General features: G+C 69.1%; 53 protein-coding genes and 2 tRNA genes (2 of these 55 running past the window's edge). 32 read left to right on the forward strand and 23 right to left on the reverse strand.

Going from position 1 to position 57,248, the window contains the following annotated elements:
• The 6 genes from murJ to trxA form a co-directional block, all read left to right on the forward strand.
• A protein-coding gene (gene murJ, locus ACZ7DY_RS23245) for a murein biosynthesis integral membrane protein MurJ (RefSeq protein WP_471138022.1) crosses the window boundary here: on the forward strand, positions 1–885 show its end. 1,578 nt of this gene lie to the left of the window's left edge; 885 of the gene's 2,463 nt are visible here — the last part of the coding sequence; the start codon falls outside the window, past its left edge; it ends in the stop codon at positions 883–885.
• A 118-nt stretch (positions 886–1,003) separates the two neighbouring features.
• Positions 1,004–2,722, forward strand: a complete 1,719-nt coding sequence (locus ACZ7DY_RS23250; protein ID WP_471138023.1) for a protein kinase family protein — start codon at positions 1,004–1,006, stop codon at positions 2,720–2,722.
• Between the two features lie 40 nt (positions 2,723–2,762).
• Entirely contained in the window at positions 2,763–3,497 is a 735-nt protein-coding gene (gene sigM, locus ACZ7DY_RS23255; RefSeq protein WP_471138025.1) for an RNA polymerase sigma factor SigM, read from the forward strand.
• On the forward strand, positions 3,494–4,450 hold the full coding sequence (locus ACZ7DY_RS23260) for an anti-sigma factor family protein (protein ID WP_471138027.1): 957 nt from the start codon (positions 3,494–3,496) through the stop codon (positions 4,448–4,450). Before sigM ends, ACZ7DY_RS23260 begins: the two co-directional genes overlap by 4 nt.
• A 211-nt stretch (positions 4,451–4,661) precedes the next feature.
• Positions 4,662–5,639 (forward strand): thioredoxin-disulfide reductase, encoded by a 978-nt coding sequence (gene trxB, locus ACZ7DY_RS23265; RefSeq protein ID WP_471138029.1) that lies wholly within the window; start codon positions 4,662–4,664, stop codon positions 5,637–5,639.
• A 45-nt stretch (positions 5,640–5,684) separates the two neighbouring features.
• Complete coding sequence (trxA, locus tag ACZ7DY_RS23270; protein ID WP_471138031.1) at positions 5,685–6,017, forward strand: thioredoxin; 333 nt, start codon at positions 5,685–5,687, stop codon at positions 6,015–6,017.
• 122 nt (positions 6,018–6,139) lie between these two features.
• Here trxA and ACZ7DY_RS23275 read toward each other — a convergent pair whose 3' ends face one another.
• The 3 genes from ACZ7DY_RS23275 to ACZ7DY_RS23285 all read right to left on the reverse strand — a co-directional run bounded on the left by ACZ7DY_RS23275 (position 6,140) and on the right by ACZ7DY_RS23285 (position 9,268).
• Positions 6,140–6,757, reverse strand: a complete 618-nt coding sequence (locus tag ACZ7DY_RS23275; RefSeq protein ID WP_471138033.1) for a GNAT family N-acetyltransferase — start codon at positions 6,755–6,757, stop codon at positions 6,140–6,142.
• Positions 6,758–7,064: 307 nt separating this feature from the next.
• On the reverse strand, positions 7,065–8,195 hold the full coding sequence (locus ACZ7DY_RS23280) for a ParB/RepB/Spo0J family partition protein (protein ID WP_471138035.1): 1,131 nt from the start codon (positions 8,193–8,195) through the stop codon (positions 7,065–7,067).
• Entirely contained in the window at positions 8,192–9,268 is a 1,077-nt protein-coding gene (locus ACZ7DY_RS23285) for a ParA family protein (protein ID WP_471138036.1), read from the reverse strand. Before ACZ7DY_RS23285 ends, ACZ7DY_RS23280 begins: the two co-directional genes overlap by 4 nt.
• A gap of 432 nt (positions 9,269–9,700) precedes the next feature.
• Here ACZ7DY_RS23285 and ACZ7DY_RS23290 point away from each other — a divergent pair, with 432 nt between their 5' ends.
• A complete protein-coding gene (locus ACZ7DY_RS23290) occupies positions 9,701–10,051 on the forward strand; it encodes a hypothetical protein (protein ID WP_471138038.1) in 351 nt (116 codons plus the stop codon).
• A gap of 88 nt (positions 10,052–10,139) precedes the next feature.
• Here ACZ7DY_RS23290 and rsmG read toward each other — a convergent pair whose 3' ends face one another.
• The 6 genes from rsmG to rpmH all read right to left on the reverse strand — a co-directional run bounded on the left by rsmG (position 10,140) and on the right by rpmH (position 13,695).
• Positions 10,140–10,856 carry a 16S rRNA (guanine(527)-N(7))-methyltransferase RsmG gene (rsmG, locus tag ACZ7DY_RS23295; protein WP_471138040.1) on the reverse strand — a complete coding sequence of 239 codons (717 nt, stop codon included), beginning with the start codon at positions 10,854–10,856 and terminating at the stop codon, positions 10,140–10,142.
• Between the two features lie 99 nt (positions 10,857–10,955).
• On the reverse strand, positions 10,956–11,471 hold the full coding sequence (locus ACZ7DY_RS23300) for a Jag family protein (RefSeq protein WP_471138042.1): 516 nt from the start codon (positions 11,469–11,471) through the stop codon (positions 10,956–10,958).
• Between the two features lie 14 nt (positions 11,472–11,485).
• Positions 11,486–12,808, reverse strand: coding sequence for a membrane protein insertase YidC (gene yidC, locus ACZ7DY_RS23305; RefSeq protein WP_471138044.1), 1,323 nt, complete (start codon positions 12,806–12,808; stop codon positions 11,486–11,488).
• A gap of 3 nt (positions 12,809–12,811) precedes the next feature.
• Positions 12,812–13,168 (reverse strand): membrane protein insertion efficiency factor YidD, encoded by a 357-nt coding sequence (yidD, locus tag ACZ7DY_RS23310; RefSeq protein ID WP_362375417.1) that lies wholly within the window; start codon positions 13,166–13,168, stop codon positions 12,812–12,814.
• Entirely contained in the window at positions 13,165–13,536 is a 372-nt protein-coding gene (gene rnpA, locus ACZ7DY_RS23315; RefSeq protein ID WP_471138046.1) for a ribonuclease P protein component, read from the reverse strand. The genes yidD and rnpA overlap by 4 nt, the downstream gene beginning before the upstream one ends.
• Positions 13,537–13,557: 21 nt before the next feature.
• The gene (gene rpmH, locus ACZ7DY_RS23320) at positions 13,558–13,695 is read right to left on the reverse strand and encodes a 50S ribosomal protein L34 (RefSeq protein WP_006381191.1); all 138 of its coding nucleotides are present in this window, start codon (positions 13,693–13,695) and stop codon (positions 13,558–13,560) included.
• 367 nt (positions 13,696–14,062) lie between these two features.
• Between rpmH and dnaA the strand changes: the two genes are divergently transcribed.
• The 10 genes from dnaA (at position 14,063) to ACZ7DY_RS23370 (ending at position 27,159) form a co-directional block, all read left to right on the forward strand.
• Positions 14,063–15,955: a chromosomal replication initiator protein DnaA gene (gene dnaA, locus ACZ7DY_RS23325; protein ID WP_471138048.1), complete on the forward strand. Its 1,893-nt coding sequence runs from the start codon at positions 14,063–14,065 to the stop codon at positions 15,953–15,955.
• Between the two features lie 943 nt (positions 15,956–16,898).
• Positions 16,899–18,029 (forward strand): DNA polymerase III subunit beta, encoded by a 1,131-nt coding sequence (gene dnaN, locus ACZ7DY_RS23330; protein ID WP_125513955.1) that lies wholly within the window; start codon positions 16,899–16,901, stop codon positions 18,027–18,029.
• Between the two features lie 89 nt (positions 18,030–18,118).
• Positions 18,119–19,003, forward strand: coding sequence for a phosphogluconate dehydrogenase (NAD(+)-dependent, decarboxylating) (gnd, locus tag ACZ7DY_RS23335; RefSeq protein ID WP_471138051.1), 885 nt, complete (start codon positions 18,119–18,121; stop codon positions 19,001–19,003).
• Between the two features lie 82 nt (positions 19,004–19,085).
• The gene (gene recF, locus ACZ7DY_RS23340) at positions 19,086–20,207 is read left to right on the forward strand and encodes a DNA replication/repair protein RecF (protein ID WP_471138053.1); all 1,122 of its coding nucleotides are present in this window, start codon (positions 19,086–19,088) and stop codon (positions 20,205–20,207) included.
• On the forward strand, positions 20,204–20,767 hold the full coding sequence (locus ACZ7DY_RS23345) for a DciA family protein (RefSeq protein WP_471138054.1): 564 nt from the start codon (positions 20,204–20,206) through the stop codon (positions 20,765–20,767). The genes recF and ACZ7DY_RS23345 overlap by 4 nt, the downstream gene beginning before the upstream one ends.
• A 275-nt stretch (positions 20,768–21,042) precedes the next feature.
• Positions 21,043–23,112 carry a DNA topoisomerase (ATP-hydrolyzing) subunit B gene (gyrB, locus tag ACZ7DY_RS23350; protein WP_471138055.1) on the forward strand — a complete coding sequence of 690 codons (2,070 nt, stop codon included), beginning with the start codon at positions 21,043–21,045 and terminating at the stop codon, positions 23,110–23,112.
• A gap of 42 nt (positions 23,113–23,154) precedes the next feature.
• Positions 23,155–25,758: a DNA gyrase subunit A gene (gene gyrA / locus ACZ7DY_RS23355; protein ID WP_471138056.1), complete on the forward strand. Its 2,604-nt coding sequence runs from the start codon at positions 23,155–23,157 to the stop codon at positions 25,756–25,758.
• Between the two features lie 18 nt (positions 25,759–25,776).
• Entirely contained in the window at positions 25,777–26,505 is a 729-nt protein-coding gene (locus ACZ7DY_RS23360; protein ID WP_471138058.1) for a DUF3566 domain-containing protein, read from the forward strand.
• Between the two features lie 95 nt (positions 26,506–26,600).
• A tRNA-Ile gene (locus ACZ7DY_RS23365) sits at positions 26,601–26,674 on the forward strand.
• 236 nt (positions 26,675–26,910) lie between these two features.
• Complete coding sequence (locus ACZ7DY_RS23370; RefSeq protein WP_471138059.1) at positions 26,911–27,159, forward strand: SCO4226 family nickel-binding protein; 249 nt, start codon at positions 26,911–26,913, stop codon at positions 27,157–27,159.
• A 141-nt stretch (positions 27,160–27,300) separates the two neighbouring features.
• Here the strand turns inward: ACZ7DY_RS23370 and ACZ7DY_RS23375 are convergent, their stop codons facing one another.
• Positions 27,301–27,630 (reverse strand): DUF6344 domain-containing protein, encoded by a 330-nt coding sequence (locus ACZ7DY_RS23375; RefSeq protein WP_471138061.1) that lies wholly within the window; start codon positions 27,628–27,630, stop codon positions 27,301–27,303.
• Positions 27,631–27,962: 332 nt separating this feature from the next.
• Here ACZ7DY_RS23375 and ACZ7DY_RS23380 point away from each other — a divergent pair, with 332 nt between their 5' ends.
• Positions 27,963–28,091: a DLW-39 family protein gene (locus ACZ7DY_RS23380; protein ID WP_003999697.1), complete on the forward strand. Its 129-nt coding sequence runs from the start codon at positions 27,963–27,965 to the stop codon at positions 28,089–28,091.
• A 462-nt stretch (positions 28,092–28,553) separates the two neighbouring features.
• Positions 28,554–29,864, forward strand: a complete 1,311-nt coding sequence (locus ACZ7DY_RS23385; RefSeq protein ID WP_471138062.1) for a hypothetical protein — start codon at positions 28,554–28,556, stop codon at positions 29,862–29,864.
• A gap of 12 nt (positions 29,865–29,876) precedes the next feature.
• On the opposite strand, the gene ACZ7DY_RS23390 is transcribed toward ACZ7DY_RS23385, so the two are convergent.
• Both ACZ7DY_RS23390 and ACZ7DY_RS23395 read right to left on the reverse strand, forming a co-directional pair.
• On the reverse strand, positions 29,877–31,415 hold the full coding sequence (locus ACZ7DY_RS23390; RefSeq protein ID WP_471138064.1) for a serine/threonine-protein kinase: 1,539 nt from the start codon (positions 31,413–31,415) through the stop codon (positions 29,877–29,879).
• A 49-nt stretch (positions 31,416–31,464) separates the two neighbouring features.
• The gene (locus ACZ7DY_RS23395) at positions 31,465–32,013 is read right to left on the reverse strand and encodes a helix-turn-helix domain-containing protein (protein ID WP_055563954.1); all 549 of its coding nucleotides are present in this window, start codon (positions 32,011–32,013) and stop codon (positions 31,465–31,467) included.
• Between the two features lie 181 nt (positions 32,014–32,194).
• Here ACZ7DY_RS23395 and ACZ7DY_RS23400 point away from each other — a divergent pair.
• Positions 32,195–32,267: transfer RNA gene (locus ACZ7DY_RS23400), tRNA-Ala, on the forward strand.
• Positions 32,268–32,621: 354 nt separating this feature from the next.
• Here ACZ7DY_RS23400 and ACZ7DY_RS23405 read toward each other — a convergent pair.
• The gene (locus ACZ7DY_RS23405; protein ID WP_471138066.1) at positions 32,622–33,434 is read right to left on the reverse strand and encodes a S1 family peptidase; all 813 of its coding nucleotides are present in this window, start codon (positions 33,432–33,434) and stop codon (positions 32,622–32,624) included.
• A gap of 195 nt (positions 33,435–33,629) precedes the next feature.
• On the opposite strand from ACZ7DY_RS23405, the gene ACZ7DY_RS23410 reads away from it, so the two are divergent.
• The gene (locus tag ACZ7DY_RS23410) at positions 33,630–34,574 is read left to right on the forward strand and encodes a LysR family transcriptional regulator (RefSeq protein ID WP_471138068.1); all 945 of its coding nucleotides are present in this window, start codon (positions 33,630–33,632) and stop codon (positions 34,572–34,574) included.
• Positions 34,575–34,622: 48 nt separating this feature from the next.
• Here the strand turns inward: ACZ7DY_RS23410 and ACZ7DY_RS23415 are convergent, their stop codons facing one another.
• The 3 genes from ACZ7DY_RS23415 to ACZ7DY_RS23425 all read right to left on the reverse strand — a co-directional run bounded on the left by ACZ7DY_RS23415 (position 34,623) and on the right by ACZ7DY_RS23425 (position 38,493).
• Positions 34,623–35,894, reverse strand: coding sequence for an MFS transporter (locus ACZ7DY_RS23415; protein ID WP_471138070.1), 1,272 nt, complete (start codon positions 35,892–35,894; stop codon positions 34,623–34,625).
• A 149-nt stretch (positions 35,895–36,043) separates the two neighbouring features.
• Positions 36,044–36,835, reverse strand: a complete 792-nt coding sequence (locus ACZ7DY_RS23420) for a 2OG-Fe(II) oxygenase (protein ID WP_471138071.1) — start codon at positions 36,833–36,835, stop codon at positions 36,044–36,046.
• A gap of 38 nt (positions 36,836–36,873) precedes the next feature.
• A complete protein-coding gene (locus tag ACZ7DY_RS23425; protein ID WP_471138072.1) occupies positions 36,874–38,493 on the reverse strand; it encodes an ABC-F family ATP-binding cassette domain-containing protein in 1,620 nt (539 codons plus the stop codon).
• 572 nt (positions 38,494–39,065) lie between these two features.
• On the opposite strand from ACZ7DY_RS23425, the gene ACZ7DY_RS23430 reads away from it, so the two are divergent.
• From ACZ7DY_RS23430 to ACZ7DY_RS23440, 3 genes are all read left to right on the forward strand, one after another.
• A complete protein-coding gene (locus ACZ7DY_RS23430) occupies positions 39,066–40,070 on the forward strand; it encodes a HesA/MoeB/ThiF family protein (protein ID WP_471138074.1) in 1,005 nt (334 codons plus the stop codon).
• Positions 40,071–40,172: 102 nt separating this feature from the next.
• Positions 40,173–41,549, forward strand: coding sequence for an ABC transporter substrate-binding protein (locus tag ACZ7DY_RS23435; RefSeq protein ID WP_471138076.1), 1,377 nt, complete (start codon positions 40,173–40,175; stop codon positions 41,547–41,549).
• Between the two features lie 22 nt (positions 41,550–41,571).
• The gene (locus tag ACZ7DY_RS23440; RefSeq protein WP_471138077.1) at positions 41,572–42,318 is read left to right on the forward strand and encodes a class I SAM-dependent methyltransferase; all 747 of its coding nucleotides are present in this window, start codon (positions 41,572–41,574) and stop codon (positions 42,316–42,318) included.
• Positions 42,319–42,386: 68 nt separating this feature from the next.
• On the opposite strand, the gene ACZ7DY_RS23445 is transcribed toward ACZ7DY_RS23440, so the two are convergent.
• The 3 genes from ACZ7DY_RS23445 to ACZ7DY_RS23455 all read right to left on the reverse strand — a co-directional run bounded on the left by ACZ7DY_RS23445 (position 42,387) and on the right by ACZ7DY_RS23455 (position 45,382).
• Positions 42,387–42,998 carry a flavin reductase family protein gene (locus tag ACZ7DY_RS23445; RefSeq protein WP_471138079.1) on the reverse strand — a complete coding sequence of 204 codons (612 nt, stop codon included), beginning with the start codon at positions 42,996–42,998 and terminating at the stop codon, positions 42,387–42,389.
• A 32-nt stretch (positions 42,999–43,030) separates the two neighbouring features.
• Entirely contained in the window at positions 43,031–44,509 is a 1,479-nt protein-coding gene (locus tag ACZ7DY_RS23450; protein WP_471138081.1) for an aminotransferase class I/II-fold pyridoxal phosphate-dependent enzyme, read from the reverse strand.
• 165 nt (positions 44,510–44,674) lie between these two features.
• A complete protein-coding gene (locus ACZ7DY_RS23455; RefSeq protein WP_471138696.1) occupies positions 44,675–45,382 on the reverse strand; it encodes a DUF5324 family protein in 708 nt (235 codons plus the stop codon).
• 347 nt (positions 45,383–45,729) lie between these two features.
• On the opposite strand from ACZ7DY_RS23455, the gene ACZ7DY_RS23460 reads away from it, so the two are divergent.
• Positions 45,730–46,263, forward strand: coding sequence for a peptidylprolyl isomerase (locus ACZ7DY_RS23460; protein ID WP_471138083.1), 534 nt, complete (start codon positions 45,730–45,732; stop codon positions 46,261–46,263).
• Between the two features lie 127 nt (positions 46,264–46,390).
• A complete protein-coding gene (locus ACZ7DY_RS23465; RefSeq protein ID WP_471138085.1) occupies positions 46,391–47,287 on the forward strand; it encodes a rhomboid family intramembrane serine protease in 897 nt (298 codons plus the stop codon).
• A 272-nt stretch (positions 47,288–47,559) separates the two neighbouring features.
• Here ACZ7DY_RS23465 and crgA read toward each other — a convergent pair whose 3' ends face one another.
• A complete protein-coding gene (gene crgA / locus ACZ7DY_RS23470; protein WP_150169972.1) occupies positions 47,560–47,817 on the reverse strand; it encodes a cell division protein CrgA in 258 nt (85 codons plus the stop codon).
• Between the two features lie 144 nt (positions 47,818–47,961).
• On the opposite strand from crgA, the gene ACZ7DY_RS23475 reads away from it, so the two are divergent.
• From ACZ7DY_RS23475 to ACZ7DY_RS23500, 6 genes are read left to right on the forward strand one after another with little or no spacing between them, the layout of a single operon-like run.
• Complete coding sequence (locus ACZ7DY_RS23475; RefSeq protein ID WP_471138087.1) at positions 47,962–48,732, forward strand: DUF881 domain-containing protein; 771 nt, start codon at positions 47,962–47,964, stop codon at positions 48,730–48,732.
• Between the two features lie 24 nt (positions 48,733–48,756).
• The gene (locus tag ACZ7DY_RS23480; RefSeq protein WP_471138697.1) at positions 48,757–49,467 is read left to right on the forward strand and encodes a class E sortase; all 711 of its coding nucleotides are present in this window, start codon (positions 48,757–48,759) and stop codon (positions 49,465–49,467) included.
• Between the two features lie 52 nt (positions 49,468–49,519).
• Positions 49,520–49,681: a hypothetical protein gene (locus ACZ7DY_RS23485; RefSeq protein WP_107102043.1), complete on the forward strand. Its 162-nt coding sequence runs from the start codon at positions 49,520–49,522 to the stop codon at positions 49,679–49,681.
• Positions 49,678–50,340 (forward strand): aminodeoxychorismate/anthranilate synthase component II, encoded by a 663-nt coding sequence (locus ACZ7DY_RS23490; protein ID WP_471138089.1) that lies wholly within the window; start codon positions 49,678–49,680, stop codon positions 50,338–50,340. Before ACZ7DY_RS23485 ends, ACZ7DY_RS23490 begins: the two co-directional genes overlap by 4 nt.
• Positions 50,337–51,602 (forward strand): class E sortase, encoded by a 1,266-nt coding sequence (locus ACZ7DY_RS23495; protein WP_471138091.1) that lies wholly within the window; start codon positions 50,337–50,339, stop codon positions 51,600–51,602. Before ACZ7DY_RS23490 ends, ACZ7DY_RS23495 begins: the two co-directional genes overlap by 4 nt.
• Positions 51,603–51,626: 24 nt before the next feature.
• The gene (locus ACZ7DY_RS23500) at positions 51,627–52,361 is read left to right on the forward strand and encodes a class E sortase (protein ID WP_471138093.1); all 735 of its coding nucleotides are present in this window, start codon (positions 51,627–51,629) and stop codon (positions 52,359–52,361) included.
• 29 nt (positions 52,362–52,390) lie between these two features.
• On the opposite strand, the gene ACZ7DY_RS23505 is transcribed toward ACZ7DY_RS23500, so the two are convergent.
• The 3 genes from ACZ7DY_RS23505 to ACZ7DY_RS23515 all read right to left on the reverse strand — a co-directional run.
• Complete coding sequence (locus tag ACZ7DY_RS23505) at positions 52,391–54,331, reverse strand: YncE family protein (RefSeq protein WP_471138094.1); 1,941 nt, start codon at positions 54,329–54,331, stop codon at positions 52,391–52,393.
• Between the two features lie 271 nt (positions 54,332–54,602).
• Complete coding sequence (gene pknB, locus ACZ7DY_RS23510) at positions 54,603–56,654, reverse strand: Stk1 family PASTA domain-containing Ser/Thr kinase (RefSeq protein ID WP_471138095.1); 2,052 nt, start codon at positions 56,652–56,654, stop codon at positions 54,603–54,605.
• Between the two features lie 168 nt (positions 56,655–56,822).
• Positions 56,823–57,248, reverse strand: partial view of a peptidoglycan D,D-transpeptidase FtsI family protein gene (locus ACZ7DY_RS23515; RefSeq protein WP_471138097.1) — the end only. 1,038 nt of this gene lie beyond the right edge of the window; only the last 426 of its 1,464 coding nucleotides appear in the window; its start codon lies off the right edge, out of view; the stop codon is at positions 56,823–56,825.

Raw genomic sequence — 57,248 nt, forward strand, 5'->3', positions numbered from 1 at the left:
TGGACGTTCTTCTTCGTCCTCGCCAATCAGCTCGGCATGGTCGTCGTGACCCAGCTGGCCACCAACGCGGGCGCGACGGCCGAACAGCACGGCTTCTCCGGCACCGGCATCACCGCGTACAACTACGCGCTGCTCCTGTGGCAGATGCCGCAGGCCATCATCACGGTCTCCGTGATGACCGCGGTCCTGCCCCGCATCTCCCGCTCCGCGAACGACGGCGACCCCGCCGCCGTCCGCGACGACATCTCCTACGGGCTGCGCACCTCGGCCGTGGCGATCGTGCCGTGCGCCTTCGCCTTCCTCGCGCTGGGCGTGCCGATGGCCACGCTGCTGTACGCGGGTTCCGGCGCCGGCGCGCAGAACATCGGCTACACGTTGATGGCGTTCGGGCTCGGCCTGATTCCGTACTCGGTCCAGTACGTCGTCCTGCGCGGCTTCTACGCCTACGAGGACACCCGGACGCCCTTCTACAACACCGTGATCGTCGCGGCCGTCAACGCGGCGGCCTCCGCCCTCTGCTTCTTCGTCCTGCCCGCCCGGTGGGCCGTCGTCGGCATGGCGGCCTCCTACGGGCTCGCCTACACGGTCGGCGTGGGCGTCGCCTGGCGCCGGCTGCGGGCACGGCTGGGCGGCGATCTGGACGGCGCACAGGTGGCCCGCACGTACACCCGGCTCTTCGGCGCCTCCATCCCGGCGGCACTCGTCGGTGGTGCCGTCGGCTTCGCCATCCTCAAGGCCATGGGCACCGGAGCACTCAGCTCACTGGTGGCCCTGGTCGCCGGTGGCATCGCACTTCTCGGCGTCTTTTTCGTGGCCGCCCGAAAGATGCGGATTGCGGAGCTCAATTCGATGGTCGGCATGGTCCGTGGGCGTCTCGGTCGCTGAGATAGGTGGACCCGCACAACCATCGTCGGCCACCGTGTGTCGTGCATAGCGCCAGACTGTGGGCACAATTGGCTTTGGCGTCTGACGAAGCGCAATGGATGGGGAGGCAGGAACGACGGTGGCAGAACGGAGCACGGCTGCCGTCGACGTGGCAGACACCAGCGGTGATGAACCGCTGACCGCCAAGGCGGAGCAGGCCACGGCCGACGGGGTGGCCCAGACCCGGGAGCGGGACACGGCAGCAGACGAAGACGGGGCCAAGAACGACAAGCCCACGACCCCCGGGGCCTCCTCACCCCCAGAACTGCACAGCGGCCACAAGCTCGCCAGACGCTATCGGCTCGAGGAGTGCGTCACCCGTCTGGACGGTTTCAGCAGCTGGCGCGCGGTCGACGAGAAGCTGCGCCGCGCCGTCGGCGTCCACCTGCTGCCCGCCGCCCATCCGCGGGCCCGGTCGGTCCTCGCGGCGGCCCGTTCCTCGGCACTGCTCGGCGACCCGCGCTTCGTGCAGGTCCTGGACGCGGTCGAGGAGAACGACCTCGTCTACGTGGTCCACGAGTGGCTGCCGGACGCCACGGAGCTCACCACGCTGCTCGCGGCGAACCCCCTGGAGGCGCACGACGCCTACCAGCTCGTCAGCCAGGTCTCCCAGGCCATGGCCGCCGCGCACCGCGAAGGCCTGGCGCACCTGCGGCTGACGCCGAGCGCCGTGCTGCGCACCTCCACCGGCCAGTACCGCATCCGCGGCCTCGCCGTGAACGCCGCGCTGCGCGGGATCAGCTCCGAGACCCCCCAGCGCGCCGACACCGAGGCGATCGGCGCCCTCCTGTACGCGTCGCTGACCCAGCGCTGGCCGTACGAGGAGGACGCGTACGGCCTCTCCGGGCTCCCCAAGGACGTGGGCCTCATCGCCCCGGACCAGGTGCGCGCGGGCGTCCACCGCGGCCTGTCCGAGCTCGCCATGCGCGCCCTCGTCAACGACGGCGCGACCGCCTCCCGCCAGGACCCTCCGTGCACGACGCCGGAGGAACTGGTCAAGGCCATCGGTGAGATGCCCCGCATCCGCCCCCCGGAGCCCGCCTTCACGGCGCCGCCGGAGTACCAGCGCACCACCTACCAGCAGGGCACGTACGGGCGCCCCGCGGCCCACCCCGGGGTCACGCAGCCCGTGATGGCCACCCCGCCGCCCCCGCTGCAGAGCCGTACCGGCAAGGCCCTCAAGTGGGCCGTGTCCGCGCTGCTCATCGCCGCGCTCGGTCTTGGCAGCTGGCAGCTGGCCGACGCCCTCATGGACCGGGAGAACTCCAGCGACCCCGGCACGACGCACACCAACGGCGGTGACGGCGACAAGGGCCGACCCAAGCCCGCGAAGCCGATCTCGATCAAGAAGGGTCAGGAGTTCACCCTGGATGGCCGTGCCCAGGCCCCCGGAGACGTCCCCAACACCTTCGACGACGCCCCCGCCACGCTCTGGCGCACCAAGACGTTCAAGGAGGGCCCGCCTCTTGCCCCGTACAAGCCCGGCGTAGGTATCGTCTACGACCTCGGTTCGGAACAAGACGTCTCCGAAGCGTCGATAGCCCTTCGCTACGGGGGCGACCGCACCACGGTCGCGCTGTATGCCACGGACTCGCTGGCGCCCACGGCGGACATCAGCTCCATGAAGAAGATCGGCTCCGTCACCACCTCGGACAAGACGGCGAAGATCAAGGCCAAGAAGCCCGTGAAGTCGCAGTACGTGCTCCTCTGGATGACCGAGGTCCCGAACTCCGGGCGCGACGGGTACTACCGGGCCGGATACAAGCAGGCCATCACGGACGTGCGGCTCAAGGGCTGAGGCATCGGCCCGCCACGGCTCTGGGGGAGGGGGTTCGGCGATGGACGGCACCGCGCACGGTGACCTGAGCGATCAGGACCTCCTCGCCCGCCATGTGGCCGGCGACAAGGACGCCTTCGGCGAGCTCGTGCGGCGCCACCGCGACCGGCTGTGGGCCGTGGCGCTGCGCACCCTCGGCGACCGCGAAGAGGCGGCCGACGCGGTGCAGGACGCCTTGGTCTCCGCCTACCGCGCGGCACACACCTTCCGCGGGCAGTCCGCCGTGACGACATGGTTGCACCGGATCACCGTGAACGCCTGCCTCGACAGAGCGCGTAAGGCCGCCACCCGCAAGACCTCCCCGATCGACGACAACGAACGCCTGGAACAGCTCCTGGAGCCAGAGGAATCGGCGGCCGCCCCGGTCGAGCGCGACGACCTCCACCGAGAGCTGGTGGAGGCGCTGGGCACCCTCCCGCACGACCAGCGCGCCGCACTCGTCCTGGTCGACATGCAGGGCTACCCGGTGGCCGAGGCCGCCCGCGTCCTCGACGTCCCCACGGGCACGGTCAAGAGCCGCTGCTCCCGGGGCAGAGCCAGACTGCTGCCGCTCCTCACCCATCTGCGCACGGAGCCACCTCCGGACCGGGAAACGGGCGGCAAGGAAGGCGCCGAGGAGAAGCCCGGCCCGGGAAGGAACCGGACCCAGAGGTCATCCGTCCCACCGGCAGCGAAACCACGGGACACGGGATCGACTGATTCAGCTGCTGTGAAGGGCGGAGGTGGACGAGCGTGACAACCGCGACCGACTCGGCGGAGCACCCGGACGTCGCCGAGATCTCCGACCTGACCGAGGGGCTGCTGCCCCCGGCGCGCACCAGTGACGTACGGCAGCACCTGGACGGCTGTGAACTCTGCGCCGATGTCTACGCCTCCCTGGAGGAGATCCGCGGCATGCTCGGCACCCTGCCGGGGCCGCCGCGGATGCCGGACGACATCGCGGGACGCATCGATGCCGCACTGGCGGCCGAAGCGCTGCTGGACTCGACCCTCCCGGACGACCTTCCGTCCGGGGAGAACGACCCTGCCCCTTCGGTCTCCGCCTCCCCTGCCCCCATTCCGTCGGCGACCGCACGTGTTTCACGTGAAACAACGCCCGCCCCGGTCGCTCCCGGTGGCCCCGACCGACCCGCGGGCCATTCGCGTGCGGCCACCGGTCCGGGGCGCGGCGGACGTCTGCGGAGCATTCGCCGTCGCACGGCGGTGCTCGGCGCCGTCTTCACCGCGGCCGCCCTCGGCCTCGGGACACTGTTGATCCAGACGATGGGCGACGACCCGGAGATCCGCGCGGTTCCGAAGCAGTCCGGTTCCGCGGACTCCTTCGCCGAGGGCAAGCTCGAAGGACGCGTCGCCGATCTCCTCGAGAAGAACAGCGCGAAGAAGCACCCCGGGAAATCGGAAGCCTCCACGCCGTCCTTCGACACACGCTCCAGCCCGGAGTCCCCCCAGAAGAACTCTCCGTTGCGTGCGGTCCAGGTCCCTGAGTGCATCCAGCGCGGCATCGGTGACAGGACCCCGCTCGCCGCGGAGGAGGGGTCGTACGAGGGCAAGCACGCCTACCTCGTCGTGGTGCCCCATGATTCCGACAGCACCAAGGTCTCCGCCTACGTCGTCGATGCCACCTGTGCGGGCAAGTCCTCGCCCGCCGCGGGCAAGGTCCTGGTGACGCACACCTACCCGCAGGGCTGACGTCTCCGGCTTTTTCCCGGGCCCTTTCGCACGCACTCGATGCCACTGCCTGCGGTCTTGTGGCGTAGGGCACCCACCGTCCCGTCCTGCTGCCGTGCGCTCCGACACGTCAGGGAATGCAAGCCCCGTAGGATCCGTTGGGTGGGGTGAGAGTCCTGAGACAGGCACCCCCAGCAGTACGCAGCAGTCCCCAGAGACGAGGAATCAAGCCGTGACCGACGTCCGTAACGTGATCATCATCGGCTCCGGGCCCGCCGGCTACACGGCGGCGCTCTACACCGCGCGCGCGTCGCTGAAGCCGCTGGTGTTCGAGGGCGCCGTCACCGCCGGCGGTGCGCTGATGAACACCACCGAGGTGGAGAACTTCCCCGGCTTCCAGGACGGTGTCATGGGCCCCGAGCTCATGGACAACATGCGGGCCCAGGCCGAGCGCTTCGGTGCCGAGCTCGTGCCCGACGATGTCGTCGCCGTCGACCTCAGCGGTGAGATCAAGACCGTGACGGACACCGCGGGTACGGTGCACCGCGCGAAGGCCGTCATCGTCACGACCGGCTCGCAGCACCGCAAGCTCGGCCTGCCGAACGAGGACGCCCTGTCCGGACGCGGCGTCTCCTGGTGTGCCACCTGCGACGGCTTCTTCTTCAAGGACCAGGACATCGCCGTCATCGGCGGTGGCGACACCGCGATGGAGGAGGCCACCTTCCTCTCGCGCTTCGCCAAGTCCGTGACGATCGTGCACCGTCGTGACACGCTGCGTGCCTCGAAGGCGATGCAGGACCGTGCCTTCGCCGACCCGAAGATCTCCTTCGTCTGGGACAGCGAGGTCGCCGAGATCAAGGGTGACCCGAAGCTCGAGGGTCTGACGCTGCGCAACCTGAAGACGGGGGAGACCTCCGAGCTGCCGGTGACGGGCCTCTTCATCGCGATCGGCCACGACCCGCGCACGGAGCTCTTCAAGGGTCAGCTGGAGCTGGACGACGAGGGCTACCTGAAGGTCGAAGCCCCCTCGACCCGGACGAACCTGACCGGCGTCTTCGGTGCCGGCGACGTCGTGGACCACACCTACCGCCAGGCGATCACGGCTGCCGGCACCGGTTGCTCCGCCGCCCTCGACGCCGAGCGTTACCTGGCGGCGCTGTCCGACGCCGAGGCCCCGGAGCCCGAGAAGACTCCGACCGCCGGCGTCTGATCCTTTCCCCATCTGTGCACCACCCCGAGAAATGAGGAGCCCGCAGTGGCCGGCAACCTGAAGAACGTGACGGACGCCTCCTTCGAGGAGGACGTCCTCAAGAGCGACAAGCCCGTACTGGTGGACTTCTGGGCCGCCTGGTGCGGTCCGTGCCGTCAGATCGCCCCCTCCCTCGAGGCGATCGCGGCCGAGCACGGCGACAAGATCGAGATCGTCAAGCTCAACATCGACGAGAACCCCGGCACGGCCGCCAAGTACGGCGTCATGTCGATCCCGACGCTCAACGTCTACCAGAACGGCGAGGTCGCCAAGACCATCGTGGGCGCCAAGCCGAAGGCCGCGATCGTCCGTGACCTCGAGGACTTCATCGCCGACTGATCGGCGACGCTCCTTCATACGAAGGACGATGTTTCACGTGAAACACGAATGGACCAGTCCCTGCGGGGGCTGGTCCTTCGTCGTTCAGCGGCAGAAAATCCTGCGCGGTCGGGACTCCCGGATCACAGCGGCCGGAGCGCGGGTTCTTTCTGTACGGCCCCCAGGAGCCGGTCGAGCGCCAGCTCGACGTCTTCCTTCCAGGAGAGCGTCGTACGCAGTTCGAGCCTCAACCGGGGATAGGTGGGGTGCGGGCGGACCGTCTTGAAGCCCACCGCCAGCAGATGGTCGGCGGGCAGCAGACACGCCGGCTTCTCCCACCGCGCGTCCCCGAAGGCCTCGATCGCCTTGAACCCCCGGCGCAGCAGATCCTTCGCGACCGTCTGCACGATCACGCGCCCCAGCCCCTGCCCCTGATAGCCGGGCATGATCCAGGCCGTCATCAGCTGAACGGCATCCGGAGAGACCGGACTCGTGGGGAAGGCCGTGGAACGCGGGACGTACGCCGGAGGCGCGTAGAGCACGAAGCCCACCGGCACGTCGTCGACATAGACGACCCGGCCGCAGGACCCCCACTCCAGCAGGACGGCGGAGATCCACGCCTCCTTCTCCAGCTCCGGAGTCCCGGCCTTTACCGCGGCCTCGCCGCTGAACGGGTCCAGCTCCCAGAAGACGCACTCCCGGCACCGCTTGGGCAGATCCGGGAGGTTGTCCAAGGTGAGCGGTACGAGCCGACGCCCCATGAAGGCGGTTCCTCACTTCCATCGGCCGCTGCGCTGCGGGCTGCTGTCAGAGCTCCGTGTTCCTTGAGCAGGCTGCCGACGAATCCGCCGACCGCTCCCAGCCCGAGGCCCGCGGTCATCAGTCCGGTGCGGCTCATCGTTCGCATGGCCCCCGCCTCCCCAATGAGGTGCCGTCAGGTGGATGCGCCATACCTCACCGCATCGTATCCACGATGTGATTGCCTCGAAACCGTAAAAAAGCAAAGAGCGGGCCGTGTTCCGGTACAGACCGGACACGGCCCGCTCTCGCGGTGCCGGGCTCTGCGGCTCAGGCCCTGCTGTCCTCCGGGCCGCCCTCGGAGCCGCCCTCCGAGTCGTCCTCGGCCAGGCCGTTCTTCAGCACCGGGCCCTCTCCCGGGGCCAGCGTGCTGAGGATGCGCTCCAGGTCTTCCAGCGAGGCGAAATCGACGACGATCTTGCCCTTCTTCTGGCCCAGGTCCACCCTGACCCGGGTCTCGAACCGGTCGGAGAGCCGGGTGGCGAGACTGGTCAGCGCCGGCGAGACACGGGCTCCGGCACGCGGGCCCTTGGCCTTCGGAGCGCTCTGCGGCCGCGACCCCATGAGGGTCACGATCTCCTCGACCGCACGCACCGAGAGGCCCTCGGCCACGATCCGGTGCGCGAGCCGGTCCTGCTCCTCCGAGTCCTCGACGGAGAGCAGTGCCCGGGCATGCCCGGCGGAGAGGACTCCGGCGGCGACCCGGCGCTGCACCGCAGGCGAGAGCTTCAGCAACCGCAGCGTGTTGGAGACCTGCGGACGGGACCGGCCGATGCGGTCCGCCAGCTGGTCGTGCGTGCAGTTGAAGTCCTTGAGCAACTGGTCGTAGGCGGCGGCCTCTTCCAGCGGGTTCAGCTGGGCACGGTGCAGGTTCTCCAGCAGCGCGTCCAGGAGGAGCTTCTCGTCCTCCGTCGCCCGCACAATGGCGGGGATGCGCTCAAGCCCGGCCTCCCGGCAGGCCCGCCAGCGCCGCTCACCCATGATGAGCTCGTACCGCGCCGGGCCCAACTGCCGCACGACGACCGGCTGCAGAAGCCCGACCTCCTTGATGGAGGTCACCAGCTCGGCGAGAGCGTCCTCGTCGAACACCACACGCGGCTGCTGCGGGTTGGGCGTGATGGAGTCGAGCGGCAGCTCGGCGAAGTACGCGCCCGCCACCGTCTGGCTCTCCGGCGCCTCCGCCACGTGCTGCTGAGGCGGCTCTGCCGTTTCACGTGAAACAGGGCTCTGCGGGAGCGCCGTCACCTTCGCGGCGGCCACGCCTCGCTCCGCCGTCAGCACCGGCACCGCCGAGGGGGAGGTCGAAGCTCCCCCCGTGCTCTGCGGTGGCTGCTTCTCCGTCGGGGCTGCAGGGATCAGGGCGCCAAGGCCTCGACCCAGTCCTCTCCGTCGCTCGCTCACTGCATCCCCTCCGTCATGCTGTGCTGGTCGTTCTGAGCGCCCGCGTGGGCGTGCTGGGCGTCGTAGTGCACACCGATCCCCCGCAGCGCGATCTCTCGTGCCGCTTCGAAGTAGGAGAGGGCGCCGCTCGACCCCGGGTCGTAGGTGAGCACCGTCTGGCCGTAGCTCGGGGCTTCGGAGATACGGACCGACCGCGGGATGCTCGTCCGCAGGACCTCATCGCCGAAGTGGTTGCGCACCTCGTCCGCCACCTGAGAGGCGAGCCGGGTCCTGCCGTCGTACATGGTGAGCAGGATCGTCGACACATGCAGGTTCGGGTTGAGGTGCCCCCGGACCAGATCGACGTTGCGCAGGAGCTGTCCGAGCCCTTCCAGCGCGTAGTACTCGCACTGGATGGGGATCAGCACCTCAGCGCCGGCCACCAGGGCGTTGACCGTCAGAAGGCCCAGCGACGGCGGGCAGTCGATGAGGATGTAGTCCAACGGCTGCTCGTACGCCTGGATGGCCCGCTGCAGGCGGCTCTCCCGCGCCACCAGCGACACCAGCTCGATCTCCGCACCGGCGAGATCGATGGTGGCCGGAGCACAGAAGAGCCCCTCGACGTCGGTCACCGGCTGGACGACATCGGAGAGCGGCTTGCTCTCCACCAGGACGTCGTAGATGGACGGCACCTCGGCGTGATGGTCGATGCCGAGAGCCGTGGAGGCGTTGCCCTGCGGGTCGAGGTCGATCACCAGGACGCGGGCGCCGTGCAGCGAGAGCGAGGCGGCGAGATTGACGGTCGTCGTCGTCTTGCCCACCCCGCCCTTCTGGTTGGCGACCACCATGACGCGGGTCTGCTCGGGGCGCGGCAGGCCTTCGCCTGCGCGGCCAAGCGCTTCCACTGCCAATTGGGCAGCACGACCGATGGGTGTGTCGTCCATCGGGGTCGGTGTTTCACGTGAAACATCCTCCCCCGCCGACTCGGTACGGGGACCGGGGACCGGATCGGTCATCGGTCCCGCGATGTTGGCGTCGGACCGCAAGGATTCACTCTCCTCGACATCAGGCTCGCAATGAACAGAGCCTCCCATGCTTTCAGGGTGGTGAACCAGCGAGGCCCGGTCTTCTGTGGACGAATCCCCCTCTGTGGACAACTCCGTCCCCTTATCGAGGGAACCGAGAGGACGGCGGTCGCGAGGTTCCGCAGCGCGGCCGCGGCTGATGATGCCATGCAGCAGTGAGCGACGTTTCACGTGAAACACGATGCCAAGAGTCGGCCCCTTTTGTCGGCAACACTCCGATTAGAGGCATTTGCGTAATCAGAACAAGCAGGAAAGGAGGCAAGTGCTTCGCCTCCTCCACCCCCTCACACAAGGACCCCCTGTTAAGATCCACAAGCTCAACGGGGGGTGGGGGAACACCGCATCCGGGTGCAGCTGTCACGGCTGGCCCCGGATCTGCTGTCATGGCCCAAGCGCCACACCCTCCTGTCGGTACAGAGAACGACCACAGGGGAACAGTTCATGAAGTCGAAGAACGTAGGCCGTCTCGCCGCCATCGCGCTGGGTGTGGGCATGCTGTCCACCGTCGCCTCGCCGGCCTTCGCCGACCAGGACATCAAGGTGATCTGGGGCCACGGCTACCGCACCAACAGCGACCACGGCGTCGCCGCGGTCAAGGACCTCGCCGACGACGGCAACGAGGTGTACGTCCAGTACACGCGCTCGGGCCACGGCGACAAGATCTTCACCCTGTGGAACAAGAAGGGGAAGGGCCAGACCACGTACAGCGGTGACGGCGGCACCGTGACCATCAAGAAGGTCTGCCGCTCCATCTCGCTGCGCCCGGACGTCTGCTTCACGAAGTCCGCGTAACTGCTGAGGCACCAAGCGCGAGAGGCCCCCTCCTTCACCTGGAGGGGGCCTCTCGCGTTCACCCGCGGCCGTCCGACAACGGCGCCTGTCAGCGGCGTCGACGCGTGCGACCAGTGCGGGCCGCCTTCGCTCGCTTCGCCGCGAAGCGCACGCCACCGGGGCTCTCCCCGACCTCGACACGGACGACCGTGGACTGCGGGTCCACCACGCCTTCGCCGACGTGCAGCACCGAGGTGTCCACGGCACCGAGCTTGCTCAGCGCGGCGCCCGCCGCCTTGACCTCTTCTTCGGCGGTGTCTCCCTTGAGGAGCAGCATCTCCCCGTAGGGACGGAGCAGCGGGACGCCCCATGCCGCAAGGCGGTCCAGGGGTGCCACGGCGCGCGCGGTCACGACATGGACCGGCGGCAGCTTGCCGAGGACTTCCTCGGCGCGGCCCCGCACCACGGTGACGTGGTCGAGACCGAGCAGCTCGACGACCTCGGTGAGGAAGTTCGTGCGCCGCAGCAGCGGCTCCAGAAGCGTGATCTTCAGGTCAGGGCGGACGAGCGCCAGGGGGATTCCCGGCAGCCCGGCACCCGACCCGACATCGCAGACCGTGACGTTCTCGGGGACGACCTCGGAGAGCACCGCGCAGTTCAGCAGGTGCCGTTCCCACAGCCGTGGCACTTCGCGAGGACCGATCAGGCCTCGCTGCACTCCCGCATCGGCCAGCAGTTCCGCGTACCGGACCGCGTCCGGGAAGCGCTCACCGAATACTGTCCGGGCCTCTTCCGGCGCCGGGGGGAGCTCCGCTGCCTCCGTCACGGGGACCGTCCTTCCGTACCGCACTGGGGTGGCTGACTATCAGGCTGACAAAGTTCGGCCCCGCCTGCGAACAGACGGGGCCGGTGCGCGCTGCGCCGATCAGGCAGGGAGTACGACGACGAAGCGCTGCGGCTCCTCGCCCTCGGACTCGCTGCGCAGGCCGGCGGCCTTGACCGCGTCGTGCACGACCTTGCGCTCGAACGGGGTCATCGGCTGGAGCTTGGCGGGCTCGCCGGAGCTCTTCACCTCGGCCGCGGCCTTGGCACCCAGCTCCGAGAGCTCTTCGCGCTTCTTGGCGCGGTAGCCCGCGATGTCCAGCATCAGACGGCTGCGGTCGCCGGTCTCACGGTGCACGGCGAGACGCGTGAGCTCCTGGAGGGCTTCCAGGACCTCGCCGTCGCGGCCGACGAGCTTCTGCAGATCGCGGCCGCCGGCGTCGCTGATGATGGAGACAGCGGCCCGGTCGGCCTCGACGTCCATGTCGATGTCGCCGTCGAGGTCGGCGATGTCGAGCAGACCCTCGAGGTAGTCCGCCGCGATCTCCCCCTCCTGCTCGAGGCGGGTGAGAGTGTCGCCGGCCTCAGCTGCGGCGGAGGTGGTGGTGCCTTCCGTCACGGGATGGGCTCCTTCTACTTCTTGGAGGACGGGTGCTTGGGCCGCTGCTGGCCCTTGCGCTGCTGTCCCGACTTCGCTCGGCTGCGCTGACCGGTGCCGGGCTGGGTGCCCTGCTTGTTGTTGCCGCCGGCCTGCTTGGTCTTGGGGGAGGCGTCCGCGGGCTTGGCGTCGCTCTCGCCCTCGGTCTTCTCCAGCGAGGTCTTCGTCTCGCTGGAGAGATCCGCCTTGGTGGCACCGGCCGCCTGCGTGGTGGCGGCCTGGCGCTTGGACTTGCTCTGGCGCTTGGGCTGCTGCCGCTTCGGGCCGCCGGCGGGGGTGCCGTCCTCGGTCTCGGTGACCTGGGCGGTGTCGCTCTCCACCACGGTGCCGTCGGCCTGGGCCACGAGGCCTTCCTTGGTCAGAGCGTTGATGAACTTGCGCTCGAACTCGTTGCGGTCCCGGCCCTTGGCGACGATGGCCTTGATGACGTTGGTGTTGCCGCGCCCCCGCACCTTCTTGTTGTGCGCGATCTGCTTCTGCAGGCGCTCCAGGAAGGCGGCCTGGGCCTTGGAGCCGGGGGTGGGATTCCGGCGGATCACGAACATCTGCTGGCCCATGGTCCACACGTTGGTGGTCAGCCAGTAGACGAGGACACCGACGGGGAAGTTGATGCCGAAGACGGCGAACATGACCGGGAAGACGTACATCAGCATCTTCTGCTGCTGCATGAACGGCGTCTTCACCGTGGTGTCGACGTTCTTCGTCATCAGCTGGCGCTGCGTGAAGAACTGCGACGCCGACATCATCACGATCATGATCGCGGTGATCACGCGGACGTCGGTCATGGTGGCGTGCAGCGACGCGACCTTGTCGGCGCTGTCGGTGAACTTCGCGGCCAGCGGGGCACCGAAGATGTGGGCCTTACGTGCGCTCTCGAGGAGTCCCTCGTCGATGACGCCGATCGTCTTGCCGGTCGCGATGCCGTTGAGCACGTGGTACAGGGCGAAGAAGAACGGCGACTGCGCCAGGATGGGAAGGCACGAGGAGAGCGGGTTGGTACCCGACTCCTTGTACAGCTTCATCATCTCTTCGGACTGGCGCTGCTTGTCGCTCTTGTAGCGCTCCTGGATCTTCTTCATCTCGGGCTGCAGCGTCTGCATCGCCCGGGTGGCCTTGATCTGCTTCACGAAGAGCGGGATCAGGCAGATACGGATCAGGATCACCAGGGACACGATGGACAGGCCCCAGGCCCAGCCCGTGTCGGGACCGAAGATCTTCCCGTACACCGAGTGGAACTGGACGATGACCCACGAAACTGGTGTCGTGATAAAGCTGAAGAGACTGGCAATCGTGTCCACTAATCAGGCTCCTTGAGCATGGGACGGGGTCTCGGTCTCGGCGGCCGTGCCCGGGGGAAGCTCCCCGGTCGGCGCGCCTGCGGCGGAGGGCCCGCCCTTGCGTTCGCGCCAGGCGGCGCGCAGCATCTCGTGCCACCGCGGACGCTTGCGCGGCGGAACATGGTCGACACCACCGAGCGACCACGGATTGCACCGCAGGATGCGCCAGGCGGTCAGCGCCGTTCCCTTGATCGCACCGTGCCGGTCGATGGCCAGGTAGCCGTAGCGAGAACACGACGGGTAGTACTTGCACACCGGGCCCAGGAGCGGACTGATCGTCCACTGATACAGCTTGATCAGAGCCAGCAGCGGGTACTTCATCGCGCGCCCCCTCCCAGCAGCCGCTCCAGGGCGGCGTCCAGGTCTCGGGCCAGTTGTGCATGGTCGGCGTCGCCCGCTCCGGGCAGCGCTCGTACTACTACCAGGCTACCGGCGGGCACCGCGGCCAACCGGTCGCGCATCAGATGACGCAGTCTGCGCTTCACGGCGTTGCGTGTGACCGCTCCACCCACGGCCTTGCTGACGACGAAACCCGCACGTGTCGGGGGAGAGCTCTCCCCTGGCACGTGCGGGTCCGTTGCGCCGCTACGTAGATGGACGACGAGAAGCGGGCGGCCGGCCCGGCGTCCTCGGCGTACCGCGGTCGCGAAGTCTTCGCGCCGCCTCAGCCGATGCTCGGTAGGCAGCACGACGTCATGACCTGACTGAGATCAGGCGGACAGGCTGGCGCGACCCTTGCCACGACGGTTGGCGAGGATCGCGCGACCGGCGCGGGTGCGCATCCGCAGGCGGAAGCCGTGGGTCTTGGCGCGACGGCGGTTGTTCGGCTGGAAGGTGCGCTTGCTCACTCGGGGGCTCCAGAAATGATCGTGTGGTGGCGGGACATCGCCTGGCTGTCACCGTGCGCCCACGAGAAGCTCGCGAATACGCACCGAGTGCACCGCTTCACAATCACAGATCGTGATCTTTGCCCATCGGAGGCAGGCGGCAGCAGCCATCGACAACTCGACCTGGTCACGGTACGCGGGGCTACGCCATCCGGTCAAACCGACCGTCAGGGGGAGACACTGTGCACAGGCTGTGGACAACAACTTGAACCCTACCGGTCGCCCTGACTACCGTGACGGAACTCCGATTCGTTCCCTTCCTTCTCCCCATCCCGATTTCCGTCCCGAGAACCACACGTTCGTGGGACCCCGTGAGAGAGCGTGCCCTGTGGCTGACGTACCTGCCGATCTTGCCGCAGTGTGGCCACGAGTTCTGGAACATCTGCTGGGTGAGGGCCGCGGGCAGGGCGTCGAGGCGAAGGACGAGCGGTGGCTGCGCAGCTGCCAGCCCTTGGCGCTCGTCGCCGACACCGCCCTGCTGGCCGTTCCGAACGAATTCGCCAAGGGCGTACTGGAGGGCCGTCTCGCCCCCGTGGTGAGCGAGACCCTGAGCCGCGAGTGCGGCCGCCCGATCCGCATCGCCATCACCGTCGACGACTCCGTCGGCGAACCCGCGGGCCCGCCGGCCCCGCCCCTGCAGCAGCAGTCCCACCAGCAACAACACCAGCAGCAGTCCCACCAGCAGCGTTACGAAGAGCCCGAGCTGCCGCCCGGCTCCGGCCAGGGACACGACGCGTACGAGAACTACGGACGCCGTTCCACGGACGAGCACCAGGGCGGCTCACGGTCCGACCAGATGCCGACGGCGCGCCCCGCCTACCCGGAGTACCAGCGCCCGGCCCCCGGCGCCTGGCCGCAGCAGCAGCCCCCGCCGCAGGACGACTACGGCTGGCAGCAGCCCCGCCTCGGTTTCCCCGAGCGCGACCCGTACGCGAACCCCGTCCAGCAGCCGCAGCACGACTACCGCTCGCAGCCGCCGCAGGAGCGCTCGCCCTACGAGCAGCAGCGCCCCGAGCCGCAGGACCGGCGCGAGCGCCACGACATGTCCGAGCCGCCCGGCGGCCACCGGGGCGCGACCCACGGCGGCCACGGCGTGCACCGGGGCGGGCCGGTCGGCCCCACCTCCTCCAGCGGCGCCCCCGGCCCGCTGGCCGCCCAGCCGGCGCCAGCGACGGGGCCGGGTGAGCCCACCGCGCGCCTCAACCCGAAGTACCTCTTCGACACCTTCGTCATCGGCGCGTCGAACCGGTTCGCGCACGCGGCCGCGGTCGCCGTCGCCGAGGCGCCCGCGAAGGCGTACAACCCCCTCTTCATCTACGGGGAGTCGGGACTCGGCAAGACGCATCTGCTGCACGCGATCGGGCACTACGCCCGCAGCCTCTACCCCGGCACGCGCGTGCGGTACGTGAGCTCGGAGGAGTTCACCAACGAGTTCATCAACTCCATCCGCGACGGCAAGGGCGACAGCTTCCGCAAGCGCTACCGCGAGATGGACATCCTGCTCGTCGACGACATCCAGTTCCTCGCGGACAAGGAGTCGACGCAGGAGGAGTTCTTCCACACCTTCAACACGCTCCACAACGCGAACAAGCAGATCGTGCTCTCCAGTGACCGGCCGCCCAAGCAGCTGGTCACCCTGGAGGACCGGCTGCGCAACCGCTTCGAGTGGGGACTGATCACCGACGTCCAGCCGCCCGAGCTGGAGACGCGTATCGCCATCCTTCGCAAGAAGGCGGTGCAGGAGCAGCTGAACGCCCCGCCGGAGGTCCTCGAGTTCATCGCGTCGCGCATCTCGCGGAACATCCGTGAGCTGGAGGGCGCGCTGATCCGGGTCACCGCTTTCGCGTCGCTCAACCGCCAGCCGGTGGACCTGGGGCTCACCGAGATCGTCCTCAAGGACCTGATCCCGGGCGGTGAGGACGCGGCTCCGGAGATCACCGCGACGGCCATCATGGCGGCGACCGCCGACTACTTCGGGCTGACGGTGGACGACCTGTGCGGATCCTCGCGCAGCCGCGTCCTGGTGACGGCGCGCCAGATCGCCATGTATCTGTGCCGGGAGCTGACCGACCTCTCCTTGCCGAAGATCGGCGCGCAGTTCGGCGGCCGCGACCACACGACCGTCATGCACGCGGACCGCAAGATCCGCGCGCTGATGGCGGAGCGGCGCTCGATCTACAACCAGGTCACCGAGCTCACCAACCGCATCAAGAACGGCTGACGATCGCCGCGACACGTCGCCGAGGGCGTCCCAGGGCAACTCCTGGGGCGCCCTTTTTCGTTGCCCACGCGCGCGTGGAGGCCGTTTCGGGGGTCTCCGGACCGGCTTCGGAGCCCTCGCACCCGCACAGAGATGTCGTACGCCCGGCCCCGACTGTTCGATTTCCGCTGCTCAGAGGCGTGTTCTCCACAGATCTGCGGACTTTCTGCCTTCCACACCCTGGGGACCGGGAAGTTGTCCAGACGCTGTCCACAGGGGACCCTGCTGAGGGATCATCAGGCCAGGTCAACAGGTTGTGGATTGGTGGACGACGACTCTCCACAGGCTGTGGAGGAAAAACTCGTCCACAGGCTGTGCATGAAGTTGTCCACCGGCGGCCCACAGGCTGGGCGTCGTTGTCCCCAGCTTTCCCCAGCTTCTCCACACGGCTGTCCACTGTTCGGCAACGCAACGCGCCCTCTCACCGGGTCGAGTGAAAGGCGTCACACCAAGGTGGTCGGTTGGCCTGTGGGGAAGCTGGGTAAAACTGGGGACAGCGCTGGGGAGAAGTCGCCCCTCCCTGTGCATCGGGTGTGCAGAACTTTTCCCCGTCCACAGAAACCCCCGGTTGTCCACGGGCGCCGCCCACAGGCGCAGTGGATAAAAAACCGGTGCTGACCTGCGCATTCACGGTTATCCACGGTTTCCACAGGCCCTACTACTACTCCCAACTAGAGAGTCCGGGGAATTCGTTTCGAAGTGGGGCCTGTGCACAACTCGCGCTCCGGACCTCCGCCGCCCCTCGTCACGACTTGACCCCGACGGGCACCGACTGTCAGCGCCGTGCGTCAGACTGGTCCCCGGTGTCCTTCCCACGGCATGGCTGAGAGGCACCGAGTCAGACGACGAGGGCCACAGGCCCAGCGGGCGAGAGCAGCCAGCAACAGCAGGAGGGCGGCTTACGGTGAAGATCCGGGTTGAACGCGACGTACTCGCGGAGGCGGTGGCCTGGGCGGCGCGCAGCCTCCCGGCCCGGCCGCCTGCGCCCGTCCTCGCGGGCCTGCTGCTGAAGGCCGAGGAAGGCGCGCTGAGCCTGTCGAGCTTCGACTACGAGGTCTCGGCACGCGTCTCGGTGGACGCGGAGGTCGACGAAGAGGGCACGGTCCTGGTGTCGGGCCGGCTGCTGGCGGACATCTGCCGCGCGCTCCCCAACCGCCCGGTGGAGATTTCCACAGACGGTGTACGGGCGACGGTGGTCTGCGGCTCCTCGCGATTCACACTCCACACGCTTCCTGTGGAGGAGTACCCCGCGCTGCCGCAGATGCCCACCGCCACGGGCACCGTCCCCGGTGAGGTCTTCGCCTCGGCCGCCGCCCAGGTGGCCATCGCCGCGGGCCGCGACGACACGCTGCCGGTGCTGACCGGTGTGCGCATCGAGATCGAGGGCGACACGGTCACCCTGGCCTCCACCGACCGCTACCGCTTCGCGGTCCGCGAGTTCCTGTGGAAGCCGGAGAACCCCGAGGCGTCCGCGGTGGCCCTGGTGCCCGCCAAGACGCTCCTGGACACCGCCAAGGCGCTCACGAGCGGCGACACGGTCACCCTGGCGCTGTCCGGCTCCGGTGCCGGTGAGGGCCTGATCGGTTTCGAGGGCGCCGGACGGCGTACGACCACGCGTCTCCTCGAGGGCGACCTGCCGAAGTACCGCACGCTGTTCCCGACCGAGTTCAACTCGGTGGCCGTGATCGAGACCGCCCCCTTCGTGGAGGCCGTCAAGCGCGTCGCCCTGGTGGCCGAGCGGAACACCCCGGTGCGGCTCAGCTTCGAGCAGGGCGTGCTGATCCTGGAGGCCGGCTCCAGCGACGACGCACAGGCTGTGGAAAGGGTCGACGCCCAGCTCGACGGCGACGACATCTCGATCGCCTTCAACCCGACGTTCCTGCTGGACGGCCTCTCCGCGATCGACTCGCCGGTCGCCCAGCTGTCGTTCACGACGTCGACGAAGCCCGCGCTGCTGAGCGGCCGGCCGGCCGTCGACGCCGAGGCGGACGACGCCTACAAGTACCTGATCATGCCTGTACGTCTGAGCGGCTGAGCCCACAGGTGTGAGCGTGCGTCCGGGCGTAGGCTCGGACGCAGGTACGAAAGTGCCGTAACGCCACCTCGCTAGTGAAGGAACCTCTGATGGAGCTCGGTCTCGTCGGCCTCGGCAAGATGGGCGGCAACATGCGCGAGCGCATCCGCCGCGCAGGTCACACCGTCATCGGATACGACCGCAATCCGGACGTAGCGGATGTCGCCAGCCTCGAAGAGCTGGTCGGCAAGCTCAAGGGCCCGCGGGTGGTGTGGGTGATGGTCCCGGCCGGGGCCGCGACCCAGTCCACCATCGACGAGCTGTCCGAGCTGCTGCAGCCGGGCGACGTCGTCGTCGACGGCGGCAACTCCCGCTGGACGGACGACGAGAAGCACGCCGAGGAGCTGCGGGCCAAGGGCATCGGCTTCGTCGACTGCGGCGTCTCCGGCGGCGTCTGGGGCCTGAAGAACGGCTACGCGCTGATGTACGGCGGCGACGCCGAGGACATCGCGAAGGTCCAGCCGATCTTCGACGCCCTCAAGCCCGAGGGGGACTTCGGCTCCGTCCACGCGGGCAAGGTCGGCGCCGGCCACTTCTCGAAGATGGTCCACAACGGCATCGAGTACGCGATGATGCAGGCCTACGCCGAGGGCTGGGAGCTCCTGGAGAAGGTCGACTCGGTCACGGACGTCCGTGAGGTCTTCCGCTCCTGGCAGGAGGGCACGGTCATCCGTTCCTGGCTGCTCGACCTCGCGGTCAACGCCCTGGACGACGACGAGCACCTGGAGAAGCTGCGCGGCTTCGCGCAGGACTCCGGAGAGGGCCGCTGGACGGTCGAGGCCGCCATCGACAACGCGGTGCCGCTCCCGGCGATCACCGCCTCGCTCTTCGCGCGGTTCGCCTCGCGCCAGGACGACTCGCCGCAGATGAAGATGATCGCCGCGCTGCGCAACCAGTTCGGCGGCCACGCGGTGGAGTCCAAGAGCGAGAACTGATCCACAGCCTGTGGGGAACACCAGCCGTTTCCCACAGGCCTCTGAAGCAAGTGAAGTAGGCCGGGGGAGGTCGGCGCACACCATGCACGTCACGCATCTCTCGCTGGCCGACTTCCGGTCGTACGCCCGGGTCGAGGTCCCTCTCGACCCGGGCGTCACCGCGTTCGTGGGCCCGAACGGCCAGGGCAAGACCAACCTCGTCGAGGCCGTCGGCTATCTCGCCACCCTCGGCAGCCACCGGGTCTCCTCGGACGCCCCGCTGGTGCGCATGGGCGCCGAGCGCGCCGTCATCAGGGCGGCGGTCCGCCAGGGCGAGCGCCAGCAGCTGATCGAGCTCGAACTCAACCCGGGCAAGGCCAACCGCGCCCGCATCAACAGGTCCTCGCAGGTCAGGCCGCGCGACGTGCTGGGGATCGTCCGTACGGTGCTCTTCGCGCCCGAGGACCTCGCGCTGATCAAGGGCGACCCCGGCGAGCGGCGGCGCTTCCTCGACGAGCTGATCACCGCCCGCTCCCCGCGCATGGCGGGGGTCCGCTCCGACTACGACCGGGTCCTCAAGCAGCGCAACACCCTCCTGAAGTCGGCCGCCCTCGCCCGCCGCCACGGCGGCCGCACCATGGACCTGTCCACCCTCGACGTCTGGGACCAGCACCTCGCGCGCGTGGGCGCCGAGCTGCTCGCCCAGCGGCTCGACCTGATCGCGGCGCTGCAGCCGCTGGCCGACAAGGCGTACGAGCAGCTGGCGCCCGGCGGCGGGCCGGTCCTCCTGGAGTACAAGCCCTCCGCGCCCGGCGACGGGCACACGCGCGAGGCGCTCTACGAGCAGCTGACGGCCGCCCTGGAAGAGGCGCGCAAACAGGAGATCGAGCGGGGTGTCACCCTGGTCGGCCCGCACCGCGACGACCTCGTGCTCAAGCTCGGCCAGCTCCCCGCCAAGGGGTACGCGAGCCACGGCGAGTCCTGGTCGTACGCGCTGGCGCTGCGCCTGGCCTCGTACGACCTGCTGAGGGCCGAGGGCAATGAGCCGGTGCTCGTCCTCGACGACGTCTTCGCGGAGCTGGACGCCCGCCGCAGGGAGCGGCTCGCGGAGCTGGTGGCCCCCGGCGAGCAGGTGCTTGTCACCGCCGCGGTGGAGGACGACGTCCCGGGCGCGCTCAGCGGCGCGCGGTACGCGGTGTCGGACGGCGCGGTGGAGCGCGTATGACCGCCCAGAAGCCTTCGGAGGGTGCTGGCGGGGACGGCTCCGCGGGCCCCGCGAAGACGCCCGAGCCCTCCGGCGTCGACCTCGCCAGGGTCGCCCTGCGCGCCGCCAAGGAACAGGCACGCGCGCGTGGCGACGCCGCGCAGCAGAAGAAGCAGGCCCGCCGGGGCGGACTGCGGTCCGGCGCGCGCGCCGACGGCCGCGATCCGCTGCCCCTCGGTTCGGCGATCAACCGTCTGATCACCGAGCGCGGCTGGGAGACGCCGGCCGCGGTCGGCGGCGTGATGGGGCGCTGGCCGCAGATCGTCGGCGACGACCTGGCCAACCACTGCGTCCCGCAGAAGTACGACGAGGACGAGCGCGTCCTGACCGTGCAGTGCGACTCGACGGCGTGGGCCACCCAGCTGCGCCTGATGGCTCCGCAGCTGGTCGCACGCCTCAACGAGGACCTGGGCCACGGCACCGTACGCCTCATCAAGGTGCTCGGTCCCGGGGGCCCCGCCCGCCGCTTCGGACCCCTGCGCGCCCCCGGCAGCACGGGCCCCGGGGACACCTACGGCTGAGGCTGTCGGCGACGGTAGCTGGCGGTTGACATCCCGAAGCGCTGAGTGCCGCTGTGAGCCTTCTGGAGCCCTGGGCCGCATATGGGGAGTCGGCCGATGCCGGTTCAGGGCGGCACATGAGGACTCAGGTACCGGCAAACCCCCATCACTGTCAGCGCTACCGGTAGACTGGAAGCTAATCCCGCCCCACTTGTGGGACGCACCGAGCAACGCTGACTAGGGCTTACCGAACAAACACGCCGCAGCCGCTCCGGCCACCGCCGGGAGCTTGGGTTGTGCTGTGCCAGAAAGGGCGCTTCGTGGCCGATTCCGGCAACCCCAACGAGACCACCCCGTCCACCGCCGCCGGCGTCAACGGCGAGGCCCCGCCCTCGTACGACGCCAGCGCGATCACCGTCCTCGAGGGTCTGGACGCGGTCCGCAAGCGGCCCGGCATGTACATCGGCTCGACCGGTGAGCGCGGCCTGCACCACCTCGTGCAAGAGGTCGTCGACAACTCCGTCGACGAGGCGCTGGCCGGTCACGCGGACACCATCGACGTGACGATCCTCGCCGACGGCGGCGTACGCGTGATCGACAACGGCCGCGGCATCCCGGTGGGCATCCACCCCGTCGAGAAGAAGCCGGCCGTCGAGGTCGTGCTGACCGTGCTGCACGCGGGCGGCAAGTTCGGCGGCGGCGGTTACGCCGTCTCCGGTGGTCTGCACGGCGTCGGCGTCTCCGTGGTGAACGCCCTGTCCACGAGGCTCGCCGTGGAGATCAGGACCGACGGGTACCGCTGGACGCAGGAGTACAAGAGGGGCGCCCCGACCGCCCCCCTGGAGCGGCACGAGGCCACCGACGAGACCGGCACGTCGGTCACGTTCTGGGCCGACGGCGACATCTTCGAGACCACCGAGTACTCCTTCGAGACGCTGGCCCGGCGCTTCCAGGAGATGGCCTTCCTCAACAAGGGCCTGACGATCAAGCTGACCGACGAGCGCGAGTCGGCCAAGGCGACGGCGAACGCCGACTCCCCCGAGGCGACCGACGACGAGGTCTCCGAGGGCCGCACGGTCACGTACCACTACGAAGGCGGCATCGTCGACTTCGTGAAGTACCTCAACTCCCGCAAGGGCGAGGTCATCCACCCGACCGTCATCGACGTCGAGGCCGAGGACAAGGACCGTCTCCTCTCGGCCGAGATCGCCATGCAGTGGAACTCGCAGTACACCGAGGGCGTGTACTCCTTCGCGAACACCATCCACACGCATGAGGGCGGTACGCACGAGGAGGGCTTCAGGGCCGCGCTGACGGGCCTGGTCAACCGGTACGCGCGCGAGAAGAAGCTGCTGCGCGAGAAGGACGACAACCTCACGGGCGAGGACATCCGCGAGGGTCTGACGGCGATCATCTCGGTGAAGCTCGGCGAACCCCAGTTCGAGGGCCAGACGAAGACCAAGCTGGGCAACACGGAGGCCAAGACCTTCGTGCAGAAGGTCGTCCACGAGCACCTCACCGACTGGTTCGACCGGAACCCGAACGAGGCGGCGGACATCGTCCGCAAGGGCATCCAGGCCGCCACCGCGCGCGTGGCCGCGCGCAAGGCGCGCGACCTGACCCGCCGCAAGGGCCTCCTGGAGACGGCGTCCCTGCCCGGCAAGCTCTCCGACTGCCAGTCGAGCGACCCGACGAAGTGCGAGATCTTCATCGTCGAGGGTGACTCCGCCGGTGGTTCGGCGAAGTCCGGCCGCAACCCGATGTACCAGGCGATCCTGCCCATCCGAGGCAAGATCCTGAACGTCGAGAAGGCCCGGGTCGACAAGATCCTGCAGAACCAGGAGGTCCAGGCCCTCATCTCGGCCTTCGGCACGGGTGTGCACGAGGACTTCGACATCGAGAAGCTCCGCTATCACAAGATCATCCTGATGGCGGACGCCGACGTCGACGGTCAGCACATCAACACGCTGCTCCTGACCTTCCTGTTCCGCTTCATGCGGCCGCTCGTCGAGTCCGGCCACGTGTACCTCTCGCGCCCGCCGCTCTACAAGATCAAGTGGAGCCGGGACGACTTCCAGTACGCGTACTCGGACCGTGAGCGCGACGCCCTGATCGAGCTCGGCCGCCAGTCCGGCAAGCGCGTCAGGGACGACTCGGTCCAGCGCTTCAAGGGTCTCGGTGAGATGAACGCCGAGGAGCTGCGCGTGACGACGATGGACCAGGACCACCGCGTTCTCGGCCAGGTGACCCTGGACGACGCGGCGCAGGCCGACGACCTCTTCTCGGTGCTGATGGGCGAGGACGTCGAGGCGCGGCGCTCGTTCATCCAGCGCAATGCCAAGGACGTCCGCTTCCTCGACATCTGAGTCGGCCGCACAAGCCGCACCTCGAAAGGACTTTGACCAGCAATGGCCGACGAGAACACCCCTGTGATGCCCGAAGAGGAGCCCGCCGTTCCCGGTGTGGGCCTGCGTGTCGAGCCCGTCGGGCTCGAGACGGAGATGCAGCGCTCGTACCTCGACTACGCGATGTCCGTCATCGTGTCCCGCGCGCTGCCCGACGTACGGGACGGTCTGAAGCCCGTCCACCGCCGCGTCCTGTACGCGATGTACGACGGCGGCTACCGCCCCGAGAAGGGCTTCTACAAGTGCGCCCGCGTCGTCGGCGACGTCATGGGCACGTACCACCCGCACGGCGACTCCTCCATCTACGACGCCCTGGTGCGCCTCGCCCAGCCGTGGTCGATGCGGATGCCGCTCGTGGACTCCAACGGCAACTTCGGCTCCCCGGGCAACGACCCGGCGGCCGCCATGCGGTACACCGAGTGCAAGATGGCGCCGCTGGCCATGGAGATGGTCCGTGACATCGACGAGGAGACCGTCGACTTCACGGACAACTACGACGGCCGCAATCAGGAGCCCACGGTCCTGCCGGCGCGCTTCCCGAACCTGCTGATCAACGGCTCGGCGGGCATCGCGGTCGGCATGGCCACCAACATCCCGCCGCACAACCTCCGCGAGGTCGCGGCGGGCGCGCAGTGGGCCCTGGAGCACCCCGACGCCTCCCACGAGGAGCTGCTCGACGCCCTCATCGAGCGCATCAAGGGCCCCGACTTCCCGACCGGCGCCCTCGTGGTGGGCCGCAAGGGCATCGAGGAGGCCTACCGCACGGGCCGCGGCTCCATCACGATGCGCGCCGTCGTCGCGGTCGAGGAGATCCAGAACCGCCAGTGCCTGGTGGTCACCGAGCTCCCGTACCAGACCAACCCCGACAATCTCGCGCAGAAGATCGCCGACCTGGTCAAGGACGGCAAGGTCGGCGGCATCGCCGACGTCCGCGACGAGTCCTCCTCGCGCACCGGCCAGCGCCTGGTCATCGTCCTGAAGCGGGACGCGGTTGCCAAGGTCGTCCTGAACAACCTCTACAAGCACACCGACCTGCAGTCGAACTTCAGCGCCAACATGCTGGCCCTGGTCGACGGCGTGCCGCGCACCCTCTCGCTGGACGCGTTCATCCGTCACTGGGTGACGCACCAGGTCGAGGTCATCGTCCGCCGTACGAAGTACCGGCTGCGCAAGGCCGAGGAGCGGGCGCACATCCTGCGCGGCCTGTTGAAGGCCCTGGACGCCATCGACGAGGTCATCGCGCTCATCCGCGGCAGCCAGACCGTCGACATCGCGCGCGAGGGCCTGATGGGCCTCCTGGCGATCGACGAGATCCAGGCCAACGCCATCCTCGAGATGCAGCTGCGCCGGCTCGCCGCCCTGGAGCGCCAGAAGATCGTCGCCGAGCACGACGAGCTCCAGGCGAAGATCAACGAGTACAACGCGATCCTGGCCTCCCCCGAGCGGCAGCGCCAGATCATCAGCGAGGAGCTCGCGGCGATCGTCGACAAGTTCGGCGAGGACCGGCGCTCCGCCCTGGTGCCCTTCGACGGCGACATGTCCATGGAGGACCTGATCGCCGAAGAGGACATCGTCGTCACCATCACGCGCGGCGGCTACATCAAGCGCACCAAGACCGAGGACTACCGCTCGCAGAAGCGCGGCGGCAAGGGCGTGCGCGGCACGAAGCTGAAGCAGGACGACATCGTCGACCACTTCTTCGTGTCGACGACCCACCACTGGCTGCTGTTCTTCACCAACAAGGGGCGTGTCTACCGCGCCAAGGCGTACGAACTGCCCGACGCCGGCCGCGACGCGCGCGGCCAGCACGTGGCCAACCTCCTCGCCTTCCAGCCGGACGAACAGATCGCCGAGATCCTCGCGATCCGCGACTACGAAGCGGTGCCCTACCTGGTGCTCGCCACCAAGGGCGGCCTCGTGAAGAAGACGCCCCTGAAGGACTACGACTCGCCCCGCTCGGGCGGTGTCATCGCCATCAACCTCCGTGAGACGGACGACGGTTCCGACGACGAGCTGATCGGCGCCGAGCTCGTCTCGGCCGAGGACGACCTGCTGCTCATCAGTAAGAAGGCCCAGTCGATCAGGTTCACCGCAACGGACGAGGCACTGCGTCCGATGGGCCGCGCCACTTCGGGCGTCAAGGGAATGAGTTTCCGCGACGGCGACGAGCTTCTCTCGATGAATGTCGTTCGTCCGGGTACGTTCGTGTTCACCGCCACCGACGGTGGGTACGCGAAGCGGACCAACGTCGACGAATACCGCGTTCAGGGTCGCGGTGGCCTGGGCATCAAGGCCGCCAAGATCGTGGAGGACCGCGGTGAGCTCGTCGGCGCCCTGGTGGTCGAGGAGACCGACGAGATCCTCGCCATCACGCTGTCCGGCGGTGTGATTCGTACGCGAGTCAACGAGGTCAGGGAGACGGGCCGTGACACCATGGGCGTCCAACTGATCAACCTGGGCAAGCGCGATGCCGTGGTCGGTATCGCTCGTAACGCCGAGGCCGGGCGCGAGGCCGAGGAAGTCGACGGAGACATCGTCGTCGACGAATCGGACGCCGCCGAGCCGGCCACCGGTACGGACGAGGGCAGCGACTCCTCGGCCGAGTAGCGCGAGGAGTGAGTCATCTTGAGCGGAGCCACGGGCGCCGAGGCAAAGCGGACCGGCACTACCGGTACGGACGGTGCCCGTGGCTCCGCCACTGATGCACACGACTCGAACGAGTCTCATGGATCCCAGGGGGGGACTGTGACGGACACCCGAGGGCCGGGGACTTCTGGTCAGGCCACCGGCCAGTACGACGCCGCGTACGCGGCCGGCAAGAGCGCGCAGGGCAGCAAGAGCGCGCAGGGCGGCGGGGCGCTGCCCGGGGAGCGGCAGTCCAAGGAGCAGTCGTCCCAGCCGTACCACCCGCCGCAGGCGTACCAGCAGGGCGCGCAGGCGGGCGCGGCGCGCCGTCCGCGCACCGGGGCGCGCACCATGCCGCGCACGCGCAAGGCGCGGCTGAGGGTGGCCAAGGCCGACCCGTGGTCGGTGATGAAGGTCAGCTTCCTGCTCTCCATCGCGCTCGGCATCTGCACGATCGTCGCGGCGGCCGTCCTGTGGATGGTCATGGACGCGATGGGCGTCTTCTCCACCGTCGGCGGCACGATCTCCGAGGCCACGGGCTCGAACGAGTCCAACGGCTTCGACCTCCAGTCGTTCCTCTCCCTGCCGCGCGTCCTGATCTTCACGACGATCATCGCGGTCATCGACGTCGTCCTGGCGACCGCCCTCGCGACGCTCGGAGCCTTCATCTACAACCTCTCCGCGGGCTTCGTGGGCGGCGTCGAGCTGACCTTGGCGGAGGACGAGTAGCGGGTGCTCCCCCGCGCGCGGGCATCGATTTTGGGACTGGCGCCCAGGTGCGCTAATCTTCAGGGGTCAGCGCGCGGGACACACCGCAGCGCGGCGGGGCTATAGCTCAGTTGGTTAGAGCGCATCCCTGATAAGGATGAGGCCACAGGTTCAAATCCTGTTAGCCCCACAGACGAGAAGACCCTCGGCCGATCCGGCCGGGGGTCTTTTTTGCGGGGGTCTTTTTTCAGGTGCCGTCTGGCGTGGGGCGTGCCGGTGCCCGGTCGCCTCCGTCGCCGTACGGGCGCAGGATGGAGATAGCGGGCCGGAGTCGGCGAGTGAGGCCCTCGGGCAGCGGTTCTGGCGGCTCTCGGCGCCCGAACGCGCAGATGCGCATACGCGCATGTCGGAAGGGGGTGTGACGTCATGTCCCAGTTCATGGACGTCCACCACGGGATGACGGGCATCACGGCCGACCAGTTGAAACAGGCTCATCAGGCCGACCTCGCCATCGAGAACGAAGAAGGCGTCCACTTCGAAAAAGCCTGGGCGGACCCGAAGTCCGGCACGGTCTACTGCCTCTCCGAGGCACCGTCGGCCGACGCCGTCCAACGGATCCACGAACGCGCCGGCCACCGGGCCGACGAGGTCCACGAGGTTCCTTTGACCGTGTAGACGGTGTAGACGGATTCACGCGCCGTGTCTTGTCGCGCGGGGCGCGGGCGCGCGGGCGCGCGTACGAGAAGACCCCCGGCCTGTGTGGCCGGGGGCCTTCTGGGGTTCTGGAGGGCGGGTGCCCTGGGTGGGGGTCCGGGGTTACGGCTCCGCGGCGAGCCCCGGTTCGTTCGCGGTGGTGTCAGCCTCGGCTTCCGTGTCCGACGGGGGCAGGTGCCGGCAGCTGGGGGACGAGCCATGGGCCTCGGCGCGGATGCGCTGCTTCATCGTCGGCGGCAAGGACCGTTCGTACGCGGCCGACCAGAGCGCCGTCATCGGCGTGGGTGCGCACACCGTGGCGTTGCGTGCGTTCGTGGTCTCCTGCGTCGGCGTGGCCGCCGTCGCCGTCGTGGTGAGTCCCAGCGCGGCGAAGAGCGCGAGGAATGCGGTGACGATCGTGGTCCACAGCTTCATGGCCTTGTTGCCGGTCATGGCCCCTCAATTCGGGTCGGTCGGTGCATTTCGGGTTGGGCGATTTGCGTACTTTCCTCATGATGTGTATGCGGGACCGAGAGTGGGGGACCGACGCTCGCGTGGCGTCGATGTTCAGATGAACACCACCCGGATGGCCCCAAGGGCGCCGAGAAGGGGGCAAAGCGGCGAAAGTCACAGTCGGACCGCTTCTGTGCGGAGTTTCTGGGTCCGTTTCGACTGCTGTACGCGGGGCGGGAGTTGAGGCGGATCCAGGTCACCGATCGGTATCGCTCGGTGTGTATAGTCGGGCGCCAGAAGTCCCCTACGTCAAGGAAAGACGAGGTCGCGCGGTGAAGAAGCTTCTCCTGGTCGCACTGGCCGCCATCGGCGGGCTCCTCGTGTACCGCCAGATCCAGGCGGATCGCGCCGAGCAGGATCTGTGGACGGAGGCGACTGACTCCGTGCCCACGGGTTCGTGAGTATCGACGACAGTCACTTCACAGGCCCCGGTCGCATTTGCGGCCGGGGCTTTGTGCTGCTTGGGGGGCGGGTGGGCTGGAGTGCCGCTCGACTTCTGGTGGGGCGGGTGTGGTCATGGTGCGGAGGGTGCAGTGAGGCCCCGCATGGCCGATGGGTCCCGAAATTCGCGTAAGTAAATTAGTTGATTGCTGAAGCGAATGTGTGTGGGGGGCGGGGGTGGCGTGGGGGACGTAGGTGGCGTGGGTGGCGTGGGTGGGGCGGTGACGGTCTCGCGGTGGTGTCCGCGGGGTGTTCGCGTGGTGTCGTGCGGGCAGGACGGTCGGGACGGGTGGGACGACTGAGTTCGCGACAAGGGGTGGCGCGTGATGGGGCGCGTGATCGGGCGCGTGGGACGCGTGAGCGGGGTGTTGGCGTCGGGGGCCGCGTTGTGTGTGGCGATGGCCCTTCCGGGGGTGGCTGGGGTGGCCGGGGCTGCTGGGCCCGTGCGGGGGCCGAGCCCTTACGCCTTCGCCGAGGACGCCGAGACCGTCGAGGGCGCGACGAACAACGTCGAAGGACCACGCCTCAGCCCCGGGAAGACGTACAGAAGTGGCCTCCCGCGCGTGGGACAGCGTTTCTACCGTCTGGAGCTGACGGCGACAGAGAGTGCGTACGTCTCCGTCACCGCTGTCCCGAAGCCCGGTACCCAGGTGTCGTACGCCGACGGGGTCAAGGTCCGTCTCCAGGACGCCGACGGCAACAACTGCAGCCCTGTGGAAGCGGAAGAGGCCCGTTTCGGCTCTTCGGAGAGCCCTCGCCCGATCACGGCCACGGCGGTGCGCAGGGTCGGTCCCGATGAGAAGAGCTGCGCGAGAGCCGGCACCTATTACGTGCTCGTCGAGCGGACGAGGGCCTCCACGACCTCTCAGGACGTCTGGGACCTGGAACTTCACGTCGCGTCAGAACCCTTGCCGCGGACGGACGGTGCGACGGCGCCGCCGGAGTCGTGGGACTCCGCCACCCCTGCCCTGCCGTCGGGCGAGCGGAGGATGCGCGAGGGCGGCGCGAGCTTCGGCCGGGCCCGCGGACTGGAGAAGGGGGTGTGGGGCGCCGCGATAGAGCCCGGCGAGACGCTCTTCTACCGCGTGCCGGTCGACTGGGGGCAGCAGCTCGCGGTCGCCGCCGAGCTGGGCAGTTCGGGCGGGGGAGCGGATGACACGGTGCGCGGAACAAGGCGGGGGACGCGTTACGTCTCGTCCGCGTTGGTCATGTCGCTGGCCAACCCCGTGCGCGCCGAGGTGGAGGACGCCGACGTGGCGTACGACGGCAAGCAGAAGTCGGCCGCCCTGGACCCGCTGCCGCCGGTCGCGTACGAGAACCGGTTCGCCCTCACCGACGAGGTGTCCGCGATGAGGTTCGCCGGTTGGTACTACCTGTCGGTCCACCTGAGCCCGCAGGTCGCGGAGAAGTTCGGCGCCGCCCCGCTGGAACTGACGCTGCGTGTGGACGTCGACGGCTCGCCCCGGCCGGGCCCGGCATACGTGGGCTCTCCCGTGCCCGCCGACGACTTCGGAGTCACGGAGCGGGACGCGGAGGCGGCCAGGCGCGGGGAGACGGCGGCCGAGGGCGGTTCGGATTCGGGGTCGGGTTCAAGTTCGGGTTCGGCGGGTGATGACGATCGGCTGATGGTGTTGGTCGCGGCGGGGGGTATCGGGGCCGGGGTGATGCTGCTGGGGATTCTCGGTGTGTGGACGCTGATCGCCCGACGCAGGGCGTCGACCGCGGGGTCCTGACCGGACGGGGCGTCAGAGCTGGGTGAGTGCCCAGAAGCCCGTCGTGAGGCAGGCCAGCGCGACGAGCAGCATCGGGACCGCCACCTTCGCGGGCGGGCCGGGGCGCTTTGGCGAGCTGGGGCGGGTGGCCGGGGCGGCCTGTGGGACCTGAGGGCTCTGTGGGGCCTGCGGGGTCCGGGAGATCCCTGGGGCGGAGTAGCTCGTCACGCCGGGCTGCGGAATCGGGTGGCTGAGGGGCGGAACCTGATCCGGGTGAGCGGTGTATGGATAAGTAGAGGCTGGTGCAGCGGGCGTCACGGCTGGTGCGGGGCCGTGGTGGGCGGGAGTGACCTGATGGGGGGAGGACACGTGCGTAGGTTGAGGCGTGGGTGGAGGCGTTGGGTCAGGTGCAAGGGCCCGCGCGGGAGCCTGCTGGGGCATCGGCGTGGGGGGAGTGGACGGCTGCGGAGGCTGTGGGGGCTGGGGCGGTGTCGCCACGGGGGGCCTCGCGGGCGGCCGTGCGGGAGGGAGCGGGACCACGGCGGGAGCAGGGCCGGGAGCGACCGGCGGTGGCGCTGGAGTCGGTATGGGAGGTGGCGTCGGCGTGGCCGTCCAGTGCGTGCCGGATGTCTCGCGGCCGCCGGGCGCCGGGCGCGCGTGACGTGGTGGGCCGGTACGGGACGCGGTCGGTGCGAGGGGACCGTCCGGGCCGAAACCGGCGGGCAGCGGCGGGAGTTGGTCGAAGATCTCGATGAGCTCGTCGTCGGGCCCGGGCTCGGGCAGCATGTCCGAGGCGGAGGCCAGCGCCTTGCGGGCCCCCGTGGCGGTACGGAAGCGGGCCTGGGGGTCCGGCTGGAGAAGCGTGGCGATGACCTGCCACAGCGGTTCGGGTATGCCCTGCGGGGCCCGGGGCGTGCCGTGCTCGGCGAAGTACTCGATCAGCGCCTTGGCGTCCGGTTTCGCGCCCTCCAGGAGATAGAGGGCGACAAGGCCGACGGCGAAGAGGTCGGCGGTGAACTCGGGCTCGGCGCCCAGCATTTGCTCGGGCGCGAAGTAGCCCGGCGTGCCCACGACATAGTCGGTCTCGGTCAGCCGCGGCTCGCCCTTGCGCATCGAGATGCCGAAGTCGGACAGGCGCAGATGAGGGCGCCCGGCGCCGGTGGCCTCCAAGAGAACGTTGGCCGGCTTGATGTCACGGTGGACGACGCCCTCGGCGTGGACGGCCGCGAGGCCGGAGAGGAGCTGGTCGAGGAGGGTGCAGACGAAGGAGGGTGGCAGAGGGCCGTAATCCCCGATCACATGCACCAGCGAGCCGCCGCCGATCAGGTCCATGGTGAAAAGGACCTTGTCGTCGTCGGCGGCCCAGCTGGCGGGCGCGAGCACATGGGGGTGGTCGATCCGCAGTGCCTGCTCCCGCACGAACCTCAACAGGGAGTGCGCGTCCCTCTGTTGCAGGACTTTGGCGGCCACATACCGGTGCCGCCGATGGTCCCAGGAGCGCCAGACCGCTCCGACTCCCCCGTGTCCGATCGGGTCGACCAGTTCGTACCGGCCGGCGAAGACCTCACCCATGGTCGCGCTCCGCTCCCCTTCCGGGCCGCGCGGCGGCCCGGTCGACGGCTCAGCTCTGGTGCGCCTCGTAATGGGCGACCGCGTCCGCGGTGCGCCCGGCGCCGTACACCCGGAGGAACTCTGCCAGTTCCGGATGGGTCGGGGCGAGGGAGTCGGCGGCATCGATGATGTCGCCGGCCGCCGCGACGGAGCGCAGCAGCGACTGGATCTCGCGCACCACGCGCTTGACCGTGGGGGCGCCCGAACTGGTCGCCGTCTGTGAGGTGTTGGTGAGCACGGAGCCGCCCTGGGACTTCTTGATCTCGTCCATGCGGTCGGTGGCCTCGGCGGCGCTCACGCTGCCGTCGGCGACCTGGCCCGCCAGTTCCTGAAGGAGCTGGACGCGCTGGACGACGGCGGGGTTGCCGATCTTGGCCCGCTGGCCGCTCATCAGCTGGGAGAGCATGGGCGCGGACAGGCCGAGGACCCCGGCGAGGCGGGCCTGGTTCAGGCCCAGATCATCGATGAGGCGACGGAAGAGCGCCCCCAGCGGCTCCCCGTACCAGTTCCGCTGGAGCTCTCGTGCTCTCGCGGTGGTGTCTTGCTGTGCGGCGTCCATTGCGTCTCCCCATCGCTTCCCCTAAGACCGCGGTTCGCTGCCGCGAACCACGTCGTGCATCTTACGGAGCGTGGTCGTCGACCGGGACCCCCAATCCTTTTGCGAGATCCGGGGGGTGACCCGGTACTCTGGTCTGCGATGCACGCCGGGAGGTGATTCTTCCGGTCCGAGGTGTCACCTCGGGGCCTTAGCTCAGTTGGTAGAGCGCTGTCTTTGCATGGCAGATGTCAGGGGTTCGACTCCCCTAGGCTCCACATCGAGAGAGGCCCTCTGACCTGCGGAAACGCAGGCCAGAGGGCCTCTCTGTGTTCGTCACGCCGGCCCGATCTGATTCTCCGTGCCCGCCCCGGCCTCACCGTCATGTGGAGGGCCGGCGGGGCCCGCGGCGGCGACCAGGAGCCGGAAGCCCTCGAGGACTCAGACGCGGCCGAGCGATTCCGGGACTTCGTGAACAGATCTGGACAGCAGAGCCGCACCTGGACTCAGGGTGAAGGCACCGTTGCCGACCGTCGTCGTGCGGAGACGAAGAAGGTCGAGGACGGGTTCGTCGTCACCCACAAGCTGGACCGGGTGCTACGGCCCCGAGCCAGGACCCGGTGGGGGAATGGTCAGCCGTTGGCTGTCTGGGACCTGATCCAGTCGGCGTAGGTGGCAGTGGCGGTGTACGAACTGACGGACTGACGGTTGCTGGTGGAGGCCACCCCGACCACCGAACCGGCCACCATGGCGGGGCCGCCGGAGTCTCCACCGGCCGCGACGCCGTTGAGGTATTGGAGCTGCAAGGCGGTGCCGCCGGAGTGATCTTGGCTGAAGCCCGTCATGCGCATCGTCGCGGTCTTCAGGACGGGCGACTGGCAGGCGCCCTCATCGCCCCGGCAGGTGGCGCCCCAGCCGTAGATGGAGACGGTCGAACCGACCTGTGGGGAGGCGGCTGCGAGACGGGCGGGGGTGTTGCTGACCTGCTGGTCGAGCCGGACCATCGCCAGGTCGGCCGATGGGTGCACGGTGATCCGGGAGGCGGCGGCCACGGTTCCGCCGCTTTCCGCGTAGGTGCTGCCGATCCGGAAGGTGTACCTACCGGGGGCGTCGACGCAGTGCTTGGCGGTCAGGATGTAGCGGGATGCCACCAGGGTGGACGTGCACACTCCCCTGTCGTTCCGGAGCACGCGGGCGTGGTACGGCTGCGCCTGGGTCTCACTGCCGCCAATGATCGGCCTTGCTTTGCCCGACATCGGCGCCACGGACGACGCACCGCCGGGGGCTCCGCTCGTGGCCGCGCGGGCGGCGGAGTTGATGGTGCCCGGCCGGGCATCGACCGGAGCCGGGGCGGCCGTCGCGGGGCCCGCGGTGACCAGGGCGGCGGCGGAAGCCAGACCGAGGACGCCGGTGGTTATGCGCGAGGACGGGACAGGAAACTTCATGGGGGTCCCTGACTGTTGTTGCGGTGTGGAGGGGTACGCGACGAGTGTGCGGTCGGCGTATCGCGGCCGGGAGAATGCGATCAACGGATAGCCCACGGCTATCCACCGGCCCGGCGGCGCCTGCCGCGCAGCGAGTCCGATCCATGGTGGTCAAGGGCTGGCCGTGGGGTGGTGGCGCCCATACGATCACCGCCCATGGAACTGGAGATGCGTCATCTGCAGGTGGTGTGCGCGGTCGCTGACCACGGCAGTCTGCACAAGGCCGCCCGCGCGCTCGGGGTGGCGCAGCCCACCGTGACCGCGCAGCTGCTCCGCATCGAACGGGCTCTGGGCGGGCAGTTGTTCATTCGCCACCAGGAGGGCAGCCGCCCCACCGAGTTCGGGCAGCAGCTTCTGGCCCGGGCCCGTCCCCTGGTGAGCGAGATGACGGCGCTGACCGCCGAGATGCGGGCCGCGGCCGCCCGCGCCGCTCAAGCGCCGCGCATCGGTTCCATCATCAGTCGCGCCGTGTCCGGTTGGACAAGCCGACTGCACCGCCGCTACCCCGGCGCGAGACCCTCCGTCCAGACCGAGGTGTCTCCCGATGTCCTGCTCAGGTTGCTGGCCACCGGGCAGCTCGACATCGTGTTCGTCTACGAGGCGGAGGGCGCCCCCCTGCGTTTTCCCCCGGGGGTGCGCCAACGTGTCCTCGTCGAACGTGAGCCCTTGTGCCTGGTTCTTCCCGAACACCACCCGCTGGCCGCCCGTACCACCGTCCGGCTGGAGGACCTGGGAGACGAGCAGTGGGTGCTGAATTCGGAGGCGGACGACGAATGGGAGAGCGCCTGCCGGACCCTGCGCGCGGCCGGATTGTCCCCTCGCCTGTCGCACGGGGACTACACCACCTCACTCCTGCTGGTCTCGGCCGGCCAAGCCATCACACTTGCGCAGGCCACCGCGTCAGGGGGCCACGGCATGGTGGTCCGCCAGATGGAGGGCGAACCACTGGTGCAACGGTGGCTGCTGGTGGCACGCGGCGCAGCCGACCTTGACGCCGTCTATGAGGATCTGGTGGAGGCCTACCGCGAAACGGCCGAAACGGCACCGGCCTACCCGGCAGCCACGCTTCTCACCATCGGTCGGCCGACGCCGCCGGCGTGACCGCATCCGAGCGGGGCCGGACACCCTCGATGAATACCGTCGATCCGGTCAGGACGCCCCCACCGGCTCGGCCTCATTCACGTCGTACGTACTGAGGTGGCGGTTGAAGACGACCCAGGCGACGGAGGTCGCGAGTCCGCAGGCCGCGATGATCAGGGCCGCGGTGGGGCTGAGGAACTGGGAGAGGGTGCCGCCCACGATCGCGCCGATGGGTTCGAAGCCCAGCGTCGTGAAGCGCATGGCGGAGGTGACCTGGCCGATCATGTGCGACGGCGTCACCATCTGCTTGATCGTCTCGCTCATGACCAGGTTCACGACGATGGCGAAGCTCCACAGGAACATGCCGGCCGCCACGGCGAGGAACTGCAGGAGGGAGGAGCCGAGCAGTTCGGAGCCGGGGACGAGGAACGCGCCGGCGGTGGGCACGATCAGGGACAGGACGTAGAGGAGCTTGGTCTTCACCTTGCTCATGAACGAGGAGGCGGCCGTCGCCGACAGCACGCCGCCGAGTCCGCCGGCCGCGCTCGACAGGCCGACGAGGAGGGGGCTGAAGCCCAGCTCCTTGACGACGTAGAAGGTGTAGACGGCGAAGAACATCGCGGTGAAGAAGTTGAAGTGGGCCGCGGAGACGATCACCGGTCGCAGGACGCGGTGGGAGAAGGCCCAGGTGAAGCCGGACAGGGCGCCCTTGACGGTCTCCTGCTCGGCCTCGGCCTCGTCCTCGCCCTCGCCGGAATCCTCCGCGATCTTCTTCGTGCTCTCCCCCGACCTGAGCAGCAGCACCGTGCTCGCGACGTAGCTGCAGACGTCGGCGACCAGGGCCAGCGGCGCCCCCAGCGCCTGGACGAGGAGGCCGCCCAGGCCCGGTCCCGCGACCTCGCTGACGGCGGTGCTGCCCTCCATATACGAGTTGATCTTCGGGAGGTGGCGGCGTTCGAACGTCATCACCACGTGGGAGGAGAGGGCGGAGTCGTACAGGAGGGTGAGGGCCCCGACGAGGAAGATGGTGACGAAGAGCAGGGGGATGCTCAGCAGGTCGAGCGCGTAGGCCACCGGGATCAGGCCGATCAGCAGCAGGCGGAGGACGTTCGCCGTCACCATGACCGACCTGCGCGGATAGCGGTCGGCGGTCATGCCGACCCACAACCCGAGGAACAGCACGGCCAGCGATTCGGCGCTGCCGAGCAGCCCCATCTCGAACGCGGAGGCATCGAGGGTCCCCAGGGCGAGCAGCGGGATGATGACCACGCTGGCCTGGGTTCCGAACAGGGATACGGTCTGGGCAGTCCACAAGTTTCTGAAGCTGCTGTCTTTGAGCACGTCGAACTCCTGGCGGCACGCCGGTAGATCTGATGAAAGCGGTGGTGGACATCACCGCACGGCTCTGCCCGTGGTGGCCAGAGCCGTGCGGTGATCAATGGTCGGCCGCCGGTGGCTCGTCGCGTGGGCCGTCGTCCGAAAAGGGGCCGCTATTTGGCCGTGCCGAAGTGGACGGCGGTGGAGTAGCGCACCCAGGACCGCGAGCGGATCCGGCACACGCTGTGGTGGTACCCGGGGTTGATCCGCAGGAGCGCCACCCGCCCCTGCTCGGGCTGGGTGGTGAGGGCCGCGCCGCTCGGCGCCTCGACCACCAGTTCGCCTCCGTCGCCCGCGGTCCACCCGGGCGAGAGGAAGAAGACGAGGCCGAAGCGCCGGTCGTCGAAGGTGTCGGAGTGGCGCCGCAGATAGTGGTCGGCCTCGTACTTGGCGATGTCGGCCGAGCGGAAGGAGACGCGCTCGCCGAAGGCCGACGAGAAAGCGTCGGCCACCTTCGGGCTCTTGAGCGCGGATATGAACGCCCGGATCCCCAGGGCGTCCTGCGGGATGTCGCGCAGGCAGCCGCTGCGCGAGAAGCGCCGCTCGGGGGCGGCCGCGGCGAACTCCGCCTCGTCGGCCGGCTTCACGTTGTCGTCGGGGGTGAGCAGCCAGTGCTCCGTGGCCCAGGTCGACAGGGCGGACAGCTCGGAGAGGAGCGGATGCGTCACGTCCGCGGGCAGCAGGGGCAGGCTGGTGGCCGGCGCGTCGCCGCCCGCCCGCAACTGACCGAGCGCCTCCGTCACGGGGGCCGTGGTCAGCAGGTCGATGGTCCTGCTGTGCAGGGCGATCGCCGCGTCCCTGCTCATGCGGTCCGCGCTCATGTGGTTCGCGCTCGTGTGGTCAGCGCTCATGTGGTCCGCGCTCTTGTGGTCCGCGACGGAAGTCGTCTGCGCCGATTCCTGCATCTTGCGTCTCCTTCGGTCGGTGGGGCCACGCCAAGGGATCAGCGGGCTCTGGTCACCCGGGTCTCGTCCCAGACCGGTTCCTGCGTCTGCACCACTTCGCCGTCGGAACGGAAGAGGAGGAAGCGGTTGAAGGAGCTCGCGAGCCAGCGGTCGTGGGTGACCACGACGACCGTGCCGTTGAACTCCTCGATGGCCTGTTGCAGTGCTTCGGCCGAGACCAGGTCGAGGTTGTCCGTCGGCTCGTCGAGCAGCAGCAGCGTCGCGCCGCCGAGCTCCAGGAGCAGGATCTGGAAACGGGCCTGCTGTCCGCCGGAGAGCGTCTCGAAGCGCTGGTCCGCCGAGCCCGCCAGTTCGTACCGCGAGAGCATGCCCGCGGCGGCCCCGCGGTCCATCCCCTCGCGGATGCCTTCGCCGCGGCCCATGATCTCCACGAGCGTCTTGCCGACCCACTCCGGATGCTGGTGGGTCTGGGTGAAGAAGCCCGGCACGACCCGTGCGCCAAGCCGCCAGGAGCCCGTGTGGTCCACGTCCTGGCCGGCCAGGAGCTTCAGGAGGTGGCTCTTGCCCGAGCCGTTCGACCCGAGCACCGCGACGCGGTCCCCGAGGAAGACCTCCAGGTCGAACGGTTTCATCAGGCCGGTCAGTTCCAGCTGCTCACAGGTGATGACGCGGGTTCCGGTACGTCCGCCGGTCAGGCGGGGGACCACGCGCTGCTCCCTGGGCAGTTCGGGCGGGCGGCCGGCCTCCTCGTACTTGCGCAGCCGGGTCTGGGCGGCGCGGTAGCGGGGCGCCATGGCGGCGCTGATCTTGGCCTGCTCGCCGAGGGTGTGCACCAGGTCCTTGAGCCGCTCGTGCTCCTCGTCCCAGCGGCGGTGCAGCTCGGCGAGCCGCTCGCGACGAGCCTGGCGGGCTTCTTTCCAGCCGGCGAAGGAGCCGCCGTGCACCCAGGTGCTGCGGCCTTCGAGGGCGACGATCTTCGTGGCGACGTTGCCGAGCAGGGCGCGGTCGTGGCTGACCAGCAGGACGGCCTTGTCGGTGGTGCGCAGCTGCTCTTCGAGCCAGCGCTTGCCCGGTACGTCCAGGTAGTTGTCCGGCTCGTCGAGGATGAGCACCTGTTCGCGGCCGCGCAGCAGCGCTTCCAGGACGAGGCGCTTCTGCTCGCCGCCGGAGAGGGTGTTGACGTCGCGGAAGCGGGCGCGGTCGAAGGGCATGCCGAGCGCGGCCGTGGTCACCACGTCCCAGAGCACCTCGATCTCGTAACCGCCGGCCTCGCCCCAGGTGCCCAGCGCCTCGGCGTACCGCATCTGGGTGGCCTCGTCGTCGCGCTCCATCAGTTCGAGTTCGAGGGCGTCTATGTCGGCCGCGGCCGCGGCGATCCGCTCGGGGGCGGCGGCGAGGAGCAGGTCGCGCACGGTCGATCCGTCACGGACCGATCCGATGAACTGGGGCATCATCGCCAGCCCGCCCTGGACGTTGACGGTGCCCGCGCGCGGCTTGAGCCGCATTCCCGCGACGTTCACCAGGGTGGTCTTTCCCGCGCCGTTGTGACCGATGAGCGCCGCGACCTCCCCCGCACCCACGGAGAAGCTGACTTCTTGGAACAGTGTCCGCCCGTCGGCGAGATTGCACTGGACACCGTTGAATTCAAGGAATCCCATGATTCTGTGCTTCGTTCTCTCGGCTTGGCAAGATGCGCTGCGTACGGATACGGAAGGTGGCTCCGGTTCTCTTGCCAGCCGCCCAAAGGGTCCACTACCCCTGCGCGGCAGCTCTTCAATCCCCCCGCATCAATCCCCTCGCAGTACGTGGCAAAGGCGTCCGAGCGTTTCACGGATACTGCCTGGCCCGATCAGCGAACACAAGGGAAGAAATGTCCGTATTGCTAAGATTGGACATGTTTTGCGGGGAAAATAAAATCCTGCCCTGAAGATGCTTGACAACCTGCTATCTGAATGGTGAAGCTTCCTCACGTCAGAGCAATTCAGTTCCGATGCACATGAGGAGCGACAGTGAACGAGAACGTTACTGAGTCCGCAATTCAGGTTGCCACGCAGGAGCAGGATGACATCTTCTTCATCGAGGAGATGGACGTGACCGACGCCGCCCAGGTGATGGTCCACCGCTGCTGACCATGTGAGCGGGAGTGCGGCCCCGGTAATGCGGGGCCGCACTCCCGCTCCTTGCATCTTTGAGTGGTATCCGTTTCTGCCTCGAGGATGTGTCGCGCGGTATGCGTGTATGGCTGAACCCCGTCTGGCAATTGAATTCTGCCGACGGCACGGTGACGTTTCAGGGCGAGAAGAAGAAATACGTCCTCGATGACAGCAAGGGCACCGTCAGCCGGCTGATGGAAGCCCTCGAAGGCGGCTGCGAGAAAGAAGCCCTGGAAGAGCTGACGCGCCGCGACACCGCGTGCGACGGTCTGGTGAGAGCCCTGCGAAGACGCGGCCTCCTCATCGAGTCGCCCTCGGGGCCGGCGGGCGACGACAGCATCCACGCCCGGCAGTGGGGGCATCTGGCCCTGCACACACACCGCCCTGACGAGGCACAACACCGCATCTGCGGAGCCAAGGTCATGGTCATGGGCGTGGGGGGCACGGGCAGCGTGGTCCTCCAGCACCTGATCGGGGCCGGCGTCGGACGCTTCGTCCTCGTCGACTCCGACGACGTGCAGCTGAACAACCTGAACCGCCAGTTCACCTTCCCCAGGGCGGCCGTGGGCCGGCCCAAACTGGACGCGGCCCGCACCTATATAAGGGACCGGGTTCCCGATGCCGACATCGCACTCGTGGACCGGTTCGTCGGCTCCGCCGCGGAAATCGACGAAGTCCTGAAGGCGCATCCGGACGTCGATGTCATCGCCGTCTGCATAGACCAGCCCATAGGCAGCATCTCCGATGCGGTGGCCGAGTCGGCCTGGGCCAGGAACGTGCCCTCCATATTCGGGGGCGTAGGCATGCAGCGCGGATTTTACGGGCCCCTCTTCGCGCCGGGAAGGTCGACCGTCACCCCGGAACAGCTCTCCTTTTCCGCGAGTGATGAGGGTGCGGCCGTAAATGAATCCGGGAATCTGCGGAGTACCCGCTTCTCATTCGGTCCAAATAACACCATCATCGGTGCCTGGATGGCCGCCGCGATCATTCACCACCTCGCGGATATCACGGAGCTCGTCGAATACGACGTACGGAAAATCATCGACTTCGAAACGGGCCGTGTCACCGCCCAGACCCGGTAAACAGGCCCGCTGTGCTGTGGCGAGGATAGGGCTGGCTTAATCTCGCCGTAACGGCACGGTTCGCGCCACGTCGCATCAGGATTGCGCCAAGGGGGAATTGGCATGTCCAAGCCGATCCGAGTGGAAACGGACCTGATCCCGGCGGGCCTCTACGGCGCGGCCGACGACTGGACTGGTTTGACGATTACGCGTCAACTCGCTCGGCCCCTCTTCGTCGAAGGCCCTGAACGAACCCTGCGGCCGGGCCTGTTGCACGAAGTGCAACGCCTGGACGGGAAAAGCTGGGAGTTCGCGCTGCGGCCCGACGCGCACTGGTCCGACGGCCGGCCGATCCGCGCCCTCGACATCGCCCGGCACATCGCGGCCGTCGCCCGGCAGGCCGGCCCCTTCGCCTGGCTCGTCTCGCTCATCGAGCGGATCCGGCCCCTCGACTCCGGCAGGCTGCTCCTGACCACCCGCCACCCCGTCGGCAACCTGCCCGCGCTCCTGGCCAACCCCGTCTTCGGGCCCCGGCACGGCGATCCGAGCGTCACCAGTGGTGCGTATGCGCTGGCTGATGCTTCCGGGGTGCCCAGGGCTCCTGACGCTTCCGGAGATCTCCGCGGCCCCGGCGGTGAGATCCGTCTGCGGTCGGTCGGGCCCCACCCCGACGTCACCTACGTCCTGTCCGCCGGTGCCGAGGACGGGCAGCGCCTCTTCGAGCGGGGCGCGGTGGACATCACCTGCCCGACGACGTTCCCGGTGAGCCGGTGGGCGCGGCGCGCCGACCACCCGGACCTGCGGGTCGACGAGCTCGACATCGCTGTGGCCCTGCTGCCCCCGGAGAGCATGGCTCCCGAGCAGAAGCGGGCCGTCGCGGCGGCCGTCGACTGCCGGGCCCTCTCGCGGAGGCTGCACGGAGCCCTCGGCCCACTCGACTCCCTTACGGGCCTGTGGGATTCGGGCCGAGCCGTCGAGCCGGACCGCCCTGCTCCCGGCGCGTTTCCCGCGGCCGCGAGTTCCCCGGCCTCGGCCCGCCTGGTCTTCCCGGACTTCTCACCCAACCGGGAGACGGCCCAGATCCTCGCCGAGCAGCTCGGCGAGCGCACCGGACTCATCCTCCGGCCCGAGGCCATCAGTTACCGCGCCTATCTCACCGAGCTCCCCACCACGTACCGCGAAGACTTCCGGCTCGTGCTGATGGCCGCGGCCTGGCCCGACCCGGCCGCCCTCCTGCTCCCCTTCACCCGCCGTCCGGCGGAGCGATTGCCCGGCGGGCCCGCGTCCGGATTCAAGGAGCTCGTGTACGGAGCCCTGGCCGCGGACGGCCCGGAGGAGCGGCTCGACCTCTGCGCGCGGGCCGAACGGCTCCTGGCGGCGACCGGCGAGGTCTGCCTGTTCGGCCGGCTCAGGTCGGCCGCACGGCTGCGCGTGAAGAACTACACCAGCCCGCCGTCCGGCTGGGCGGATCTGTCGGTGTGCGAACCCCTGCAAGGCTGAGGACAGAGGCTGAGGACGAGCGATGGCGAAGATCAATTACCTGAAGGTCAACGAGCGGTACTGGGACTCCAACAGCGAGCTCTACCACGACGCCCACCCCGAGCACTTCGACGCGGGCCGCCACCCGTCCTGGGGGATCTGGCACCTCCCGGAGAGCGACCTCAGGATCTTCACCGATGACCTCCCGGCCGGTTCCCGCATCATCGACCTCGGCTGCGGCATCGGACACGACACGGTGGGTTTCGCCCGGGCCGGCTACGAGGCCTACGGCGTCGAACTCTCCTCCGGGCAACTCTCGCGCAGCCTGGGCGGCGAGGCCGCGGGGTTCGTCCAGGCGGCGGCGGAGCGCCTGCCGTTCCGTCCGGGCGTCTTCGACGCGGCCTTCTGCGACCACGGCGCGTTCGACTTCTCCCCGCCGCAGCGTCTGCTCCGCGAAGCCCACCGCGTGCTCCGGCCCGGCGGCATCCTCGGCCTGTGCACGTACTCCCCGCTCCTGCAGATGTGCTTCGACGACCGGAGCGGCACGGTCGGCGAACACCTCGCCAACCCGTACGGCGACGCCCGCATGAAGTACGGCGGCGACGTGGTCGTCTTCCACTCCACCTACGCGCAGTGGATCGACATGTTCCGGGAGTGCGGGTTCTCCATAGAGCGCTTGGTGGAACCCACCGCCCCCGCCGACGGCGGCACCTACTTCAAGGAAGCACTCGACCGGGACTGGGCGGAGAAGTGGCCGGCGGAAGTGGTGTGGAAGGTGCGCAAGGTCTGACCGGGTGGCTCCGGCCCGCGGTCCACGACCTGTTCACCGCCGTGCTGCCGCCCCGCCCTGCGGACCGGTCACGCCGGGTGCCCGGCGGTGATGTCGCTCGCGGCGTGCAGGGCGAGAGGGGTCCCGTCCGCGCCCGCGTCTGTCGCGTGCCCGGCTCGTGCGGCGACCGGGTCGAGGATGAAGGCGACGTGGTCACCTCCGTCGACGTGGGCCTGGACGCGGCCGGCGAACCAGGCGAGGGCATCGTCGAGCACGACGGTGCCGTCCGGGCCCTCGTGCCACTTCAAGCCGGCGAACTTGTCGGTCTCTACGCTGCACAGGGCCCCGAAACGGGCGGCGAGGTCGTGCCGGTGGCGCGGCAGGAGGTGGACCGCGAGGGTCTGCGCCTTCAGGGCGAGGCGGTAGGTGTGGTTGGCCTTGGAGAGCCAGACCGCGAACCGGGTGGGCTCCAGGGAGCACTGGCTCGCGAAACCGACCAGACAGCCGGCGCGCTGCCCGTCCGCCGCCACGGTGACGACGTACACGGGCGGGTCCAGGAGCCCGGTGAAGGCCTCGACGCCCCCGCGCTCGCCGTTGTCCCCGCCTGTCCCGGCGCCGCCCGCCCCCACCGCTCGGTCCGTGGCGCCGTCCGTGGTGTCGTCCTTCTCGCCGCTCATGACCTCGTCCTCGGCCTCCTCCATCGTTCCTTCCTCCCTCCCCGTCCCCCTGCTGCTCAGGCGGTGACCCGGATCGTGTTCAGGGTGTTGTCGGCGGCGTCCGGGAGGTGCATGCCCGCGCGTACGCCAGAGACCAGGTACCGCAGGACGGGCTCGGTCAGCCGCTCGCCGGGCAGGACGACCGGGATGCCGGGCGGGTACGGGGTGACCATCTCCGCGGCGATGCGCCCCACCGCCTCGTGCGGGGGCACGTCTTCGTAGGAGGCGAAGTAGGCGTCGCGCGGCAGCATCGCCTGGGACATCCGCAGATCGGCCGGGGTGGGCACGTCCACCTGGGGCGCGTCCTGCAACTCGGCGGCGTGGGCGGACAGATCGCGCAGCGCTTCGAGGAGGCGGGCCGCGGTGGCCTCGTCATCGGCGTGGGTGAGCTGCGCGCTGATCCGGCGGTGGTCGAAGAGGTGCATGTCGACGTGGTGGTGGGCGCGCAGCCAGTCGCCGGCGCGGTAGCCGGTCGTCCCCAGCGCTGAGAGGTCGATCACGACGGGCAGGGGGTCGAAGTCCGACGCCCGTCCGGGGCCGCAGTAGTCGTCGGCGCTGTCGACGTGCAGGCCGTCGATGCGCTCGATCGCCGCGCGGGTGCGGGCCGCCAGCCGAAGCGCGTCGTCGATGAGCTGCTCGCCGTGCTGGACCATCTGCCTGCGCCAGCCGTCCAGCCCGGCGTAGAGCAGGACCGAGGGGCTGGTGGTGCCCAGGAGATCGGCCCGGGAGGCGAGGACGGCGGGGTCGATGAGGTCGCCCTGGAGATGGAAGACCGAGCCCTGTTCGAGGCCGCTGCCCATCTTGTGGACGCTGGTCACGCAGATGTCCGCGCCCGCGTCCATCGCCCAGGTCGGCAGGTCGTCGTGGAAGGGCAGGTGGGCGCCCCAGGCCTCGTCGACGATCAGGGGCTTTCCGCGGCGGTGGCAGACGTCGGCGATCGCGCGCAGGTCGGCCGTCGCCCCGTAGGGCGTGGGGCTGGTGACCAGGGCGCCGTCGGCGTCGGGGTGGGCGGCGAACGCCTCCTCGAAGCTCTCGGGCGTGGGCGGATGCGCGATGTGGCGCTCGGGGTCCCAGGCGGGGTCGACCCAGACGGGCTCGACGCCGGAGAGGATCAGGCCGGCGATGACGGACTTGTGCGCGTCACGTCCGACCAGCAGCCGGTGGTGCGGCGCCGTCACGGTCAGCATGGCCGCCTTGACCGACAGGGAGCTGCCGCAGGTGGAGAAGAAGGTGTGCTCGGCGTGGACGGCGTCGGCCATCAGCCGCTCGGCCCGCTCCAGGATCTTGTTGCGGGTGAGGCGGTCGTCGAGGCCTCCGTCGGCGAGCAGATCGCCGAGGAAGACCGCGTCCCCGAGCACCTTCTTGACCCGGGGGTCCGCGCCACGGGCCTGCTTGTGGCCGGGTGGAGTGAAGGCGAGTTCATCGACGTCGTGGTAGCGCTCCAGCGCCTCAAGGACCGGTGCCTCGTCGTGGTTCAAGCTCTCGTTCACAGCCATGCCAGGAGCAGTTCCCTTTCCCACGTGCACCAACCCGAGCCGGGCGGGCCACGTGAACGGACGCGCCGCGATCCGGCGAGCGACGCGATGTTTCACGTGAAACGCCACGGGCGGGAGACCGGCATCCGGTCCCCCGCCCACGGTGTCGTTCGCTCCGCGCCCGGGTCAGCCGCGCTTGTCCCGGTCCTTGCCCTCGGACTCCGCCTCGGCCTGCTTGGCCTGCACCTCGGGGTCGAGGGCGGCCTGACCGCTGCCGTCGACGGAGGTCAGCGGCGTGCTGTCCGGGACCTCGGTGGCCGCGGGCGGCTCGACCAGCCAGTCGGGGTTGGCCTGCTTGTCCCACCACTTCCAGGCGGCGACGGCGCCGCCCGTGAGGATGCCGAGCACGGCCAGACCCTTGGCGAGGCGTCCCATCCTGGCCCGGCGCTCATGCTTGCGGGTCAGTCGCTGGATCTCCTTCGCCGTGACCTGACCGCGCAGCGCGGCGAGGGCCGCCGTGCCCCGGGACGCGGCCTCTTCCCGGACGGGCTGCGCGGCGGCGACCGCCTGCTCGATACGGGGCTTGGAGTACTCGGCGGCCTGCCGGGCCGCCTTCCGGGTGCGCGCGGCGGCTTCCTGCGCGGCGTGGTCGACCTTGGGCGGCACGTGGGTGCGGGCCTGCTCGACGCGGGGGGCGACGTGGGCGCCGTACTGGACACGGGCCTGCTCAGCGGCCTGCGACATCTTGGGTGCGAGCCGTACGCGCGCTTCGTGCGCGTAGTGAGTGGCCCGGTCCTTGGCCGTGTCGGCGTAGGGCGCCACCGCGTCCGCGGCGTGACGCACGCTGTCCTTGGCCGAGCCGGTCGCGGCGCGCACGCTGTCGATGCGGGTCACGGGATCCTCCTCCTCGGTGGCGTATAGGTATGTCACCTTTCCACCCTTTCAGGGATCATGCCTTCCGGATCGCTCCGAAAGGCATGCGAGGGCGGGCATCCGGGTCACAGGAACTGACGCCGGCCACAACTGCCGGTCCATACCGGTTGCTCGGCACGGACCGATCTACACGGGCCGGTCCCCCGGTCCGTTCAATTCGTCCGTTCAATTCGATCGAATCGGTGCAAGTGGAGCTCTTGGCCGACAATGCCACGGATCGCTTCGGCGCGCGCCCACTCGGTGGCTACTCGTCCCAATCCGGTCCGTGCGAGGATCGGGGTGTCACAGAAGACAACGGAAGGCAGATCGTGGCTGAGCAGCTTTACGCCACCCTGAAGACCAACCACGGCGACATCGAGGTGCGGCTGCTGCCGAATCACGCGCCGAAGACGGTCAAGAACTTTGTGGAGCTCGCCCAGGGCGAGCGCGAGTGGACCCACCCGCAAACCGGCAAGAAGACCAAGGACCGTCTGTACGACGGCACGGTCTTCCACCGTGTGATCAGCGGCTTCATGATCCAGGGCGGCGACCCGCTGGGCAACGGCACCGGTGGCCCGGGCTACGAGTTCGAGGACGAGTTCCACCCGGACCTCGCCTTCGACAAGCCGTACCTGCTGGCCATGGCCAACGCCGGCCCGGGCACCAACGGCTCGCAGTTCTTCGTGACCGTGTCGCCGACCGCGTGGCTGACGCGCAAGCACACGATCTTCGGTGAGGTCACCAACGACGCCAGCCGGAAGGTCGTGGACGCCATCGCGGCCACCCAGACCAACCCGCGCACCGACCGTCCGGTCAACGACGTGGTCATCGAGTCCGTGGTCATCGAGACCCGCGACGCCTGATCCACGCGTACCGCGCGTCCTACGCGAGGGAACCGAACCGCCCCGCCCATCCGTAAGGAAGGGCGGGGCGGCGCGTTGCCCACGTGTGCCGTCACAGTGCCTTCGTACGAGAATTGAGGGGACCTCCATGGAGCAGGCGCCAGGCAGCCCGCAGGAGCCGCAGGGGGCGTCGGGTCTGCCCCGCTGCCACCGGCATCCGGACCGGGAGACCGGCATCACCTGCACCCGCTGCAAGCGTCCCATCTGCCCCGAGTGCATGATCAGCGCGTCGGTGGGGTTCCAGTGCCCCGACTGCGTGCGCGGCGGCTCGGGCACCGGGCACGCGCCCCGTGCCAACCAGCCGCGTACGGTCGCGGGCGGCGCCGTGACCGCCGACCCGCTGCTGGTCACCAAGATCTTCGTGGGGCTCAACCTCGCCCTGTTCCTCGTGCAGGAGGTGGTCGGGGACCGCTTCACCGACCGCTTCGACCTGCTGGGGCGCGCCTTCGTGCCGGAGTTCGGCTCGGTCGTGGGGGTCGCCGAGGGGGAGTGGTACCGCCTGGTGACGGCGATGTTCCTGCACAGCAGCTATATGCACATCGCCTTCAACATGCTGAGCCTGTGGTGGGTGGGCGGCCCGCTCGAAGCCGCCCTCGGCCGCGTCCGCTACATCGCGCTCTACGCGGCGTCGGGTATCGCGGGCAGCGCCCTGACGTACCTCCTGGAGGAGCCGAACCGGCCCTCGCTCGGGGCTTCCGGCGCGATCTTCGGGCTGTTCGGGGCGACCGCCATCCTGATGAGGCGGCTCAACTACGACATGCGGCCGATCATCGCGCTGCTGGCGATCAACATGGTCATCACCTTCTGGTGGCCCAACATCGCCTGGCAGGCCCACGTCGGCGGACTCGTCGGCGGCGCCATCGTGGGGTACGCGATGGTCCACGCGCCCCGCGAGCGGCGCGATCTGATCCAGTACGGCAGCGTCGCGCTGGTACTGGTCGTGACGGCGATCATGGTTCTCGTGCGGACCGGCCAGCTCACCTGAGGCTCCGCGCCCTCAGACGCTCCGCGTACTCACCCGACGTACCACGTTGTCCACAGCGTGTGCCGGATCTTGTGCATGGTGTGGGAACAACCGTGCCCCTTGTCGCTGACCTGGGTTTCCCCAGCCAGGACAAGGGGCACACGGCGAACAGGCATCCGGTGGACCGGTCACACCGGCGTCAACAGGCCGAGGGTTATCCACAGATCTTCAGTCTTATCCCCAGGTGGGGATAGCGCTGTGGATAACTCAGGGCAAGGCTTGCGTGCGGGGCGCTACTTCCACTGCGTGGAGACGCCGAAGCCCGCGGCGATGAAGCCGAAGCCGACCACGATGTTCCAGTTGCCCAGCGGATCGATCGGGAGCTTGCCGTCCGTGACGTAGAAGACGACGATCCAGGCGAGGCCGATGAGGAAGAGCGCCAGCATCACCGGAGCCACCCAGCTGCGGTTCGTCAGCTTGATGTTCGTCGCCTTCTTGGCGGGCGGCGGCGTGTAGTCGTCGGCCTTCTTGCGGATACGTGACTTCGGCACGAGGGTCTCTCCTGTCGATGCGCTGCGTGGCCGCGCAGGTAACTGTGGTCTGGCGCGCCGGGCGTGGCACTACACGGAGCTGAAGCCTCCCCCGGGCGTCCGTTAGCGTAGTGCTTCCGCGGCGCTGAAGGAGATAAGGGTACGTTGAGCAATTCTGCCGACCCCCACAAAGGTGCCGGTCGTCGCCCCCGATGGCGTCCGGTTCGGGTGCTTACGGGCGCTGTTTTCGCGCTCGCCGGCCTGATCTTCTTCACCAGTTTCAACACGGCCAAGGGCACCAACATCCGCACGGACGCCTCCCTGCTGAAACTCTCCGACCTCATTCAAGAGCGCAGCCACAAGAACGGCGAGCTCGACGAGTCCAACGGCACCCTGCGCGACGACGTCGAGTCGCTCGCCCAGCGGGACAGCGGCAGCACCAAGGCGGACGACGCACGGCTCGACGCGCTCGAGGAGAACGCGGGCACCAAGAAGCTCAAGGGCTCCGCCGTCTCGGTCACCCTCGCCGACGCCCCGCCGAACGCCACCGCCAAACTCCCCGGCTACCCCGAGCCGCAACCCAATGACCTGGTCATCCACCAGCAGGACCTGCAAGCCGTGGTCAACGCCCTGTGGCTGGGCGGTGCCAAGGGCATCAAGGTCATGGACCAGCGCCTGATCTCCACCAGCGCCGTGCGCTGCGTCGGCAACACCCTGATCCTCCAGGGCCGCGTCTACTCCCCGCCGTACAAGGTGACCGCCGTCGGCGACCCCGACAAGCTCAAGAGCGCCCTCGCGGCCTCCCCGGAGATCCAGAACTACATGCTGTACGTCAACGCGTACGGGCTCGGCTGGAAAGTGGACGACGACGGAGCGGTGACTCTTCCCGGCTACTCGGGCACAGTGGATCTCCACTACGCGAAGCCCGTGGAGTAGCCGCCCCTGGGAGAGCCCGTGTCCGTGCGCGTGCTGGTCAGGACGTTCAGCGAACTGTGCATCACCGTCGGCGCCCTGATCGTGCTCTTCGTCGTGTACGTCCTGTTCTGGACCGGCGTGAAGGCCGACCACGCCATGGACAGCCAGATCGACGACCTGCGGGACCAGTGGGCGCGGGGCGCGGTCTCCACCGGGACGGACTCCACCGGGACGGACGACGAACCGGCCGACACGGCGCCGGCGCCCGGGGAACCGGAGCCGTACAAGGACGGCAAGGCCTTCGCCGTCATGTACATCCCGCGGTTCGGTTTCACGTGGAACAAGCCCGTGCTCCAGGGCACCGGCACCGACGTCCTCAAGAAGGGGCTCGGTCACTACGCCTCCACCGCCCGGCTCGGACAGAAGGGCAACTTCTCCGTGGCCGGCCACCGCCGCACCTACGGAGACCCCTTCAAGGACTTCCCCGAGCTGCGCCCCGGCGACCTCGTCGTCCTGACCGACGGCACGACCTGGTTCACGTACCGCATCGACAAGAGGCCCTACCGGACGCTCCCCGGCGACGTCGGCGTCATCGACCCCGTGCCGCGCAAGTCCGGCTACGACGGCCCGGGGCGCTACCTCACCCTCACGACCTGCGAACCGGAGTGGGGGCACAGCCACCGGCTGATCGCCTGGGCGCATCTGGACGCCACCCAGCCGGTGGAGGCAGGGAAACCGGAGGCACTGCGCCGTTAGTCTGGTGCCGTACGGCGAGGGAGGCCATGCCGTACGCGACGGAAGGGACGGCATGTACGGCTGGATCTGGCGGCATCTGCCGGGAAACGCATGGGTACGGGCGCTGATTTCGCTGCTGCTCGTCCTCGCGGTGGTCTATGTGCTGTTCCAGTACGTCTTCCCGTGGGCCGAGCCGCTGCTGCCCTTCAACGACGTCACCGTGGACGGCCAGTGAGCACCCCCGGCGGCGCCCGCGGCCGCACCCGTGTCCTGGTCGTCGACAACTACGACAGCTTCGTCTTCAACCTCGTCCAGTACCTGTACCAGCTGGGCGCCGAGTGCGAGGTCCTGCGCAACGACGAGGTCGAGCTGAAGCACGCGCAGGACGGCTTCGACGGCGTCCTGCTCTCACCGGGCCCCGGCACACCGGAAGAGGCGGGCGTCTGCGTCGAGATGGTGCGGCACTGCGCCGCCACCGGCGTGCCCGTCTTCGGCGTCTGCCTCGGCATGCAGTCCATGGCGGTGGCGTACGGCGGCGTGGTGGACCGCGCCCCGGAGCTGCTGCACGGCAAGACCTCGCTCGTACGGCACGAGGGCAAGGGTGTCTTCGCGGGCCTGCCGTCGCCGTTCACCGCGACCCGCTACCACTCGCTGGCCGCCGAGCCGGCCGCCGTCCCGGCCGAGCTGGAAGTCACCGCGCGCACGGAGGACGGCATCATCATGGGCCTGCGCCACCGCGAACTGCCGGTCGAGGGCGTGCAGTTCCACCCCGAGTCGGTGCTGACCGAGCACGGTCACCTGATGCTCGCCAACTGGCTGGTGGAGTGCGGCGACACCGGGGCCGTCGGCCGATCGAGCGGGCTGGCCCCGGTGGTGGGCCGGGCCACGGCGTGACCGACCTGCGCCCCGAGCGCGACTCCTCCGGAGCCCCGTATGACGCGAACGGCGCGTACGGGGACGGAGGTGCGTTCGAGGCGGCGGTCGATCATCTGGAAGATCCGCTGACGGATCCGCTGCCCGGGCAGCACCCCTCGCCGTGGTTCCGCAGCGGCCCGGCCCCTGAGCCGGAGCAGCAGCCACAGCCGCAGCCGGAGCAGCAGCCGCAGGCAGCCGACCCGTCGGAGCAGGAGTGGTACGACCCCGAGGGGTACGCCCGCGACTGGTACGGAGTTCAGCCTCCGACGGACCCCGAGCCTCAGCCAGAACCCACGTACGAGCAGCTGTACGGCGCGTATGCCCCCGAGCCGGCGGGGCCCGAGCACGACGACGAGACAGTGGGACTGCGGACGGCGGACACCCGTCGAATAGCCGGGCCGGAAACCACGACCGACCCTCCCGTCACGGGTGGCCGGGCCGCCCGCCGCAAGGCCACCAAGAAGGGCGGCACCCGCTCGACCGCAGGACGTACCGACGCCCCCCGGACCGGACCGGGCGGCGCCCCGCTCTCCCGTCTGGAGGCCCGCCGGGCGGAGCGCGCCCGCAGGCCGTCGCCGGGGACCGTGATCAGCCGGGGCCTCGGCGAAGTCTTCATCACGGTCGGCGTCCTGATGCTCCTCTTCGTCACGTACCAGCTGTGGTGGACGAACATCCGCGCCCACCAGCAGGCGGACGGCGCGGCCCGCGACCTCCAGGAGAGCTGGGCCAAGGGCAAGGGCAAGCCCGGCACCTTCGAGGCGGGCCAGGGCTTCGCGCTGCTGCACATCCCGCGTCTGGACGTCGTCGTGCCGGTCGCCGAGGGCATCGACAAGCACAAGGTCCTCGACCGCGGCATGGTCGGCCACTACAACGAGGGCGCCACCAAGACGCCGATGCCGGACGCGGCGAAGGGCAACTTCGCGGTCGCGGGCCACCGCAACACCCACGGCGAACCGTTCCGCTACATCAACCACCTGAAGCCGGGCGACCCGATCGTGGTGGAGACGCAGGACACGTACTTCGTCTACAAGATGGCGAGCATCCTGCCGCAGACCTCCCCCGGCAACACGAGCGTGATCGGGCCCGTTCCGCCGGGTTCGGGGTTCACCAAACCCGGCCGGTACATCACACTGACCACCTGTACCCCGGAATTCACGAGCAAGTATCGAATGATCGTCTGGGGCAAGATGGTCGAGGAACGACCGCGCGACAAGGGCAAACCCAGCGCGCTCGTGAACTAGAACGGTGAGAACGGGGCAGATCGAGTGGCAGCCACGACCGACGACGAGAAGCAGGCCGAGGCGCCCGCACCGGCTCCCGCGCCACGGCGCCGGGGCCGCGGACCGATCGCCACCGCGGTCAGCGTCTTCGGCGAACTCCTCATCACCGCGGGCCTGGTGCTCGGCCTCTTCGTCGTCTACTCGCTGTGGTGGACGAACGTCATAGCGGACCGCGAGGCGCACAAGCAGGGCGACCGGGTGCGCGACTACTGGGCCTCCGGGCCCGGCAAGATCGACACCAAGGACGGCATCGGCTTCCTGCACGTACCCGCGATGGGCAACGGCGAGGTGCTGGTCAAGGCGGGCACCAGCAGCAAGGTCCTCAACGACGGCGTCGCCGGCTACTACAAGGACCCCATCAAGTCGGCCCTCCCCGAGGACAAGAAGGGCAACTTCACGCTGGCCGCGCACCGCGACGGCCACGGCGCGAAGTTCCACAAGATCGACAAGATCAAGAAGGGCGACGCGATCGTCTTCGAGTCCCGGGACAAGTGGTACGTGTACAAGGTCTACGCGACGCTCCCGGAGACCTCGAAGTTCGACGTGAAGGTCCTCGACCCCGTCCCGAAGGAATCGGGCGTGAAGAAGCCGGGCCGCTACATCACCCTCACCACCTGCACGCCGGTCTACACCTCACGCTACCGGTACGTGGTGTGGGGCGAGTTGGAGCGGACCGAGAAGGTCGACGCCAAGCGCACGCCGCCGGCGGAGCTGAAGTAGGCCCGCCCGGATCCGGGCGGGCCCCCTCACTAGTTGGACCAGTACAGGTACTTCCAGGCGCCGTGGGTCGTCGAGTTCACGGAGTCGCCGGACGAGCCGTTGACGTAGGTGGAGCGCATCCGTGCCTTGATGCCGGACTGCCCCGGGCCCTTCAGCGTGATGATCGACTGGCCGCTCGTGCCGATCGGGAAGTACTCCGAGTCGGCGGAGTGCCACGCACCGCCCGCGCGGACCTGCAGGTCGAAGCGCTGCTTGCGGCCCTGGTAGTAGCTCATGGTGGTGGTGAGGAGCGGATCCGTCCTCTTGTGGAACCAGTAGTAGGTCGTCGAGCCGATCTTCGCCTTCTTGTAGTGCTTGGTCACGGAGGTGGAGATCTTGACCCTGGCGTACGCCGTGGACTTCGCCGTCTTGGGCGCGGTGCGTGCGTCGCCCTTGTAGACGGCGGTGACGACGGTGTCGCGCTTCATGTCGACCGTGGCGGAGAGGTTGCCGCTGGAGTTGACCTTCGCGGTCTTCACCAGCTTGTTGGGCTTGTCGTCGCCGTAGGGGTTCGCCCAGATCTCGACGGTGCGGTTCTTGTACGTCGGGCCGAGGTGCGCGGTGAAGGAGACGTCGGCGCCGTAGCCGTAGACGTTGCCGTTCTTGTTCACCGTCAGCGTCGGCTGGGTGCGGGAGACGTCGACCTTGTCGGACGCGGTGACCTTGGCGTGCTCGGCGTCGCCCGCGTAGGTGACCCGGTAGGTGACGGAGCCGCCGGCCGGCGGGGTGTCGGTGAAGCTGAAGGTGCCGTCCGCCTTGACGGTGACGGCGGGCAGGGCCTTGCCGTCGGGGCTCTCCAGGTCGGTGCGGGTGGCCTGGAGCTCGGTGCCGGCCGGCAGCGGCACGGTGGCCGTGATCTTCCCCGTCACGGTGAGCTTCTTGCCGCGCGGGGCGGTCGAGGGCGCCTTCACCGTCAGGGTGGGGGCGTTCAGCGTCGGGTCGCTGAGCACCTTGAGGCCATAGCCGCCGCCCGTTTCGACGAGCGCGAAGACCCGCGAGGAGTCCGGCGCCCACCGCAGGGCCGCCGTGGCGGCCGTGCCGTTGGAGTACGTACGGACCGGCCGGGCCGTGCCCGGCCGGTAGACCGAGACCTTGGCGCCGTTGACCTGGGCGACGAGCCCGTCCGGGGCGATGTCGGCCCGCTGGCCGGCGGGGTAGGCGCCCGCGGCCGTGAACTTCCCGTCGGCGTAGGCGTCCCGCTGGGCGCCGTTGACCAGGACCTGGGGGGCGCCGGGCACCAGGTCGATGTCCCCGATGCCGTCGTTCAGGGTGTAGTCGCCCTGGTAGTAGGCCGTCAGCTGGGGCGCGCCGCTGCCGGAGACGTCGACGACAGCCATGGAGTCCGAGGACAGTCCGGTCTGGCCGACGGCCAGCAGGCCGGGCGCGGACGGGTCGGTGTCGAGAAGGGCCGGGCCGTGGATTCCGGGGTGCGCCTGCGGGAACAGCCCGAGCTTCACCGCTTCGGCCGGAGCGGCGGCCGGATCGACGGAGCCGAGGTCGCCGTCCCACTGGTCGCCGTACGTGAACCAGACCTTGCCGGCGGCGAAGGCGATGTGGCGCGGGCCCGTGTCGGTGGCGACGGGATAACGGGCCTTGACGTCCAGGGTGGCCTCGTCGATGGCCACGATCTCGTTGCTGCCTTCGGCGGCGGCGTACAGGGTGGAGCCGTCCTCGGAGAGGGCGAGCCCGGAGACTCCCTTGACTCCGCCCACCGAGTCGACGACGGCGCCGGAGTAGTCGGCGGCCAGCACCTTCCCGGCCTGGTGGTCACCGACGAAGACCCGCTTGAGCCCGCCGTCCGCGACCATGCCCCCCGGCGACGCGACGACAGCGGTGGCGGCCGCCGCGGACCCGGCGGAGACGGCACTCAGGGCCGCCGAACCGAAAAGGACCGCGAGAGCCGTCGCGGTCGAAATGGTGCGCGTACGCACAGTGTTGTACCCCCACGAAGAATCCCGGTGGATGACCGGGAGATGAGAGCGCCGCGCGACACCCGGACGTGACCGCTGAAGCACGGTGACGCGTGGGGCGCGGCTGCTGTGGCGCAGCGTATGGCATGGCGGTGACAAACGGGGAGGGGGTTTCCCCTGGGGGGCGCTTTTCCGACACCAGGGAAGAGACCCGGAGTTCGTGGACGAGGCCATGAAAGAGCCCCGGCACCGCTCAGCGATACCGGGGCTCGTTCACACGGTCGGGACCAGGTCAGTCGAAGCCCGGCCAGTCGGAGCCGCCGTCGTGCCTGCCGCGGTGGGACAGGCCGCCGACGAAGCCGTCTCCGCCGCCGTCGTCCCCGCCGCCGATGCCACCGATGTCGTTGCCGCCATTACCGCCGTTGCCGTTGCCGCCCGCGGTGGTCAGGTTGACCGCCGAGCCGGGCTCGACCTTCTGGCCGACGTTGGGCTGGGAGAGGACCACCAGGGCGTCGTCGTCCTGCGGGCCGGTGATGGTGCCGACCGTCAGGCCCGCGTCCTCGATGGCCTTGCGGGCGTCCTTCAGCTTCTGGCCGGTCAACGGCGGGACCGTGGACTCCTCCGCCTCCTTGGCGACCTGGACGGTGACCGTGGAGCCGGGGTCGGCGGGCGTGCCGGCCGACGGCGTGGTCTTGATGACCTTGCCCTCGTCCACCTCGTCGCTCGCGACGTCCTCACGGGTGACCGAGAAACCGTTGTCCTTGAGCTGCTTCTCGGCGGCCGAGTAGTCGAGGCCGGTCACATTGGGGACGGTGACCTGCTTCTTCTCCTTGGCCACGACCAGCGTGATCTTGCTGCCCTTCTGGACCTCGGTACCCGAGGTCGGGTCCTGCTCCAGGACCGTGCCCGGCTCCTCGGTGGACTCACGGGACTTGGTGGTGACCTTGAGCTGGTACTTGTCGCTCTCCAGCTTCTTCGTCGCGTCGTCGACGTCCGTCGAGATGACGCTCGGCACCGCGACCTTGCGCGCGCCGGTCGAGACCGTCACCGTGATGGTGTCGCCCTTCTTGACCTCCGTGTCCGCCCCCGGGTCCTGATCGCAGATCTCACCCTTGGGGTACTTCTCGCACGGCTTGCGCGCGCCGATCTCCAGCTTGAGGCCGACGTTCTCCGCCGACTCCTGGGCCTCCTTGTAGGACTCGCCCACGAAGTTCGGCGCCTTGGTGGCGTCGTCGCCGTTCCCGGTGAACGCCCACTTGCCGATGAGGATCGCGCCCACCAGGACCAGGATCCCGGCGAGCACGAGCAGCCACGTCGACATGTTGCTCTTCTTCTGGCGGCGGCCGCGGCCCTCGTCGTAGCCGTAGCCCCCGTCGTCCGGGTTGACCGGCGGCAGCATCGACGTCTGGCCCTGGCCGTTCTGCGGGCGCAGCATCGCGGTCTGCTGGTCGTCCGGGTGGCCGCCGTAACCCACCGCGCCCATGGCGGCGGTGGCGGCGACGGGCTGCCCGTCGAGGCAGGCCTCGATGTCGGCGCGCATCTCGTCGGCCGACTGGTAGCGGTAGTCCGGATCCTTGGTGAGGGCCTTCAGGACGATGGCGTCCATCTCCGGAGTGATCTCTCCGTCGAAGACGCTCGGGGCCTGGGGCTCCTCACGTACGTGCTGGTAGGCCACCGCGACCGGGGAGTCGCCCACGAAGGGCGGCCGGACCGTGAGCAGCTCGTAGAGGAGGCAGCCGGTGGAGTACAGGTCGGAGCGCGCGTCGACCTGCTCGCCCTTGGCCTGCTCCGGCGAGAGGTACTGCGCCGTGCCGATGACCGCTGCGGTCTGCGTCATGGTCATGCCGGATTCACCCATGGCGCGGGCGATGCCGAAGTCCATGACCTTGACCTGGCCGTTGCGCGTCAGCATGACGTTCGCGGGCTTGATGTCGCGGTGGACGATGCCGTTGCGGTGCGAGTACTCCAGGGCCTGGAGGATGCCGATCGTCATCTCCATGGCCCGCTCTGGCAGCAGCTTGCGGCCGGAGTGGAGCAGCTCGCGCAGCGTGGAACCGTCGACGTACTCCATCACGATGTACGGGATGGAGACGCCGTCGACGTAGTCCTCGCCGGTGTCGTAGACCGCGACGATCGCCGGGTGGTTGAGCGAAGCGGCAGACTGGGCCTCACGGCGGAACCGGGCCTGGAACGACGGGTCGCGGGCGAGGTCCACCCGCAGCGTCTTCACCGCCACGGTGCGGCCGAGGCGGGTGTCGTGCGCGAGGTAGACCTCCGCCATCCCACCGCGGCCGAGCACCTGGCCCAGCTCATACCGGCCGCCGAGGCGACGCGGCTCTTCCATAGCTAATCCAGCCCTCTCCGTCGGTCCCGACCGCACCGTTGTGTGGTCCGGCGGTGTGCTGTCCGGGCATACCGTACCCGGCTCGTCTTGCGTGACCCGGCCGCGACCGTCACCCGATACCGGACCGGTACCGCAACGTGCACCGATGGAAAGGGGGCGTGATGGGGGTCACTTCTTGCTGTCGATGACTGCCTTCATCACGTTCTTGGCGATGGGGGCCGCGAGACCGCCACCGGAGATGTCCTGGCGGCTCGCCTTGGAGTCCTCGACGACCACCGCGACGGCCACCGGCGAACCGGAGCTCGTCTTCGCGTACGAGATGAACCAGGCGTAGGGGTTCTTGCTGTTCGCCACGCCGTGCTGCGCCGTACCCGTCTTGCCGCCGACGGTGACGCCGGGGATCTGGGCGTTGGTTCCGGTGCCCGTCTTGACGACCGTCTCCATCATTTCCTGGAGCTTCTGGGCGTTCTCCTTGGAGAGCGGCCGGCTCATCTCCTTCGGCGAGTGCTTCTCGACCACGTCGAGGTTGCGGGCCTGCAGCTCGCTGACCATGTACGGCTCCATGAGCGTGCCGTCGTTGGCGACCGCGGAGGC

It is taken from the genome of Streptomyces sp. NPDC037013 (assembly GCF_055607265.1).

What these genes read in the sequence shown, in the direction of transcription:
- sigM (WP_471138025.1), top strand. Translation starts at nt 2,763, where the DNA reads ATGGACGGCACCGCGCACGGTGACCTGAGCGATCAGGACCTCCTCGCC.
- ACZ7DY_RS23275 (WP_471138033.1), bottom strand. Translation starts at nt 6,757, where the DNA reads ATGGGGCGTCGGCTCGTACCGCTCACCTTGGACAACCTCCCGGATCTG.
- ACZ7DY_RS23285 (WP_471138036.1), bottom strand. Translation starts at nt 9,268, where the DNA reads ATGGGAGGCTCTGTTCATTGCGAGCCTGATGTCGAGGAGAGTGAATCC.
- ACZ7DY_RS23290 (WP_471138038.1), top strand. Translation starts at nt 9,701, where the DNA reads ATGAAGTCGAAGAACGTAGGCCGTCTCGCCGCCATCGCGCTGGGTGTG.
- yidD (WP_362375417.1), bottom strand. Translation starts at nt 13,168, where the DNA reads ATGAAGTACCCGCTGCTGGCTCTGATCAAGCTGTATCAGTGGACGATC.
- gnd (WP_471138051.1), top strand. Translation starts at nt 18,119, where the DNA reads ATGGAGCTCGGTCTCGTCGGCCTCGGCAAGATGGGCGGCAACATGCGC.
- recF (WP_471138053.1), top strand. Translation starts at nt 19,086, where the DNA reads ATGCACGTCACGCATCTCTCGCTGGCCGACTTCCGGTCGTACGCCCGG.
- ACZ7DY_RS23345 (WP_471138054.1), top strand. Translation starts at nt 20,204, where the DNA reads ATGACCGCCCAGAAGCCTTCGGAGGGTGCTGGCGGGGACGGCTCCGCG.
- gyrA (WP_471138056.1), top strand. Translation starts at nt 23,155, where the DNA reads ATGGCCGACGAGAACACCCCTGTGATGCCCGAAGAGGAGCCCGCCGTT.
- ACZ7DY_RS23370 (WP_471138059.1), top strand. Translation starts at nt 26,911, where the DNA reads ATGTCCCAGTTCATGGACGTCCACCACGGGATGACGGGCATCACGGCC.
- ACZ7DY_RS23375 (WP_471138061.1), bottom strand. Translation starts at nt 27,630, where the DNA reads ATGACCGGCAACAAGGCCATGAAGCTGTGGACCACGATCGTCACCGCA.
- ACZ7DY_RS23390 (WP_471138064.1), bottom strand. Translation starts at nt 31,415, where the DNA reads ATGGGTGAGGTCTTCGCCGGCCGGTACGAACTGGTCGACCCGATCGGA.
- ACZ7DY_RS23395 (WP_055563954.1), bottom strand. Translation starts at nt 32,013, where the DNA reads ATGGACGCCGCACAGCAAGACACCACCGCGAGAGCACGAGAGCTCCAG.
- ACZ7DY_RS23405 (WP_471138066.1), bottom strand. Translation starts at nt 33,434, where the DNA reads ATGAAGTTTCCTGTCCCGTCCTCGCGCATAACCACCGGCGTCCTCGGT.
- ACZ7DY_RS23410 (WP_471138068.1), top strand. Translation starts at nt 33,630, where the DNA reads ATGGAACTGGAGATGCGTCATCTGCAGGTGGTGTGCGCGGTCGCTGAC.
- ACZ7DY_RS23420 (WP_471138071.1), bottom strand. Translation starts at nt 36,835, where the DNA reads ATGCAGGAATCGGCGCAGACGACTTCCGTCGCGGACCACAAGAGCGCG.
- ACZ7DY_RS23425 (WP_471138072.1), bottom strand. Translation starts at nt 38,493, where the DNA reads ATGGGATTCCTTGAATTCAACGGTGTCCAGTGCAATCTCGCCGACGGG.
- ACZ7DY_RS23430 (WP_471138074.1), top strand. Translation starts at nt 39,066, where the DNA reads ATGCGTGTATGGCTGAACCCCGTCTGGCAATTGAATTCTGCCGACGGC.
- ACZ7DY_RS23435 (WP_471138076.1), top strand. Translation starts at nt 40,173, where the DNA reads ATGTCCAAGCCGATCCGAGTGGAAACGGACCTGATCCCGGCGGGCCTC.
- ACZ7DY_RS23440 (WP_471138077.1), top strand. Translation starts at nt 41,572, where the DNA reads ATGGCGAAGATCAATTACCTGAAGGTCAACGAGCGGTACTGGGACTCC.
- ACZ7DY_RS23445 (WP_471138079.1), bottom strand. Translation starts at nt 42,998, where the DNA reads ATGGAGGAGGCCGAGGACGAGGTCATGAGCGGCGAGAAGGACGACACC.
- ACZ7DY_RS23450 (WP_471138081.1), bottom strand. Translation starts at nt 44,509, where the DNA reads ATGGCTGTGAACGAGAGCTTGAACCACGACGAGGCACCGGTCCTTGAG.
- ACZ7DY_RS23465 (WP_471138085.1), top strand. Translation starts at nt 46,391, where the DNA reads ATGGAGCAGGCGCCAGGCAGCCCGCAGGAGCCGCAGGGGGCGTCGGGT.
- ACZ7DY_RS23485 (WP_107102043.1), top strand. Translation starts at nt 49,520, where the DNA reads ATGTACGGCTGGATCTGGCGGCATCTGCCGGGAAACGCATGGGTACGG.
- pknB (WP_471138095.1), bottom strand. Translation starts at nt 56,654, where the DNA reads ATGGAAGAGCCGCGTCGCCTCGGCGGCCGGTATGAGCTGGGCCAGGTG.